A 45,190-nucleotide genomic window follows, 5' to 3' on the forward strand; every position below is an offset into this window, starting at 1 on the left:
GCTTCTCTTTGTATAATAGATCTTTAAGTGGTTCATTGACCAAGAAACTAAATAACTAGAAGCGTTTAGCTCTAAGAAGGTTAAATACGATCTTTAAGCTTAAAATGAGAGGTGGTATTTTCAAGTAAAGCTATCCCTAATCTTTAAATCTAAACTTCGAGTTTATTTATCCGTTGTAGACGCTGAGCCTGCTCGCGTGAGAAGCGACAGCTTCTAATCACTATATCTACTCAAGCCCACTTAACCCTTTTCTAAAGCTGCTCTTTATTATTACCTATGTTATTTTAAACGCCTTGTTTAAAAGGATATTGCAGTATGTTTAAAACCCTATTTATTACGTTGTTTTTTATTTTTAGCGCCATTTTTATTGCAAGCGTGCACGCCCACGAAGTTAATAACTCACTTGTAGTAGGTGCGCAGCAATATGCTAAATATTTACCGCAGTTAAAAAATAAACGTGTAGGGCTAGTCGTTAATCAAACATCAAGCGTAGGGGAAACTCACTTAGTAGATACTCTACTGACTAAAAACATAAACATAACTAAAATTTTTGCACCTGAGCATGGCTTTCGTGGCGATCACGATGCGGGCGCCCATGTGAAAAATGCTGTTGATGGTAAAACTGGTATTCCGCTTATTTCTATTTACGGTAAAAATAAAAAACCAAGCCAAGCTGCTTTAGCCGATGTTGATGTCATTATTTTTGACATTCAAGATGTGGGAGTGCGTTTTTATACCTACATAAGCTCTATGCACTACATGATGGAAGCCGCTGCAGAGCAGGGGATAGAATTTTTAGTACTCGATAGGCCCAATCCAAATATTGCCTACGTTGATGGGCCAATATTAGAGTCAGAATTTAAATCGTTTGTAGGCATGCACCCAATTCCTGTTTTACACGGCATGACCGTTGGCGAACTTGCCAAAATGATCAAGGGCGAGGGTTGGATCAATAAAGCGGCCGATTTAAAATTAACGGTGATCCCTGTTGATCATTACACTCGCAAAAGTACTTACAGCTTGCCTGTAAAACCCAGCCCTAACTTACCTAACGATCAAGCCATTGCGCTTTACCCATCACTTTGCTTTTTTGAAGCAACGCCTATTAGCATTGGTAGAGGCACCGACTTTGCATTTCAAGTAATTGGCTATTCGCCAGTAGCATTAGGTGATTTTAATTTTACACCGCGCGCAATTAAAGGCGCTGCTTTAAACCCTAAATTTAAAAACCAAACCGTGCAAGGGCTCGATTTAAGACAAGCAAATATCACAGGTTTAAATTTAACTTACTTAATAAATGCGTACACGAAGCTTACTAAAAATAACATCTCGCTTTTTGAGCGCGCTGACTTTATGGATAAACTAGCGGGTACTAATAAATTGCGCTTAGCTATTGAAGCAGGGCAATCAGAAGCGCAAATAAAACAAAGCTGGCAGGCGGGGCTTGCGCAATTTAAAGCGCAAAGAGCGCCTTACTTGTTATATAAATAAGGGCTAAGCATGTTTATTGCTGTAAAATATCAAAGGTATGGTTATATCAAACAAGCTTTTATAGTGGCATTGAGCTTTATTATTGTGGGTTGTAGTACACCACCTGAGCCTATTAGCTCGGTGCTACCACTTACAAAAAGCCAACTTGTAGAGCTGCCTAATGCACAAGTGGTTGTAACGTTTCCTGAGGTAAATCCAAGTAGCCGGTTTTATGTAAATAACCGAGGAACGTTTAAAGCTTACAAAGGGCGCGGGCAATTATTAATACAAAACCATAACGCACAAAGCGCCGATATTTACATTAATAATAACAAGCTCGACGTTAACCAACTAAGCGCCAACACCTTATACAATTACAGTTTGGCAAAAAATACTCACAACGGTGTTAATACCTTTAAAGTTGAAAATATTCTCCCTGCTGGCGCAAGTTTAACGCTGCGTTTTGCATTTCCTACTTTAAGCGATGAACCAAAAAAGCATATAGATTTTACTGAAGTAGACACATTAATTGAACGCGATGTTAAAGCAGGTTTTCCTGGGGCTGTGCTGGCCGTTGTTAAAAATGGCGAGCTAATAAAATTAACCGCCTATGGCGATGCAAAGCAATACCAGCAAAGTGATTTAATGCTACTACGCCCAGAGCCCATGCAAACTAATACTTTGTTTGATCTTGCCTCAAACACCAAAATATTTGCCACAAACTTTGCACTTATGAAATTAGTAAGCGAAGGGCTGTTAAATATTAATAAACCCGTGCAAAGCTACCTAAGCGAATATAAAGGCGAAGGGCGAGCAAAGCGCACAGTAAAAGACTTACTCACACACAGCGCCGGATACCCGCCAGTATTTGACTTTCATCGTAAAGATGGCAGCTACGGCGACGCGTTTTATTCGCAAAACAGTAAAACCACTAAACAGCTATTACTTACCAGCGTGCCTTTTAGTAGTAAATCATCTGGGCAGCATGTTTACTCAGATATTGATTACATGATTTTAGGCGTACTCATTGAGCGCATAACTGGGCAGCCCCTTGACGAATACCTAGAGCAGCAAGTGTACGCGCCATTAAAATTAACTAACACGTTATTTAATCCACTTAAAAAAGGCTTTAAGCCGCAGCAATTTGCAGCCACTGAGCTTAGCGGCAACACACGAGACGGGCGCATTAAGTTTGATAATGTTCGTACCACTGTTTTACAAGGCCAAGTGCATGATGAGCGCGCTTACTACTCACTTGATGGCGTAGCAGGGCATGCAGGGTTGTTTAGTAACGCTCACGACTTAGCCGTGCTTTGCCAGCTATTACTAAATAATGGTGGCTACGGCGACCAACAATTATTTAGTGCAAGCGCCTTAGCGCAATTTTTAACGCCGCAATCAAGCGATGAAACCTACGGGCTTGGCTTTAGGCTTGCTGGTAACAACCAAGCAAGGCGCTGGCACTTTGGCCCTTATGCAAGCGCGCAGGCTTATGGGCACACAGGTTGGACGGGGACAGTGACCGTAGTTGACCCCGCTTACGATTTAGCTATTATTTTACTTACCAATGCTCGCCATAGTGCAATTAAAGGCTCGCTAAAACGTTACGAATTTACAGGTAAACAATTTGAAACCGCGCAGTACGGTTCGGTAGTGTCGCTTATTTATGAAGCGCTACTAAATCAATAAGCTATCGTATAGGTTAAAACGTACTAACAGCATTACTCTAAGTGATTTATTTACAGGTGACTTGAGTAAGGCAATCCATTAAGCTAAGCGGTTTACAAATCTAAGCCAGTTTATGCTGCTAGGCTTAACAAATAAGCGATAAAACGCGTACAAAGCGAGAGTGGCTCGCTAATAATTAAGGTTAACTTTTTATGCATTGGTATTCTATTTTACCGCCGCTAATTGCGATTGCTATCGTGTTTTGGCGAAAAGAAGTGATTATGGCGCTACTTGTTGCTGTTGCTTCTTCTGAGTTTTTACTTGCTTTTCAGGGCGAAGGTAATAGCTTGTTTGACACTTTTTTAAATACCATAGAACGTATTATTTCGGTTGCCAGCTCGCCAGGTAATACACGCATATTAATATTTAGTATTTTAATTGGTGCACTGCTTGCCTACATTCGCGAATCTGGCGGCGTTGCAGCAACTGTTAATATGTTAATGAACAAAGGTATTGCAAAAAGTAAGCGCCAAGTGGGCTTTTTAACCATGTTTACCGGCATTGCGGTGTTTATAGAATCTAACTTGAGCGTACTTACCTCAGGGATTTTATCGCGTGGCTTATTCGACAAATTTAAAATGAGCCGAGCGCGTCTAGCGTACATTATTGATAGCACCAGTGCGCCAGTGTGTATTTTAATACTGCTTAATGGCTGGGGTGCGTTTGTACTTGGTTTGTTAGGTAACTACGAGCTAGGTGAGTCGGCTGTATCGGTGTTATGGGGCAGCGTAGGGTATAACTTTTACGCCATAATTACCCTTGCCATTGTTTTTTATACCATCGCGTTTGATAAAGTGCATGGCCCAATGAAAGAAGCCGAACAAAAACTAGAGCTTCAAACAACTGACTTAAAAGAAGAAGTAAAAGGCTCTAAAGCGCGTTACATGTTAATCCCGCTTATTACGCTTATTACCAGCATGGTTGGCTTTATGTATTACACCGGAAATGGTGTATTAGCAGAGGGCAGCGGCTCTAAATCAGTATTATATGCAACGGTTTTAGCCATTGTTGTCGCTTACTTTTTAATGATTGGCTCACGTAAATTTACGCATCATCAATTAGTTGATACCGGTTTTAAAGGTATGGGCGAATTAATGCCATTAGTCGCCATTGTACTGCTTTCGCTTACACTCGGCGCAAGCTTAAAAGAGTTGGGCACTGGCGTATTTGTAGCATCACTTGTTGGCGACTACTTACCTATTTACTTAATCGTACCTGTGCTGTTTTTAACTGGCGCGGTAATGTCGTTTACTACAGGTACATCGTGGGGTACTTTTGCTATATTAATCCCAATTGGTGTGCCACTTATTCAAGCGCTAGGTTTACCGCCGTCGCTTGTTGTTGGTGCTATTTTGGGTGGTGGTATATTTGGCGATCATTGCTCGCCTATATCCGACACCAGCGCTGTATCGGCTATTGCATCGGGGTGTGACTTACTCACCCACGTTAAAACGCAGCTACCGTATGCCTTATTTGGTGGTGGCCTTACGTTTTTAGCGTACTTAGTAACAAGCATAATTGTTTTGTAAAATTTGATTATTTAAATACTCAAAAGCCTGCTTATTGCAGGCTTTTTTGTTTTTAAATTAAGACCGAGGCTAGTAATACCAAGCTTAACGACGCTCTAGCTATTAAATAAACAATTTAAATATTGACTTAAGTACCCGTATTTATATTTTTTAGGTTATTGTATAGCATGAGCTTTAAGCTTTTTGGTAGCTATAAATTCTTACTTTTTAACTCATATAAGGCTGTAAACCCACACTATGTTTGTAATTGATAATATCATTCTCGTTAGTGCCATTTTAATTTTACTTGGAGTGATCTCGAGCAAGTTATCTGCACGCGTTGGCTTACCGGTGCTGGTGCTATTTTTACTTGTAGGTATGCTCGCAGGTGAAGATGGTATTGCAGGTATTTCATTCGACAACGCAGAGGCCGCACATGCTCTGGGTACTCTAGCGCTTGCTATTATTCTATTTGATGGTGGCTTACAAACGCCCACCAGTTCAATTAAACAAGTGTGGAAACCCGCGTCTGCTTTAGCAACCATCGGGGTGTTATTTACCGCTGTAATTACAGGCCTTGTGGCCACTTATATTTTAGACCTACCCATATTACAAGGTGTATTACTGGGCGCCATTGTTGGCTCTACAGATGCCGCAGCCGTGTTTGCACTTTTACGAAGTGCGGGTATTCACTTAAACAAAAAGCTTAAATCGACCCTTGAAATAGAAAGTGCATCGAACGATCCAATGGCTATTTTTCTAACGGTTGGTTTGCTCGAAATGCTCGTTAATGACATGCCAGTAGGGCTGGGTCTACTACAGTTATTTGCTCAACAAATGGGTGTTGGCGCTATTTGTGGTCTTTTAATTGGTAAAATATCGGTTTGGTTTATTAATCGCATTAAACTAAATGCATCGGGTTTGTATTTAGTGATGGTAACCGCATTTGGACTGCTTTCTTTTGGCCTTTCTGCAACGCTCGGCGGCAGTGGATTTTTAGCTGTATTTATAACGGGTGTTATTTTAGGTAACAGCAAATTTGTATATAAACGCGGTATTTTTCTGTTTCATGACGGCTTAGCATGGCTTGGGCAAATAACCATGTTTGTTGTGTTAGGGCTCCTTATTAACCCATCGTCGTTGGTTGATGTATGGTTAGAAGGGTTGCTTATTGCACTGGCACTTATTTTTGTTGCTCGCCCATTAGCGGTAGCGCCTATTTTAAAACTGTTTGGTTTTAACAATCGCGAAACTTTGTTTGTATCTTGGGTTGGCCTTAGAGGCTCAGTACCCATTATTTTAGCTATATTCCCATTACTATTTGGTCTTTCAGGGGCTGAGCTTATTTTTAATGTCGTTTTTTTCGTAGTGTTAATTTCAGCCACGTTACAGGGCTCAACAATGCCGTGGATGGCTAAAAAACTAAATTTAGTAGAGCCGCCACCTGATTTGGCTGCTGCAACGCTCGAAATCACAGCACTAAACGATATTGATATAGAAATTGTAGAGTACACTTTAAGTGACGTTTCTCGGGTTTCTGGGCGCAGCTTGTCACATGCTGCACTTCCTGAAAGTGTGGTTGTTGCTATGATCACACGGGGTCCGTCAATCATCCCGCCTCGAGGCTCAACTAAGTTAAAACCAAACGATCACTTATTTGTTGTTTTAAAACCAGATAACAGACCTTTTGTTGATTTAGTTTTTACAGCAACCGATAAAACAAACCACCAAGATAGCCACTTATCGCATAACGAACTTAAAGTGAAAGGGGTAACGTTGGTAGGTGATATATTTTACTCTTACCATATGCACATAGACGCCCCAGAGGGCATAAGCTTGGAAGAAGTAATTAACCAAAAGCTTTCAGGAGAAGTCAGTAAAGGCGCTATTGTTGTTATTGGTAATGTGCAAATACGCGTTATAACAATGGTACATACACGCATAGTCACCATTGGCTTAAAGTACTTAAACAATCCAGAAAAGCTACTTTTAAAGCAGTAATCATTAACAATGATTTGTTAGATGGTGACAGCATGTTTATAGCTAAGTAGGTTGGGTTTCGTGAAACGAAATCTAACGGTTCTCCAATGCAATGAGCACACCCAAAGCTAAGTATGTGTAGTGTTTATTGTAGGCGTACAGCTTGCTGGCGCGTCGGGCGTTAGCCCGAAATAAATGCAGCTGTTGATAATTCGATATTAGACTATGTGAAAAATCACGATTTAAAAGGACATTAAATGACTGAGGTTAAAGACTTCAAATGGGATAAGCCAACTAATTGCAAAGTAGGTGAGTACTTTCCTGCAGATAAATTAGATCGTGCTCGCTACGCCACATTCTTATCAAGGCTATTGGCTCAAGAGGGATTTGACAAAAGCAGGCCTGATGATGAACAAAAGAAAAACTATGTATTAAACTTAAATGCTGAATGGGGGGCAGGTAAAACATATTTTCTAAAGCGTTGGTCACAAGAATTAATAGTAGATTTTCCTGTTGTATATATTGATGCATGGCAGCAAGACTATTCAGATGACCCATTTTTAACTGTAATTGCAGGTATTATAAAGCAGCTTCAACTTCAGGCTAAGTTTAATATAACAATACCTAAAAGTGCCGTTTCGATGTTTAAGGCTGTTGCACCTGCTATTGCACAAGGTTTAACTAAAAAAATATCAGGCATCGATTTAGATGAGCTGCACACATTACTTTTTTCTGATGAAGAAATTGATAGTGACCAAACTCAAAATTCCAATAAGCTTACTGGTAGTGACTTTTCACCCGCAGTAAAGGCGCTTGCACAAAACTTAATTAAAGATCATGAAGCTAAAAATAAGAGTATTGAAGTAATAAAATCTAAGTTAGCTGATTGGGTAAGTAAGTTTGAAGAGCAGGAAGGTAAGTCGTTACCCATATTTATTTTTATTGATGAATTAGATCGTTGTCGCCCAAGTTATGCAGTAGAAATGTTAGAGGCGATTAAACATATTTTTGATGTTAAAGGTATTGTGTTTGTTGTAGCAACAGATACTGAGCAACTTCAACATACAATCAAATCAATTTATGGTGAAGGGTTTGACGCTAAAGTTTACCTAGGTCGTTTTTTTAATAGCCGCTATAGCTTAAAGCGACCTGTTTTAAAGGATTTTTTATCAGTACACAGCGATACAACTAAATTTGAATCTGCGTATCTAAAAAGTAGAAAAATTGAGCTACTCCCTCGCACAAAAACGCCAGAAACTGCTTTAGCTAATATCTCAGTAGTATTAGATGCGTTTCAAGTATCAGCAAGAACAGCTATTCAAATTACAGAACGCATTACGGCCATTATTGCAAATTTACCAAGTGGTAAGAAAGTTGATGTACTGGTTTTAACCACCTTATTTTGTATCTATGAAAGAGACCACTCACTTTATGAGGAAATCATAAGCGGAAGGTTTAAAAGAATAAAGCCTAACAGTGGAACCAATGAGCGAAATGTAAGGTTATCTGATCATCTATCAGAAATAATACTATCCGGAGATTTAGAAAGAGATGTTATATTTTTTATTGATTCAAAATTATATAGCAACGAGCCGAAATGTATAGTTAATCGCTACAAAGATACGGAGAATATAATTAAATTAAAACAGTATATTGAAAGTTTTTTTTGTAAAATTTTTATTGATGAAAGTTTACTTATTTTCAATGTATTCGGAAAGACAGATACAAGGAAGTTAACTGAACTAGAGCAAGCTGATAAAGAATTAAGGGAAGGCAGTGGCTCTAATCAGTATGAAGTGACTAAGTCTTTGATTAAATATATTTATATCAAAGATGAATACAACAAAATTACTAAAGAGCAATATCGTGATTTTATAGAGCTTTCCTCACCATTAGATTACATGGGCGATAGTTAACTATCTCTGTGCAGCGCGTAGCGCCTCTGTGTTCTCGGTGGTAATATTTATCTAAATTACCACCAATCTCGACTGGACCAAACCACCTAAGCCCCACATTGCCTAACCCCAGCACCCGCATGTTTAAGCGCAATAATTTGCCCTTTGCCGTTATGCGCCATGGCGAGCATATCACCGGTATTTATATTACTTTCAACCGCGTGTTTACCTTTTAAATCACTCAACAGTGAATGCTTAATTTGCACGAGTACTTCATCATTACAGCTGGCTATGTACCAGTCGTTATCTACCTTTAGGAGCGTACCGTATTCTATGTGGCGTTGTTGGTGGCGGTGTAAATCGTTAGCTAATTGGCTGTCGAGTGCGTGTTTTTGTTCTGTGATGGAGCTTGCGTAGCTACCAGCTTGGTTTATTTCGTGTGTTTTAATAATTGAATAGTCGTGAATGTCTATAGTGTTAAATACGCTGTTAAGCACGGTTTTTGGCGCGTGGTTAATGCTATCGTTATTATCAAACACAATAAAAGAAAATACACCCAGTGCGCAGGCAAGGCTGGTTAGCTGCAGCGTAAAGCCGAACTTTTTAGGCTTTGTGTGCGTGGCCTTTTTAAGTAGCGCTTTTTGCTGAGTGCTTGTAAGTGTAGTGCGCGCTTTTCGCTCTTTGTAATGTTGTGTGAGCTTTTGATCAAGCGGCTCATCAGGCTTGTTCATTGTTTGCTCCTAATAAACGTTTAAGGTTTTGCTTGGCATAGCGCAGCCTTGTTTTAATGGTCTCGAGGCTGCTTTGCGTTATAAGTTCTATGTCGGTGAGCGAAAAGCCTTCTTGTTGTAATGTTATGGCTTCACGCTGTACAAAGCTGAGTTGTTTTAGGGCGGCGTCGAACGCTTCGTAACTTATGTTTGAGCTTCCTATATGCGAGTCTTTGCTAGTTAAGTCACCACTATTTAAGTTGTTTTCGCTTTTATCATTTTGTGCTGCTAAATGCGTGTTTTCGTCAAGCTCTACAAAGTGCTGTTGCCTGCGGTATTCGTCAATGAGTGTGTTGCGGGCAAGTTTAAACAACCATGCTTTTGGTGTGGTTTGGGCTTGGTAAAGGTGGCGTTTTTCGATTACTTTTAGCCATGTTTGTTGGCTTACGTCGTATGCTAAATGCGTATTAGATTGTGTAACAAGGTAGTGGTATAAGTCGTTACTGTAGAGGGCAATAAGCTGCTCTAAGTAACGATTGTCGCCACTTTTTGCGTAACTTGCCAAGCAGTCCTTGCTTGGCGTTTCAAATAACCATGACTTAATACTTAGTAGCATAGGCTCATCGCTTTTATTGTTGTAATTTAAAATCGAGCTGTACAGTTTGACCTGTTTGTAATTGTGCCACACCTTCAATTACTTTGGGGCGATATTTCCAGCGTTTAATAGCTCTTATTGCTTCGCGGTCAAAGGTGCGTTTTGGCTCGGCGTTAATAACTACCGGGTCGATTACTTCACCGGTGGGCGAAATACTAAAGCTTAGTTGCACCCAACCTTCAATACCATCGCGCGCGGCTGTAGTTGGGTATTTAGGGTTTATGCGCACTATGGGTGTTGCATCCCCTGTAGGGCGATTAATGGTATTGTTAATGTCGCCACCAAAATCGTCAATTGTAACTGGCGTAAGGTCGCTAATTGCCAACACAGGATCCGCTGATGCATCAAGCGGTGGGGCTTTTTGCGGCACTTTAGGCATTGGCGGTGGCGGCTGTATTTTTTGTATATGCCTGACTTTTGAATCCTCAGGTGCTTGAAAAATCTCTACTATAATATCGCCCCCTGGTTTAACCGGTGCGCGTTGCTCGCCACTTATTAAATATTGCATAAACGCAAAAGCTGCAAAGGTCATTGCGGCGCCGCCGATAACGGCAGTCGATGTTTTAATAAATACTGGGTTGTTAGGTACTTCAAGTGTGTGCATAAGCCGCTCCAAATTTTATTGACCACTACAATTAGGGTGTTTTCAAAGCTATAACGGGTGGCAAATCAAAAAGGGGTGAAATAATTTTATAAAAAATGTGGGGTTTAGTTACAATAGCCATTCGCATTCTTTTACTTATTAACTTTTTAGGCTGTTATGCAACTCATTGAAATAAATAAAGCGCGTTACCGTAAACATTTAAACCGTGTTATTGCAGGATGCGGTATTGGTTTAGCTGTAGGCAGCTTGGCTATATCGCAAACGCTGATTGCTTTATTTCCTGATGAAAGTGGTAGCCACTTTCATTGGAACTTAATAGGCGTTGCTATTACAAGCGTTGGGCTTGCGTGGTTACTTAATAAATACCGTACACATAGCTTTATGACTGAAGTTGTTTATGTGTGGGAGCTTAAAAAAGCACTTAATAAAATAACCCGTAAAATGGCTAAGTTAAAAGCCGCTGGCCGTGAAGGTAATGCCGATGCGTTATTAGCGATTCATTATAGCTACGCGGGCTCTCGGTTATTGTGGCAGCTAGACGATAATCTAATCACCATGGACGATTTAGCCATTAAACAAGCTGAGCTCGAATCTGTTGCAGCGCAACATAACGTAACGCTTAATGTTGAAGATTACGATGAAAGCATTTTAAAACAGTTTTAAAGCTTAGGTTTTTAAATTAGTTAGAGGATCCTTAATGAAGAAAGTACTCATAGTGTGTTTAGGTAATATTTGCCGCTCGCCAACCGCAGAGGCGGTATTAAAAGCCCGCGCTAAAAAGCTAGGCGTTAACGTTAAAGTAGATTCGGCGGGCACTATTGGCTATCACGAAGGTAAAACGCCTGATAGTCGCTCAATGGCAGCAGGGGAGAAGCGCGGTTACAGCTTTAAAGGTATTTATTCACGTAAAGTGCGTACAAGCGACTTTACTGAGTTCGATTTAATTTTAGCGGCCGATACACAAAATTTAGCTGATTTAACAGCGCAATGCCCTGAGCATTTACGCTATAAGCTGGCGCTATTTTTAGAATATGGCGAGCAAGCCCAAAGCGCTATTCCCGATCCCTATTACGGCGGCGATGATGGCTTTGAAAATGTGCTCAATTTAATAGAAGCGGCTAGCGATAAAATACTCGCTAAAATTTAATCCCTATTTTATTACTAAAGCTAAATTTAACGAGCTTTTTGTCGTATTGCATGGCGTTCCTAAAGTGAGTACATTTTATACTTGCTCAAAGGGAACTTTATGAAAATAAAAATATTACTACTCACTTTATCTATCGCTTCTTGTTCTACTTTTGCTAACGATGTTAGTTTTTCGATTGGGGGTGGCTATCCTTATTTAGTTATTCCTGAAGTGTCTTTATCGGCTAACGACGACACACAGCGCTGGTATGCAAACTATAAACTAGGCCTTGATGATGGGTTTTCTGCCGGTTTTGAACAAGCAGTTAGCGATAATAAAAAACATGCTTTTGGCGTACTTGTGGGCGCTATTGGTGCAAGAGATACAGACCAAGAGTGCGAAAGTTCAACTAATGATGTAGCAACTGACTTTGCTAATACGCTAGGTTGTGTAATTGGCGGTATTTTTGATGAAGAAACAACAAATGGTATAGGGCTTACGTACAACTACAACTTTAATGGATTGAACAGCGCTGGTTTTAGATTAGAGCTAGAGGTGGGCTACGGTAAAGCAAGCGATAGCAATGAAAAAAGAGCCGATGGCGGAATTAGCGTAAGTTATGAATTTTAACTACGTAGAATTTGTATTAGTTGGTATTAAAAAAGACGCTTAAAGCGCCTTTTTTAATGAGCCGCTTTTAGTGGCGGTTAATTTTAAAGTCGAGTTGTACCTGAGAAATAGCGCTAACAGGTTTGCCATTTTCAAACTTTGGCGCGTAACGCCATTGCTCAAGCGCTGCTTTGGCTGATTTTTCAAATGCGCTGCCACCTTCTGAGCTAAGTACTTTTGGGTTTTTTACAAAGCCAGCTGCGTCTACCTCAAACTCCATAACAACGCTACCATCGGTACTAAATCTGGCTTTGTTAACTGGGTATTTAGGATTAACACGATAGAGTGGTGTTTGCTCTTGCGATTCTTTCCATGGCACCATTTGAGCGATAGCTAGGCAATGTTTAGTTGCTTCTTCGCTTTTACCTTGTTTTTCGTACAGGCCTACAAGCTTTGAATGAGCTGTTAGCTCTGCACTGTGATCAAAGTTTAAGTTACTATCGAATACAGTAACTATACGGTTTAGCCTTTCAATCGCTTGATTGTATCTTTTACGACCCTCTGCGAATGAGGCCATTAAAAAATCGGCTTTTATGCGCTCTAGTGAGTTTTCAGGTAAGTTTTCTTGGTAGTATTCGTCGGCTTCTTCTAGGTAGTTTTTAGCCTCACGATATTTTTTAGAACTAAACTTTTTAGCCAGTAGCGTTGCAGCTTCAAGTTTCATGTCGGCTACAAACTTAGGGTTATTTTGTGTTTTAGCTATACCTATTACTTCTTCTAAAAAGTTAGCTGCTTTGTAAGCTGATGTTGTGTAGTTAGCTTTTCCGAGCAGTGCATCAACTGTTTCTATTGATTGTTTGCCGTGATTAGCCGCTAAAATAGTATGTGCTTCATCATAAAGTGCAAAACGTTGTTCGTATAGCTCATCGCCGTAGCCTTTAATAGCTTTAGCGTAGTTAATAGCTAAGTTAGCAGTATTGTCGTCGCTTTTACCGTAAACGGCTTTACCTGATGTGTAAGCAAGTTTGGCAGCTTGTTGTACGTTTTCGTCTGCTTTAACTGCTGCTAAATAGCCTTGGTATGCTTGGTTAAATACCGTTTGAGGATCGCTTGCTTGGCTGGCGAATGCTGTAGTGCTTAAAGTTGTTGCGCTTAAAGCAGACAAACTTAAACCTATAAATAAAGCGAGTTGCTGACGTTTCATAATAATCCCTATCGTTGTTTAAAATACAAAATACCAAACGTGCCTGCAGGTGTCACTGATTAAGGTAAATCAACGTAAATAATATTGGCGGTTATTTGTATTAATTTATTGCTTAACAATCATTGAAAATAACGCCTGTCGTCGCCATATATTTGCCATAAACAGTCTTGTACTACGGTGTATTTATCCTATTTTGTGATACTATCACTTTATTGTCGTGTCGTAGTTATTTAAATATTTGGATTTGTCGTGGCGCAAGTAAGAGCAAGAGTCCAGCTTAAAGTTGGCAGAAATAGTGATATCCCTGCAGAAATAATCTCATTTACTGATTTAAAAGATGGTAAAGAACATATTGCTATGGTGTTTAACAACGCCGATACAGAGCAAGATGTACCGCTAATTCGTATGCATTCAGAATGCCTAACGGGCGATGTATTTTACTCATCGCGTTGTGATTGCGGCGAGCAGCTAAATGAATGTATTGAAATGATGCACGAGCAAGGCGGTATTTTATTGTATTTACGCCAAGAAGGCCGTGGCATTGGTTTATACAACAAAATTGACGCTTACGTATTGCAATCGCAAGGTATGAACACCTACGAAGCTAATAATCATTTAGGCTTTGCTGATGATTTGCGTGACTTTTCGGATGCGGTATTAATGCTCAATGCGCTTAATTTAAGTCACGTTAAATTAATGACTAATAATCCTAAAAAGCTTAATGCATTAAAAGATGCCGGTATTAATGTTGACTCGGTTGTGGGCACACATGCGCACATAAAAGCGGGTGTTGCGGGTAATAAATCGTACCTAGAAACAAAAATTAAGCATGGCGCGCATATGTTAGATATTAAGAAAATTAAAAAACCTTAATCATTTAATTACGTTTCGTCTATTAATCCCCCCTTACGCCAAGTTATACTTGGCGTGTTTCGTTTTAAATTAAGAGCAAGTATGTCTACACAATTACGAATTTTTAAAGCCGATGCAGGGCTAAAGTGGTTAAAAGCCGGATGGCTTATTTTTAAAACCCAGCCAGCAACCTTTATTTTTATGCATTTATTTATTGGTATTGTAGGGCTGCTGTCTTTATTTTTACCGCTGCTGCAAGTAGTAGCAGCACTCGCTACGCCATTTTTAACCGCAGGGTTTTACCAAGCGGTGCTTAGTAAGCAACAGGGCGGAAAAATTATGCTAGCCGATATTCTCAAGCCATTTACGGCTAAAGGAAATCGTTTAGGGTTATTACGCTTAGCACTTTACCAAATGGGTGCGGGCATTTTAATGGCGTTACTTGCTAATGGCTTATTTGCCGATGCAGTGGCTGTTATGAGCCAACCAGGACTTGATCCAAACGTGGCGCTAGAACAAATGCTTGAGAGTATTTCGGGCGCGAATGTAATTTTATTTTTTATGGCAATGCTAATTTATTTAACGGCATTTGCGTACGCTGTGCCACTTGTTTATTTTAGTAAAGAAACACGCATTTTAACGGCGCTTAAAAAATCGTTAATGGTGTTTTATCATAACATTTTGCCACTTGGCGTTTTTGGCCTTATTTGCGCATTATTTATGGCGCTTTCGATGTTCTTATCGTTCTTACCACTGTTGATTTTAATGCCGATTTGCTACATTAGCTTTTTTGTATCTTATCAAGCCATTTTTATGCCTGTTGTACCATTAAGTGACGACATTAATGTTAAGCCACTTAGCAGTGAAACAAGCGGGCGTTTTGACGCTTAATGGATGATAAATTAAAGCAAAAACTAAAAAACTATGTACTTTGGTTACTAGGGCGCCAAGAATATTCGCGTCGTGAGTTAACGCTCAAATTACAGCAAAAAGAAGCGACAGAAGAGTTTATTGAAACGCTGCTTGATTGGTGCGAAAAGCACAATTTTATTAACGAGCAGCGATACTGTGAAGGCTTTGTAAGAAAACACATATTTAAATGCCACGGGCTTAAGCGAATACAAAGCGAAGCTATGGGCAAAGGGATTGATCGTTCGCTACTTGAAATGGTAGTTGAAGAGCTTGAAATAGATTGGTTTGAGCTTGCGCAGGATGCGTACAATAAAAAATATTCGAATACACCGCCAGATCTCGATTACAAAGATAAAGCTAAGCGCGTGCGCTACTTAATGTATCGGGGTTTTAGCTACGATGAAATTAATTTTGCAATGCAAGCACAGTAAATACAGGTGAGACTTTCAAATGCAGCACATGACTACCGCACAAATTAGGCAACAGTTTTTAGACTTTTTTGCCAGCAAGCAACATCAAATAGTACCTTCTAGCTCGCTTATACCGGGTAACGATGCCACGTTGTTATTTAATAATGCCGGCATGGTGCAATTTAAAGATGTATTTTTAGGCGCAGAAAGCCGCCCTTATACACGTGCGACAAGCTCGCAGCGTTGTGTACGTGCTGGCGGTAAGCATAACGATTTAGAAAACGTAGGCTACACTGCTCGCCACCATACATTTTTTGAAATGTTAGGTAACTTCAGCTTTGGCGATTACTTTAAGCAAGACGCGATTAAGTTTGCGTGGGAGTTTTTAACTGAGGTTGTTAAATTACCTCAAGAAAAACTGCTTGTTACTATTTATCACGATGATGAAGAAGCGTTTGAGTATTGGTCAAAAGATATTGGCTTAAGTGAAGATCGTATTATTCGTATTGCGACCTCAGATAACTTTTGGTCTATGGGCGATACCGGTCCATGTGGTCCGTGTTCTGAAATATTTTATGACCATGGCGAACACATTTGGGGCGGACCTCCGGGCTCTCCAGAGGAAGACGGCGACCGTTTCATTGAAATTTGGAACCTTGTATTTATGCAATACAACCGTCAAAGCGACGGTACTATGCTGCCACTGCCTAAGCAGTCTGTTGATACGGGAATGGGCCTTGAGCGTATTTCTGCAATTTTGCAGGGTGTGCATTCAAACTACGAAATCGATTTATTCCAAGGCTTAATTGCAGCAGCTGCAAGTGTAACTAACGCGCAAGATATGGACGATAAGTCACTACGCGTAGTGGCGGATCATATTCGTTCGTGTGCGTTTTTAATCTCTGACGGTGTTATGCCATCTAACGAAGGTCGTGGTTATGTACTACGTCGTATTATTCGTCGTGCTGTGCGCCACGGTAATAAGTTAGGTGCGCAAGGTTCGTTTTTCTATAAGTTAGTTGCTGCGCTAATTGAGCAAATGGGTCAAGCGTACCCAGAGCTTGCTAAGCAACAAGAAATTATCGAAAAAGTATTACGCATTGAAGAAGAACAATTTGGTAAAACACTTGAGCGTGGCTTAGCTATTTTAGAAGAAAGCTTAAGTGACCTTAAAGGCGATATTATACCGGGCGACTTAGTATTTAAACTTTACGATACGTATGGCTTTCCAGCTGATTTAACGGCCGATGTTGCGCGTGAGCGCCAGATGACGATTGATCATCAAGGTTTTGAAGAGTGCATGGCTGTACAACGTAAAACAGCGCAACAAGCGGGTAAGTTTGGTGCTGATTACAATGAGCAATTAAAATCAGAAAAGCTTACTGAGTTTAAAGGCTACGACAGCACGCACCATAGCGCGACAGTGGTAGAAATTTTTGCCGGTGGCGAAGCTGTTCAGTTATTAGAAGATGGTCAACAAGGTATTGTAGTATTAGACCGCACACCGTTTTACGCTGAATCAGGCGGCCAAACGGGCGACACGGGTACTATTACAGTTGCTGGTGGCGAATTTAATGTTACTAATACCACTAAACTTGGTAATGCTTTTGCTCACCACGGTACTGTACAAGGGCGTATTGGCGTTAACGATAAAGTGGATGCGACTATTGATGATGTACGCCGCGATAGCATTAAGAAAAACCACACAGCTACACATATTTTACACGAAGCACTACGCCAATTATTAGGCGACCATGTAGGCCAAAAAGGCTCACTTGTTCAGCCTGATCGTTTACGTTTTGACTTTTCGCACTTTGAAGCGGTTACAAAAGATGAGCTACGTGAAATTGAGCGTGTAGTTAATGACGAAATTCGTCGTAACTTCGCACTTAATACTGAGCTTATGGCTATTGATGATGCTAAAGCGAAAGGTGCTATGGCGTTGTTTGGCGAAAAGTATGATGACGAAGTACGTGTAGTTACTATTGGCGAGTACTCTATTGAGCTTTGTGGTGGTACTCACGTTGAGCGCGCAGGCGATATTGGTTTATTCAAAATTGTATCTGAAAGTGGTATTGCCGCAGGTGTTCGCCGAATTGAAGCGGTAACCGGTGCTGATGCAGTTGCTTATGTTAGCGAGCAAGAGCAACAATTACATGATGTAGCTGCTTTAGTTAAAGGCGATAGCGCATCGGTACTTGAAAAAGTAACTGCGTTGCTTGAAAAGTCTAAAGGTCTTGAAAAGCAAATTGCGCAACTTAACGATAAGTTAGCAAGTGCAGCGGGTGCATCTTTACTTGATTCGATTGTTGAAATTAACGGCGTTAAGCTACTTGTAGCAAATGTTGAAGGTACTGAATCTAAAGCGCTTCGCGGTATGGTTGACGACCTTAAAAACAAGATTGGCTCAGGTGTTATTGCTCTTGGTGTTGCCAGTGGCGACAAAGTAAGCCTAATTGCTGGTGTAACTAAAGACTTAACAGGCAAAGTAAAAGCCGGTGAGTTAGTTAACCACATGGCAGGCCAAGTAGGTGGTAAAGGTGGCGGTCGTCCAGATATGGCACAAGCCGGTGGTAGTGAGCCACAAAACCTTGCTGCTGCACTAGATAGCGTTACAGCTTGGTTAACTGAGCGTACTTAAGCCTAAGTGGCGCTTATTGTTCAAAAATTCGGTGGCACTTCGGTCGGCTCAATAGAGCGAATTGAAGCGGTCGCCGACCTTGTTGTAAAAACCAGACAACAAGGACATCAAGTGGTTGTGGTGCTCTCGGCTATGTCGGGAGAAACCAACCGCTTAATTAATCTCGCCAAACAAATTGATACTCGCCCGAGTAGCCGTGAACTAGATGTACTAATTAGCACCGGAGAGCAGGTTTCTGTATCACTACTTGCTATGGCTATTATAAAACGTGGCCACTCTGCTGTGAGCCTATTAGCCGATCAAGTCAATATTTTAACCGATAACATGTTTGGTAAAGCTCGTATTGCAGAGGTTGCTGCTACGCGTTTGAAGCATGAGCTTGAGCATAATCGTATTGCTATTATTGCTGGGTTTCAGGGGCGTGATGTTGAGGGCAACATTACAACGCTTGGGCGCGGCGGTACCGATACATCGGCTGTGGAAATAGCTGCGGCTATAAAAGCTGACGAATGCCAGATCTATACAGACGTTGACGGCGTATATACTACAGATCCTCGTGTTGAACCTAACGCGCGCAGAATGAGCCAAGTTACCTTTGCCGAAATGCTAGAACTGGCAAGTTTAGGGGCGAAAGTTTTGCATATTCGCTCAGTAGAAGCCGCAGGAAAACATAATGTGCCACTTAGGGTGCTTTCGAGTTTTAATCCCGATGAAGGTACATTAATAAGTTTTGAGGAGAACGATATGCCAAGCAAGGTTGTATCGGGGATTGCGTTTAATCGTGACGAATGTTTAATTAAGGTACAAGGTGTGCCAACGGGCACGCAATATCTTTCAAAAATATTGAAACTTTTTGCCGAAAATGGCATCGAAATAGATATGATTAATCAAGTTAATCATAACTTTGAAAAAATAGACTATGCTTTTACTGTGCACTCGAATGATTATCTGCAAGCACTTGAATTATTGAGTGAAGATCAAGCTCAGCTCAGTGCTCAAAATATAAGCGGGTTGCAAGCAGTAGCTAAAGTTTCTGCTGTTGGCATGGGTATGAAATCACATTCTGGTGTCGCTAGTTTATTTTTTGATGCATTAGCGCAGGAAAATATTAATGTGGTTTTAGTCTCGACTTCAGAGATTAAAATTTCAGTTTTAATAGATGAAAAGTACTTAGAGTTGGCTGTTCGTGCATTACACAAGGAATTTTTAACAGAAAATGGATAGATTGCGAGTTTTTACTTACTTTTCAGTCTAATTTTCATTAGTATGTTTAAGCGGAATCTTATAATTTTTATTGGAACATGGGAGCAAGAGAATGCTAATACTAACTCGTAGAGTAGGTGAAACCCTAATGATTGGTGACGAAGTAACAGTTACTGTTCTAGGTGTTAAAGGAAATCAAGTTCGAATCGGTGTTAATGCACCAAAAGACGTATCAGTGCATCGTGAAGAGATTTACATGCGCATACAAGCTGAAAAGTCGAACCCTAATCCGGGCAATGCTTAATCAACACGTATACGTAGTTGAGTAATTAACTCAACTAGACTAAAAGCCACTCACTGAGTGGCTTTTTTGTTTATAAAAGCGAGTGTTTCAGGATTAAGTATTTGTTTTGATATGTACTGCATACCACTTTTATTTTTAATAATAATACCTTGCTGGGTGTCTATTACTTCGCTTATATTTTGCCATTCTAATTGATAGCTTTTGTAATGATTAGCAGATTTAATACCTTCTTCATCAAAGGTAAGTGTTACCTCAGAGCCTGATGCTTTGCTGAGCATTTGTCTGGTTACCCACCATGGTCTGCGATAGTAAAAAGCGACGCACTCGAGTACCGCTAACATGATCATAAACGATCCTAAGTAATGATCGTCTAAAACATAAATGCCAAATAGACCAAGCGCAACTAACAACACAAGTAAAAAGTATTTAGGTTTTGCACGCTTACTATAAGGGAGTGACTCATCAAAACACTCGTAAAAGTAGGGTTTATCTAATGTGTAGGTGGTTGTGAATGCCATTTTGCCTTGCTTTAAATATCGTTTTTTTTATTTTAACAAGCTAACTGCTAAATGAGCAGCTTTATAGTCAGTGATTTTATTACTGGCACAAAAAAACGGCTCGAAAGCCGTTTTTTTAGCGGTACAAGAAGAATTAACAGTTAGTTTCTTCAGCGTTCACGCCTTCTTTAACATTTTCACATGCATCTTCAACAGAGTTTTGCACATCAGTTACTGCTTCGTCGATACGTTCGCCAGCATCTTCTGCATGGTTGTCTTCACAACCCATCATGAAAAAACCTGCAAATACTGCGATTAGTGCTGCTTTTAAAGTTGTAGAGTTCATAGTGTAATTCCTTGTAAGTATTAATTAAATTTTAGTGTTTGTTAGTTGAATGCTTTATCTACCTGGGTGATTTACCACGTAGTGCACCTGAAACTAATGAAATCACTAAAAGTACTAAAAAGATAAAAAATATAATTTTTGCTATACCAGCTGCGGCACCTGCGATGCCACCAAAACCTAACACTGCAGCGATTAAAGCAATAACTAAAAATGTAATTGTCCAGCGTAACATTGTTTTCTCCTTGGTTATCAAATTTGCTCATGATAACTAATGCCAGTTATATGCCAAAGTTTATTTGGCATAAATATCAATTGGTTATGGGTTTTTGCTGTTATTCTAGTTATTAGTTGGTTAGTAACTTTTACGCTTTGTTATGTAAGTTATTCACACTGTTGCAAATAACTGCTAAATATTCACTAAATAAACTTATTTTGGTAAGACCAATTAACAATTGGTGTGTGGCTTTGCATTTTATATTAAGAATTAGTGTTTATTTTTACTTAGCTTGATAGTTAATTAACAACTTCCATATAACTATTAGCTATAGTCGTTATTTCTTGTATGTATTGTAGAGCGCGTGATTGCTGAGTTATGGCATGTAAATTAATTGAGTGTTATGTTATTTATTGTTTAATTGGTTTTACCAATTTACAAGATGTAGACAAAGCGATTAGTTTTGTTATTATCCAGTGAATAAATATTTAATTAAATCGATTTTTTATTTTCGATATGGGTTTCAAGGGGAGAAAAATGGATATAGGTGCTCTACTCACAACGGCTGGTAACTTAATGCTTACTGGCATGGTTGGAGTGTTTGTATTTCTGTCGATATTAATTGGTGCAGTAACGCTTATGTCTAATTTGGTGACGCGCTTTAGCGAACCTGACGTGGCGACACCAGTTAAATCACCATCTTTTAAATCTCAAGGTGTGCCTAATGAGCACATCGCTGCTATTAGTGCTGCCATTGCTCAGTACAAATCAAATAATAAATAAGGGGCACACACATGGCTAAATTAAAACTAACAGAATTGGTATTACGCGATGCTCACCAATCATTATTAGCAACGCGTATGCGCCTAGACGATATGCTACCGATTGCTAGCAAATTAGACGATGCGGGTTATTGGTCTATTGAATCTTGGGGCGGTGCTACATTTGACTCGTGTATTCGTTATTTAGGCGAAGATCCTTGGGAGCGTATTCGTGCACTAAAAAAAGCGATGCCTAATACTAAACAGCAAATGCTATTACGCGGTCAAAACTTATTAGGTTACCGCCATTACGCTGATGACGTAGTTGAAAAATTTGTAGAACGTGCACATAAAAATGGCGTTGACGTATTTCGTATATTTGATGCAATGAACGATGTTCGCAATCTAGAAACAGCTATTAAAGCGGCTGTAAAAGTAGGCGCTCACGCTCAAGGTACTATTTCGTACACAGTTAGCCCAGTTCATACACTTGATATGTGGCTAACTCTTGCAAAGCAGCTTGAAGATATGGGTTGTCACTCAATTTGTATTAAAGATATGGCGGGTTTATTAAAGCCGTACGATGCTGAAAAACTAATTAAAGCACTTAAAGAAACTGTATCTATTCCAATTGCTATGCAGTGCCACGCTACAACAGGTTTAAGTACTGCTACTTACCAAAAAGCAATTGATGCTGGTATTGATATGCTCGATACCGCTATTTCATCAATGAGTATGACTTATGGACATTCTGCAACTGAAACTATTGTATCGATAGTTGAAGGGACTGAGCGTGATACTGGGCTTGATTTAAACCACCTAGAAGAAATTGCTGCTTACTTTAGAGATGTACGTAAAAAATATGCGGCATTTGAAGGTAGCTTAAAAGGGGTTGATGGGCGTATTTTACTAGCTCAAGTACCTGGTGGCATGCTTACAAACATGGAAAACCAACTTAAAGAGCAAGGCGCAGCCGATAAGCTTAATGAGGTTTTACTTGAGATCCCACGTGTACGTGAAGATCTTGGCTTTTTACCTTTAGTAACACCAACGTCGCAAATTGTTGGCACTCAAGCGGTACTTAATGTGCTAACGGGTGAGCGTTATAAAACCATTACTAAAGAAACTGCTGGCGTATTAAAAGGTGAATATGGCTTAACACCAGCACCAATGAATAAAGAGCTACAAGAGCGCGTGCTTGATGGCGCGGAAGTTATTACTTGTCGCCCTGCTGATAACATTGCACCTGAGCTTGCAACGCTTGAAGCTGAGTTATTAAAAGAAGCGCAAGAGCAAGGTTTAACACTTGCTGATGATCAAATTGATGACGTATTAACTTATGCATTATTCCCACAAGTTGGTTTGAAGTTTATTAAAAACCGCAACAACCCAGATGCATTTGAGCCAGTACCTTCTGTTGAAGATAAAAGCAGTAAAGCACCTTCTAAATCAGTTTCAAATAATAACAAAGTGAAGGCTGAGCAATACAGCGTAAAAGTAGATGGTAAAGTTTATGACGTAGTCGTAGCGCAAGGTGGTGAACTTAAGGAAGTAACATTAAAAGACTCTGAGCACATTCCTCAATCTGCTTCGGTTGCATCAGGTGAAACACTTAACGCGCCTCTAGCCGGTAATATTTTTAAAATTAAGGTAAAAGCTGGGCAAGTTGTTAACGAAGGCGATGTAGTGATTATTATGGAAGCCATGAAAATGGAAACTGAAATACGCGCTACGCATACAGGAACAATTGCTGAAGTGTTAGTTAGTGAAGGCGATGCTGTAACTACCGGCGACGCTATGATTGCATTAGCTTAGGAGTAAATAGAGGATGGAAGGTATTTTAAACCTCTGGAATGCGACAGGCATTGCTAACTTTACAATCCCATCGTTAATAATGATTGCGGTAGGGTGTTTACTACTGTTTTTAGCGATAGCTAAAGGCTTTGAACCACTATTATTACTACCTATTGGTTTTGGTGCAATTTTAACAAATGTACCAGTGGCAGGTTTGTCAGACCCAGGTGGGCTTTTGTACTACGTTTATTATGTGGGTATTGATACGGGGATTTTTCCGCTGTTGATATTTATGGGAGTAGGGGCGCTGACCGACTTTAGCGCACTTATTGCAAACCCACGTATGTTGTTATTAGGTGCGGCTGCACAGTTTGGTATTTTTGCTACATTGTTTGGCGCTATATTACTTAACTATGTGCCAGGTTTTGAATTTACTCTACAGGACGCATCGGCTATAGCCATTATAGGTGGTGCCGATGGGCCAACAGCAATATTTTTAGCATCAAAACTGGCACCTGATTTACTAGGCGCAATAGCAGTAGCTGCGTATTCATATATGGCACTTGTGCCAATTATTCAGCCGCCAATTATGCGTGCACTAACAACCCCAGAAGAACGTAAAATAAAAATGCCAGAGCTTCGCAAAGTATCTAAAAAGGAAAAGATTATTTTTCCACTTATGGTGCTTAGTTTAACGGCTATGTTTTTACCGGCTGCTATACCGCTGGTAGGTATGTTTTGTTTAGGTAACTTAATGCGAGAGTCGGGTGTTGTTGATAGATTAAGTAACAGTGCTCAAAACGAAATCATCAATGTTACAACTATATTTTTAGGCTTAGCTGTAGGTTCAAAGCTTGCTGCAGATAAGTTTTTAACTGTTGAGACGATTGGTATTTTAGTGCTTGGCGCACTGGCTTTTGCAATTGGTACGGCATCAGGCGTATTTATGGCAAAAGGACTTAACCGAATATCTAAAACGCCTATAAATCCATTAATTGGGGCGGCAGGTGTATCGGCTGTGCCAATGGCGGCACGAGTAGTTAATAAAGTTGGCCTTGAAAGTAACCCACATAACTTTTTACTTATGCATGCAATGGGACCCAACGTAGCGGGTGTACTTGGTAGTGCAGTTGCTGCGGGTATTTTATTAGCACTTGTTGGCTAAAAATGTAATTTAAAATAGATTAACCATTAAGCGCAGTTTACTGCGCTTTTTTTTGTTCTTAATTTCTTCGCCTCTTAATGGTTTCTTGTTTAGTGCTTTTTGTTTACAGTAACAGCTCTTCAACATTTTAAGGATAGTTATCATGCTTCACACACCTTTAGCAAAGCACTTGCCTCATGTTAGTAAACTTGTATTTGGATGTATGGGTCTGGGCGGCGGTTGGAATAAAGATGCAATCACTGATGCACATGTTAAGCAAGCTCATGAGTGTATAGATAACGCCATTGAAGGCGGTATTAATTTTTTTGACCATGCTGATATTTATACTTTTGGTAAAGCAGAGCAGGTTTTTGGTAAAGCATTAAATGAGCGGCCAGAGCTTAGAGAGCACATGTATATTCAATCTAAGTGTGGGATTCGATTTGAAGATGACTTAGGGCCAAAGCGCTATGATTTTTCCCCAAAGTGGATTGAGCAATCAGTTGAAGCATCATTAAAACGATTAAATACAGACTATTTAGACGTACTTATGCTGCATCGCCCTGATCCACTCATGGAAGTTAACGAAATTGCTCGTATATTTAGTTGCTTAAAAGAAAGCGGTAAAGTGCGCAATTTTGCAGTATCGAATATGCAGCAGCACCAAATGAACTTTTTACAGCACGCACTTGATATGCCGATTGTGGCTAACCAAATTGAGGCTAGTTTACAAAAACATCAGTTTGTTGATGAAGGTGTATATGCCGGTAACAGTGACGGTAAAGATCTTAATTTTACACCAGGTAGTATTGAGTACTGTCGACATTTTGAAATCCAAATTCAAAGCTGGGGTAGTTTATGCCAAGGCTTGTACAGCGGTAGTGATTTATCAAACGCATCTCAGGCAGATATAAACACCAGTCTTTTAGTTAATAAGCTGGCTGCACTTTATGAAACCTCTGCTGAGGCAATTGTACTTGCATGGTTGCTTCGCCATCCCGCATCTATTCAGCCAATTATTGGAACAACTAATGCTAAACGGATTAAAGCCTCTTGTGATGCTGTAAACGTAGAGCTAACTCGTGAGCATTGGTATGCACTTTATGTAAGCGCTAAAGGCCACGAATTACCATAAGTAGGGCGTTAATATGAACATATTCGTTATTTTAATTGGTTTGTTTGTTGCGCTGGCGATACTTATACCATTACTTGAAAAATATCAAAGTAAAATAGGGCTTGATGGCGCAACCAAATACAGTAAATATATTTGGCCGCTAGTGATGGTATCTTTAGTTATTCAGCTCATTTATGTATTAATGAATTGATGGTTTATAGCGTATACAAAAAAGCCTTTGCAGATTTAACCTGCAAAGGCTTTTTTAATGTTTATTAATAAGCTTTATTTTAGTGCTAACTGTAGCTCGCGATTGCGCTCAAGTTGGGCAATAAAGTTATCTGCAATCGGTTTAAACTTAGCAAGTTCTGAGCGAGGTAATGGCTCTGACTTAGGAAGCTTAACGGTTTTAGGATTACGATGAACGCCATTTACTAAAAACTCATAGTGTAAATGCGCCCCAGTAACACGACCAGTAGAACCTACAGTACCAATTTGTTGGCCCTGTTTAACTTTTTGGCCTGTTTTAACTAGTTTCTTATTTAGGTGTAAGTACTTAGTTACATATTGTGTGCCATGGCTGATAAATACGTAGTTACCGTTGTACTTGCTGTAACCCGCTTTAACTACCTTACCGTTACCTGATGCGACTACTGGTGTGCCAGTGCGTGCTGCAAAGTCGATACCACGGTGCGCTCTAACTTGCCCAGTAACAGGATGAAGTCGCTTAGGATTAAAGCTCGAACTAATATATTTAAAGCTTACAGGCGCACGTAAAAATGCTTTTTTCATGCTACGCCCTTCAGGCGTATAAAAATTGCCATCGGTATGGCGAATAGCTGCAAAGCGCTGATCTTGGTTTACAAATTCAGCGGCAATAATTTTACCGGTACCAATAAACTCGCCATCAACATAATGAGACTCGTAAATTAAGCCAAATACATCGCCTTTACGAATGTCGTTTGCAAAATCAACATCCCAACCAAATATGTCAGCAAAGTTCATTATTTGGCGTTCGCTTAAACCTGCTGCAATTGCTGAAGTCCAAAAGTTATTAGATATTTCGCCGCCAGCGGTTTTGGTTAGCGTTTCAATTTCTTTGCTATCAATAGCTGTATCGTAGTTACCTTCTTCGTTTAAGGTAACAAATAAAGTATCTGTTTTTGAAATCACATAGCGCAGTTGAGCTAAGGAGCCATCTTCAGCTGTCGCAAAACTAAGTATTTCACCTGGGTGAATTTTAGTCAGTTTGCGAGTCTCCGCATTAGTGTTAATTAGTTTATGAAGCGTTTGAGCCGAAAAACCAGCACGCTTAAAGATAATTGCTAAATTGTCGCCATTTTTAACTTTATGATCGACAAAGTCGTATTCTGGTAACTTTTCTGCTGCTTGCTCTGAATTTAACTCAGTTAATTTTTCGTTGTTATCAACTTTAACTTGTAACTCATAGCGCTTACCAATTTCTAGTGCATTTGCACTATTGTCTTTGGATGCAGTGGCTTTTTCAGAAGGAAGAAAGGCTAAGCCAACAATAGCAGAAACCAAACCTAGAATAAGCAATTTGTGTTTTTTGGGGAGCGTGTGAACCACGTGAACCATAACGTGCCTTTTTCTGCTGTCAAGATAATAAATACATAATATTGCAGGATATACTTAATAATGTACGAATACTAGTGTTTTGTAGATTTAAACTGACCTTAAACTACGCTAAAATCGGGCTTAGAAAGCCTTTTTTAACGCTCTACCTAGCTAAGACTCAATTGATTTAGTTTAGTTGCATGAATCACTTAAAAAGTTGTTTTAATTAGGTAGAAATTTGTTATGTTAGCTACATCTATTTATTCGGTTTAAACCTTTATTAAACCGTGACTACGCAAGTAACTAGTCGCCCCTTCGTCGGCAGAATTTTGGAGTAATACACAGTGGATTTACAAACCGCTCTAGCAGAGATAAAACGCGGTGCAGAAGAAATATTAATTGAAGACGAACTAGTTGAAAAACTAAAGTCGGGCAAGAAGCTAAAAATAAAAGCAGGCTTTGATCCTACAGCGCCTGATTTACACTTAGGACACACTGTACTAATTAATAAAATGAAAACCTTTCAGGATTTAGGTCATGAGGTTATTTTCTTAATTGGTGACTTTACTGGCATGATTGGTGACCCAACGGGGAAAAACGTAACGCGTAAACCACTTACTCGTGAAGACGTACTAGCCAATGCCGAAACATATAAAGAACAAGTATTCAAAATTCTAGATCCTGCTAAAACCACTGTTGCATTTAACTCTACTTGGATGGAAAAGTTAGGCGCTGCAGGCATGATTAAACTTGCTGCAAACCAAACCGTAGCACGTATGCTTGAACGTGATGACTTTAAAAAGCGTTATGGAAGCGGCCAACCAATTGCAATTCATGAGTTTTTATATCCACTGGTACAAGGTTGGGATTCGGTTGCACTAGAGTCAGATGTTGAACTAGGTGGTACTGATCAGCGCTTTAATTTGTTAATGGGCCGTGAGCTACAAAAAGTAGAAGGTCAAAAGCCGCAAACAGTATTAATGATGCCATTACTTGAAGGTACTGACGGCGTTCAAAAAATGTCTAAGTCGCTTGGTAATTACATTGGTATTACTGATGCGCCTAACGATATGTTTGGTAAAATAATGTCAATTAGTGATGTGCTAATGTGGCGTTACTACGACTTATTAAGTGCGCTTTCTATTGAAGAAATTGCAGCTCAAAAAGAACGTGTTGAGCAAGGTACGAATCCGCGCGATATTAAAATTGAACTAGCTAAAGAGCTAATTGCTCGTTTTCATAGTGAAGCTGATGCACAAGGTGCACATGATGATTTTATTCAGCGTTTTCAGAAAAAAGCGTTACCAGATGAAATCCCAGAGCTAACAATCACTATTGCAGAAGATACTATTTTAATTGCTAACTTGCTTAAAGAAGCAAATTTAGTAGTAAGTACATCAGAAGCAATGCGTATGATTAAGCAAGGTGCAGTTAAACTTAACGGTGAAGATAAAATCACTGATACCAAACTTGAAATAGCAAAAGGCACAACGGCTATTTACCAAGTAGGTAAACGTAAGTTTGCAAACATCACTGTAGCTTAAGCACAGTTTAAAAACTAAAAAACCAGCCTCGGCTGGTTTTTTTGTGCTCGTATTTTGAGCCCTTTAAATCAATTTTAATATTTCAATACTGGCTATTACTAACAACCAAAATACACGGGCCTGATTTAACCTATTAATTATTACAGGTACATCCTCGGGTGTAGGTAGTCTATCAGTACCAATACGCATTTTATTAAAGCGAGTACCTAAATAAACTGCAGGCCCGCCCAACTGCACGCCAAGTGATGCAGAGCATGTGCTTAAGAGCCAGCCTGTATTTGTTTGATAAAAATGCCTGCCATAATGCTTTATATAATGCATGCTTTGTTTGCTTGCTCGACTTGCTGCAATAGTTAAAGCGAGTAAGCGCATGGGAATATATTCAATAATAAACAAGAGTATTTTAAGCGGTTTTAAAAAGTAACTATTTGGGGAGATATCACTACGCCAGGCTTGTTGTATTAAGGTAAGTAACCGATAGGCAAGGGCAGCTATAGGGCCAAATGCTAAAAATATAAATATGACTACGAAATAGTATCGAGCGGTGCGCAGTATTAAGCTCTCAATTAATGCTTTGATAATACCAGCTGATGAAAGTCTATTAACTTCACGGGCAAGCAGTGGCTTTAGTAATTCGCGCGCTGTGGATTTTTGATTTTGTTTAGTTAGCTTTGCAATGCGAAGTGCTTTTTTATCAATGCTCTTACTTTCTAAGCATAAGTATAAAATAAGGCCAGCGAGTAATTCAGGATAAAAAGCAAACTCGAGTAGCAACACTACAATAATGAGAATGACACTTAAAATAAGTGAGCTTGCGAGTATAGCTGCCAAATATTGATAGCTTTTAGGTTCTTTGCTTTTGTATATACGTTTGCCAATAGCACTAAAAACAGCATTTAACGCCGTATTAGGATGATACCAGCTAATAAGGGGAATAAAGCGCTCAGCAAGGAGCGCTAGTATAAAGGCAATAAAGTCCAAGTGATTTTGAACAATATTGCTAAGCATTTACAGAGATACTGCTGTAAGCTTTTCTAAAAGTGCAACAACCATTTTAGATGAGTTGATTGATGCTGTTTCTAGGTATTCTTCAAATGATTGTGGTGACTCTTTACCAGCAATATCAGACATTGAGCGAATTACAACAAATGGTGTGTTTAGCGTAAAACACGTTTGTGCAATTGAAGCGCCTTCCATTTCAACAGCAAGCATTGTAGGAAAATCACTACGTGCTTTATCAATGCGTATAGGGTCACACATAAATGTGTCACCAGTACAAATTAAGCCAACGAGTGTTTTAACATCACTGATTTGTTCGATAGTTTGCTGTGCTGCTTCAACTAATTTAGGGTGTGCTGCAAAGCCTGCCGGCATTTGTGGTACTTGGCCAATTTCGTAGCCAAAAGCAGTTACGTCTACATCGTGGTGACGTACTTCTGACGAAATTACTACATCGCCTACACTAAGAGAAGGATCGAATCCACCGGCTGAGCCTGTGTTAATTATGCAATCAGGTTTGAAGTTATCGATCAGTAAGGTAGTTGCAATAGTTGATGCGACTTTACCAATACCAGATTGAACAAGTGTCACCGTGTTACCAGCCAACTCGCCAGTATAAAAAGTGAAACCTGCTTTAGTTAAAATTTGTGGGTTTTGCATAGCTTCACGTAAAATTTTAACTTCTGGCTCCATTGCGCCAATAATACCAACATTCATAAAGTTTAATTCCTGAGTTTGAATCACTTGATTATACGTGAAGTTAGCAATAAAAAACAAAAAAGCGAGCTTGTTTATGAGCTCGCTTTAAATACTTTTTAGGAGAGTATTTAATTCGTTTTTTAAATTTCAGCTAACGCGGTGGTTTGCGCTTTAGCTTGAGAAGGTGAAAGTACCGCTGGCTTATGTGAGCGATTACGAACAGGGCGCTGAGTTTGTGTTGCTGCAGGCTTACCAAGTTTAAACATAATTGCATCGCGTACTTCAGAAGGGCGGTAGCCCGATTTAACTTTCATACGAATATGTGGAATGCCTGCAGACTCTAGTGCACCGTTTACAAACCAGTCGCGTTGAGCTTTGTGGCCATCTTTGTTGGCATTGTTAACTAGGTCAACAGCAGCAATGATTGTTAGTTTTTCTTTATCGATTAAAACAAAGTCGAGTTGCTTATTTTTAGCTTTAGCTAAAGCAGCACGTTTAGACTTTACTGAAAGGCCTTGCTTACAGTCAATAACGTCGATTAACTTAACGCGACTAACAATTTTATATTGATCGCCTACAGCACGCTCTAGAAGATTTAAAAAAGCGCCTTCAACCTGCGTAAAAACAGTTTGCTTGCGAGTAAAAGGATACGGGTTTCCGCCATCGTCATTAAATTTTGACGCAACAACAGAGGCCCCGACAACTAATACTAGGATTAATAATAAAGCGAATTCCATACGGTAACTCCATAACAACAAATTGACACTGCTCAAACAAAGCAATTTACGTGCCTAAAAAGTATGGGTTATAAAATAATTACCGGCTGGTTTACAAGCAATAGCTACACAGCGATTAAGCTTTGTAGCCTCCTTTAATACCTTTTACTGCAATAGCTACAGCATCGTGTGCATGCAGTGACTCATAGTGGTTTATTTGCAGCCAATAATCACTGTAATGGTTTGCCTCTAGCAATGCTTTAATTTTACGCGCTGCATCTTCACAAAACATAAGGTTTTGACCATTCAAACGGGCAAATTCTTGCTCATCTTCACGTTTTACTGCTGCTTGTACTGGTGTTTTAAGCTCAGCTTCAAGAGTGTTAATTAGCGTAACTACGTCAAATTCTTGAATGTTGCTATCAAGCTTTACTTTTACGTTGGCAATAGAGCGCTGCGAGTGGGGAGTCGCTACAATACCTTGTGTAGTGCCTAGCCATTCGTGCACATCTTTTTGGCTCAACGTTTCTTGGTTAAACTTTTCGTTAAACGCGTTTTGTATAAGCTGGCGCGCAAGTGCAGCAGAGCATGGGCACGTTGAAGAATAAGTAACATCTACGGTTAGCTCGTAGCTAATAACGTTATTTTCAATTGTACTGGTAAGTACAACTGGGTAGCTTTTCCAGCCCGCTTTGCCACTTAATAGTGACTTACGGCGTAGCGGTAATTCAAATTTAAATTCAATTTGTGCTTTATTGCTCAGCCCTTCGTGGCTAGTTATAAAGGTATCGAGTGCTTGCGCTATCGTTTGCGGATTGACTTGCTGCTCGGTTGAAAGCAGATCAAGTGCCAAAAATAGACGTGACATATGAATGCCTTTGGCATCTTCTTTATGTAAATTTACAAATGCACGAGCTTTGGCGTTTACTGTAACTGGAGATAAGTCTCGGGATTCAAAAATAAATGGCAGTTCTATTTCGCCCATGCCAACCCAGTCTAATTTACCTGTTTGTAAAGCGGGTGCAGTGTCTGCTATATCTGGCATATTGGTTTGCATGTGCGCTACTCGTATTTTGGGGATAATAAAGCGGGGCATTTTACACTAAATAATTTATTGCTGAAATGATGAGTTTAATAGATGAGCTAAATCAAACATGAAAAATTCTGTTTTTATCGCACAACGTGAGTAGTGGTAGGAGAAAAATGCTAAAATCTGGGAAAATGGTATGTTTATACATACGCATTGCCTTCTTTATATTAAGTACACAGCTAAGAGATAAAATTACGTATGACCGATTATTCTTTGAGCCCTTGGGCTCGGGTACTTTCCAGCTCAATAACGCGATTTGGTGAATTTAAAACCGCTGCTATTTGTTACACTTTATTTTTAACTGTATCTCTTATTTTATCGAGCATGTTTTATTATGTGGCGATAGGCGAATTACACCTTGTTGATATTTTAGCCGTGGTATTTTTTACGGCTGTAGTGTCTCCTTTAATAATAAGTGTGTTGCTTAATTCAATTCGACAACTAGATGCCTCATATGCTTATTTAGATAGCGCCACCAAGCAAGAAAAGCTTTTAAATCAAACCCTAAAAGATAACATTAACCGTCTAAACATCGAAATTGATGAGCGTAAAATGGCATTTCATGCCAAGCACCGCGCTATTGAAGAACTACGACGAGAAATTGCTGAGCGTAAAAAAACACAACAAGAACTTGCTCAACAAAGCATGCTGCAGCGCTCAATAGTTGATTCATCTCCTGATTTATTTTATTACCGCGATAACAATGGCGTGTTTGCTGGTTGTAATAAAATGTTTGAAGAAGTAATGGGCAAATCAAGTAGCGAACTAATTGGCAAAACGGTTGAGCAAATATTCCCTAGTCACTTTTTATCTGAAGTTTTGAAAACCGATAAAGAAGTAGAGCAAAGCCATAAAGCACTAACCATTGATGTGGGCTATGAAGTAAATGGCGAAACGCGTTGGTTTGAGCTACGTAAATTACCTTTTATAAATGATGAAGGTGATTACATTGGTCTACTGGGCTTTGGTCGTGATATCACAAGTCGTAAGGAGGCCGCTCAAGCGCTCGAAACGGCCTATAAAGACAAAGGTAAGTTTATTGCCACATTAAGCCATGAACTACGTACACCGCTCAATGGTATTGTTGGTTTAACACGAATGCTGCTTGATACTGACTTAAACAAACAGCAGCGTAGTTGGGGGAATACTATATTTTCGAGTGCTGAAACGCTCGGCAATATTTTTAACGATATTATTGATTTAGACAAAATAGATAGAGATCAGCTCGATATAGTAACCAACTCTATTAACGTATCAGACTTTATAAATGACGTTGTTAACTTTGCGGGCTTAATCGCGGAGCAAAAAGAGCTAGAGTTTGATATTAAGCGCAATGGGGTGCTGGATATTTACGCACAGCTCGACCCAACTCGCTTACGCCAAGTTGTTTGGAACTTAATTAATAACGCCGTTAAGTTTACACAGCAAGGGAAGGTAACACTTGAATGTAGTCGAGAAAACAGGGTTGAAGGCCCATGGTTAGTTATGAAAGTATCGGATACCGGCCAAGGTATTCCGCCAGAGCAGCTTGCTCATATATTTGATATGTACTACAAAGCGCCAGATTTAAAAGGGACTAACGCAATAGGTTCCGGTATTGGTTTGGCTGTAACTAAGGCACTTGTAAGTGCGATGAAAGGGATAATTACAGTAAATAGTACTGAGGGCGAAGGAAGTTGCTTTACAGTTCAAATACCGCTTAGTTTATGTGTAGCACCAACAGAGCAAAGTTATGTTGGTCGTGGTTTGTATATTTTACTAGTAGAAGATGTACCTCTAAATGCCGAAATTGCCACAAACTTATTAGAGCAACGCGGGCATGAGGTGTTGTGGGCTGAAACCGGTGAAGATGCACTCTCGTTTGTCGAAACCGAAGATGACTTAGATTTAGTATTACTTGATATGCAATTGCCTGATATAAATGGTGATGTAGTTGCCAAGCAAATACGCTCAGATAGTCACTTTGATAAATTACCCATTGTAGCGCTAACGGCCAATGTTCGTAGTGCTGAAGAAGAGCTTGAAGGCATATCAATACAAGGGGCGCTTGCTAAACCAATTAACACAGTGAAGCTTGATAAAATGCTGGCTGATTTATTTGGAATTAAGCAAAGTGAATGCACAGAGCCACTGTTAAAAGTAAGTGAAGAAGCCCTTAAAGGCATTGATGCACACTTATTAGATATAGAAACAATAGAAGACTTTGTCAATTCGATGGGCTTAGTTGTGTTTAGACGCAGTAGTCAGCTATTCGAAAAGCTAAGTCCACAATATCAGCAAGAGTTACTTACTTCATTAAATACTAGTGATAGAGAAGAGTATGAATCAGTAGCGCATAAACTCAAAGGGGCGGCTGGCTCAGTAGGTCTTAATGATGTGCAGCTTCATGCCAAAATAATGGAACATGGTGCGATTGATGAATCTGATGAGGTGTTAAAGCAGTGGTTAGATATTTTGGCAGATAAAATAAATGAAGGACAAAAAGCCCTTCATTTATTTTTACAGCAATTAGAGTGAAACTAATTAGCTCTAATTAAGCGTCAATTTTACCAATGAAACGGTAACCTTCACCATGGATGGTGCTGATTAACTCAGACGTTGAGTTATCACTTTCAAAATGCTTACGAATGCGACGAATAGTAACGTCAACAGTACGGTCATTTGCGCGAAGCTCACGGCCTGTCATATGCTTAATTAATTGCTCACGGCTGAAAATGCGACCTGGAGAATCAAGCATTAAACGAAGTGCTCTGTACTCACCTTTAGGTAAACGCTTAGCGTCGCCATTTGGAGAAGTAAGACAACGGCTGTTTTCATCAAGTTCCCAACCATTAAACGTAATAACACCATTTGTTTCTAGTGCTGACTCTTCACCACCTAAGGCAGTACGAGTAATAAGGTTGCGAGCTCTGATAGTTAATTCACGCGGGTTGAACGGTTTAGTAACGTAGTCATCTGCGCCAATTTCAAGACCTAAAATACGGTCAACATCGTTATCACGACCAGTTAGGAATATAAGACCTACTTTACGCTTTTGGCGTAATTCACGGGCTAAAATAAGACCGTTTTTACCAGGAAGGTTGATATCCATAACTACAAGATTAACGTCATCGTTATTTGTAAGCTTGTCATGCATATCATCGCCATCAATGGCTTCAATAACTTTGTACCCTTCAGCTTCAAATAAACTAACTAGGTTCAGTCGAGTTACGTCTTCATCTTCTACGATTAGAATGACTGGCGTTTGCATTATTAATTAACCTTTTGGAATATATTATTTATAAAAAATCGGTGACTAATTTATAACCGATTACTAGAGATTATAGGATTATACCCATTTGTTAACAAGGAAAAAACAAATTGGATAAAAATAAAACAGTAGGGTGTCCAAAGTCTACTAAAAAAGGGCAGTGCAAAAACTACTGTTTAATTGATATATACATGGATGTAGCTATTTGAATCATAAAGTCGAAGCCATTTTCCTTTGATAATTGACATATCATTCAATTAAACAAGGTACTTAAAATAATCAGACTAATTCAAAGCAAAACTATATCACTTTTTAACCTTTTAACCTTTTAACCTTTCATCAATGTATGTGATACAGCAAAGATAAAAAAGTTCATAAATCGCTTGGTAATATTTATTTAAAGCAATTAAATAATGTTACGCACTTATCACATGCCTCATTAATGAGGTCATTAAATGCTAATTCAAGGATAAATTTTAAATATATGCACTTTTTAATGATCTTTATTTAAGGAATAGTAATTATAAAGCGAGCACCGCGTTTTTCTTCAAGATCAAACATCACTCTTCCGCCAAGTGCTTGTGTTACTAGGTTATAAACTAAGTGCATGCCTAAGCCACTTGCGCCTTGCCCGCGCTTTGAAGTTACGAATGGGTCAAAAATTCTATTTTTAATGTTTTTGTCAACGCCCTGACCATTGTCAGAATAAACGATTGTTAATTTTTTCCCGACGAGTTCTACGTCAAAGCGAATTTCATTGTTTTCTTTACCTATAAATCCATGAATTACAGAGTTCATAAGTAACTGCTGAAAAACTTGTTGTAGAGGTTCAGACTTACTATGAATAGCCAAGTCGGTCGGACAGTTGATAGTTACAACAGGCTTTTTGGGCAATAATTCAGATTGAATCGATGTTAAAACATCACTTATTAATTTGTGCACATTAATATAGGTATTTACACCGTCATCTTGAATAACCGCTACTTTTTTAAAGTTAGATATAAGGTCAGCTGCACGATTTAAGTTGCGGTAAATTAAATCTAAGTTTTCAATACCTTCATCTATAAAGCGTTTTAGATGGCTTGAGGTAAGTTTTTTGTCATCAAAGCTTTGCTGTATGTCTGCTAGTTTATCTCTAAGTAACGTAGAACCGGTAATACCTAGCCCTATTGGTGTGTTAACTTCATGGGCAACACCAGCAACCATTTGCCCTAAAGATGCCATTTTTTCGTTTTCAACAATTTGTGTTTGGTATTGATGCATCCGCTCAAGAGTTGATAAAAGCTCTTGATTTGCCTCTCTAAGGGCGATTGTTCGTTGGTTTACTTTTTCTTCAAGGCTTAGGTTTAGTTGTTTGATTTCTTGCTTATCTTTTTCGTGGCGTTCAAGTTGTTTTTTTGTACGCGTAAGCATGATATTTAAACTATTTGAAAGAGCACTTATTTCTTTTACATCAGTTACTGGTGCGCGTGCATCGTAGTTATGATTTTTAGACACATCCTGCAATAACACGCTTAATTGCTCTATTGGCTTAGCTATACGTCGTTGAACTTTAATAGCAATAAAGTAAACAACTACCAGAATTAATAATGTTAATAACACGTCTATTAATATTTTTCTCTCAATATAAACCTCTAAACTCTCAAGGCTTCCTCGCATATATACATAACCTACTACTTGTTCGTTATCGTAAATAGGGCGGGTTAGCTCAATATGGTCATTCGTAATTCGTGGTGTTTTTAGCTCTTCTACACTGTCTATTCTCAATGGCACAGGAGGTGTTTTTTTGGCATTAAAGCTAATAAAGAAAACAGGCTTTTGGGATGCTTTTTCTATTGAGTAAATATGTATGTTTTTTACAAGAGGGATCTTTTCAAATGACTTGAGGCGTTTTTCTTCTGTTTTACGATCATCTTCAATTACCGATTGCCCAGCATCAAAAGCTACAATTTCAGAAAGAATAACAAGCTTATTAACTATTAATTGCTTTTGTTCTTTCACGCTTAAATACGTAGAGATAGAAATAGATAACGATAAGCAAATAGCTGTAATAAGCATGATCAAATTAATGAGTGCTTTTCGAATGCTACTTTGATGAACTTTTTTAGGCATTATTTCATTATCGCCTGAGTTAAATTTAATTATTTAGAGTTTTAGTTTAGCAAAGACGTGGAAAAATGAAGGAAAAAAACTAAATTAATTCTTATATTTATTCGAAAGTTAGCTTGAGCACGTATGTGCTCAATCATTTTACAAGTTTAAATTAGCTGCTATATACAGCAAATTTATTGTTCTTAAATACAGTTTGATAGCTTTCAAACTGAGTTTCTAAAATAGGCGGGTACTTTAAAAAGCTGTTAGCAACAATATTTAGCTTCCCTAATTTAGTTAAATGCTGTTTTGCATTAGCTAAAAATGTTTCTGCTACTGTGTAGTCGGTTGCAATACCAGTATGAAAAGGTGGATTGCTAATAATTAAATCAAACTTGCCATTAATGCTTTTAAGGCCGTCACTTAATATAGCCTCACCATTGATGTTGTTAAGCTTTAGGGTTTGCTGTGTTGCATAAGTTGCCAGCGCACTTACATCACTACACACAAACTCAAGTGCTGGATTATGAAGCCCTAAAAAAGTTGCTATTAAACCTGCGCCACAACCAAAGTCGAGAACTTTGCCTTGCTTAATTGTCGGTGCGTTTTCCAGTAGAACTTTCGTTCCTATATCTAAGCTACCGTGATTAAACACTCCAGGAACACTAATAGCTGTAAATTCAGTGTCGGCAACATTAACAACAAACTTTTTATGGTAAGTCGTAATATCAAAGTGAGGGTGCTTAGAAATTTCAGCAAATGAGTAAAGAACGCAGTGCTTAGCTGAATCAATCTTGTTACTAAACTCAGCTTTACCAGCTAATTGCTTTTCAATTGACTTAACACCACTTTTGTTTTCACCTACTACTAATAGTTCGGCATCATCAGTAATAGCAGACCGAATATTATCAAGTGCCATTAATAACTCTGGTTTTGATTTAGGGTAGTAAAGAATAACTAAATCGTAGTCGTTACCAGGTATTGTGTGGCTTACATGAACATCAACATCTTTGGTGTTTTTAGCAAACTCTCCGTTAGCATGGTTGTAGCTAAACGCAGTTACTTTGCTTTGCGGATTAAGTTTTTTAAGCTCTGTTAAAAAGCCATCTTGAACAAAGTTGACCACCAAGATAGATTTGCCCGTTAGTGCCTCGCTATTACGAAGTAACAGTAAACTTGGGTTGGTTAGTACGCTCATAAATGGCTTTGCCTTACAGTATATTTAGTTTTATAAAAGTAAAAGTGAGTAATTAAATTTAATTATTCTGTGCGCTCAAACATTAAATCCCACACGCCATGACCTAGGCGATGTCCGCGTTGCTCAAACTTAGTAAGCGGGCGCAAATCTGGACGAGGAACATAATCATTTGTTTCTGATTGGTTTTTAAAACCAGGAGCTACATTCATTACTTCGAGCATGTGCTCTGCGTAGTTTTCCCAGTCTGTTGCCATATGAAAAACGCCACCCATTTTAAGTTGGGCTCTTAGCTTTTCAACAAACTCAGTTTGTACAATACGGCGTTTGTGGTGACGCTTTTTATGCCAAGGGTCAGGGAAAAATAGTTGTAGTGTTGTTAAGCTTTCATTAGGTATGCAATCTGCAAGTACTTCAACTGCATCGTGTTCAAAAATACGTAAGTTGGTAATGCCTGCTTCATCGGCATCCATTAAACAAGCACCAACGCCTGGGCGGTGTACTTCAATACCGATAAAGTTTAGGTGAGGGGCATTTGTTGCCATTTCGACAAGCGACTTACCCATACCAAAACCAATTTCTACTACTACATCGTTGTTGTTGCCAAAAACTTCGCTTAAATCAAGCATACCGTTTTTATGCTCTAGGCCCATTGTTGGCCAGCATTTTTCGATTGCAGCGGCTTGGCCTTTGGTTAATCGACCTTCGCGTTTTACAAAACTGCGAATGGTGCGGATGTATTTACCTTCTTGCTTAGCTTGCTCAAGGTTAGTGTTGCTTGATTCACTCATATTATTGGCCTGACAAAAACAATGTGTTTAAAAATGGTTGCATATTATCCCTGACCGAGGCCGCAATCACAAGTATTAGCTGGTTTTACACCCCGTATAGCTTGATCTTTTTGTTAACTGCAATAGACTGAGCCGCCATTGGGCATCAGTAAAAGTTAAAAATGTTGGATTTAAATAAAAAACAGTCACACTGGTTTTCTAATCAAGTTGTTGATTGGTATCACCTTCATGGGCGTAAAACACTCCCGTGGCAGCTAGGTAAAACACCTTATAAAGTGTGGGTGTCTGAAGTGATGCTGCAGCAAACCCAAGTTATTACTGTTATTCCATACTTTGAAAAGTTTATGCAAAGCTTTCCAGATATTATCGCTTTAGCTGATGCGGATGAAGACTTAGTTTTGCATCACTGGACTGGCTTAGGGTATTACGCTCGTGCGCGTAACTTACACAAAACAGCTAAAATAGTGCGTGACGAATACCAAGGTGAGTTTCCGAAAACACTCGATGAAGTAATGGATTTACCTGGAATAGGGCGCTCTACTGCAGGGGCTGTTTTATCATTGTCGCTTGGGCAGCATCACCCTATTTTAGATGGGAACGTGAAGCGAGTTTTAGCGCGCTATTTTATGATTGAGGGCTGGTACGGCGTTAAAAAAGTCGAAAACCAGCTTTGGCATTTATCAGAGCAGTTAACGCCTAAAGATAATGTTACTGAGTTTAATCAAGCTATGATGGATTTAGGGTCTAGCGTTTGCTCACGCAGCCGGTTTGATTGCGAGGCTTGCCCATTAAACTCAGGCTGTGGTGCTTTTAATACAGGTAAAGTAAAAGAGTTTCCACATTCTAAACCTAAAAAAGCAGTTCCTAAAAAGAGTTGCCATCAGTTAATTATTCAGTGTGGTGATAAAGTGCTTATGGAAAAACGTCCTAACAGCGGTATTTGGGGCGGATTGTTTGGCTTTTTTGAATTTAATGAGTACGAAGAGCTTCAAATGTTTTTAGCTCAGCAAGGCCTAGAGGCTAGTTTAGTAGAACTTGAAGCGTTTATTCATGTGTTTTCACATTTTGAGCTGAGGATTAACACGCATGTGCTCAATGTTAAGAAAACTCCTGATGTGGTAAACGATAAGCAATTAATCTGGTATCCGCTTGATCAATCAATAGAGGTTGGCCTAGCAGCACCAACTAAAAAGTTGGTTAAACAAATTACAGCAATAGTATAGAATAGCCCCATATTTAGCGTTAGAGAGAATCAATCATGGCACGTACAGTATTTTGTCAAAAGTTACAAAAAGAAGCCGAAGGGCTTGGCTTTCAGTTATACCCTGGTGAAATTGGTGAAAAGATTTTTAATAACATCTCTAAAGAAGCGTGGGCTCAGTGGCAACATAAACAAACAATGCTTATTAACGAAAAGCATTTAAATATGATGGACCCAGAACACCGCACATTTTTAGAAGAGCAAATGGTTGGCTTTTTGTTTGAAAATAAAGATGTAGAAATTGAAGGTTATCGACCGCCTGAAAAGTAATGTTTTAAACATAAAAAAGGGCTATTAAGCCCTTTTTTTATGTTTATTTATTCATTTAACTCATCTTCTTGCTCAGATGTTTTAATTTGTTCCTTTAAAAATTGAGCAGCTTTAGAGTATTCAATTTCCAGCTTATCTCTTAACTCTATTAATTCATCGGTTGTGAGTTCACCTTCTTTACATTTATCTTCAAATGCACTTGAAAGTTCTGCCACCGTTTGGGCACCAATTGTCTTGGAGATCGATTTTAATTGATGACACCCCTCAATAATCTCATTTAAATCGTTAACCACAACGCCGGAATTAATACTCTTAATTAAGCCTTGGCTTTGTTCTAAATACATTTTGAAAAAACGAATTTGCTTAGCGTTATCACCGTTTACATATTTAGCAACAGCTTCCATATCAATAGGTAGTGCCATAGTTTGATGAATAACTACATTTGGGTTTTGGCTTTGTTTATCGCTCCAACGTTTTAGAGTTTCTTCTAACGCGTTTAGCTCTATAGGTTTGGTAATGAAATCGTTAATACCTACTGCTAAACAGCGCTCTTTTTCGCCTTTAAGTGCGTTTGCTGTTACTGCAATAATGTAAGGCTGTGCATCAATCGATTCTAATAACTCTGCTTCATTACGGATTTTTTCGACCATATCGTAACCCGACATTTTAGGCATGTGTAAGTCGGTTAAAATAAGTGAGTAATCACCTTTTCTCCACATATCTAGACCTTCTTCACCGTTGTTAGCTATTTCAACGCCAAAGCCCAGTATATGTAGTTGATCGGTGAGGACTTGTTGGTTTAGAAGGTTATCTTCAACAAGTAGAACCAATTTGTTTGAATTACGTGCCTGCTCAACATTTAAATAGTTATTAAGTGTTTTGGTTTTTTTAATTTGCTTAGGTGTATGTAACCCTGCAGCCACCAATATAGAAAGCATAAAGTTAGATTTACATAGAGGAGAGGCATTAATATAAAAAATGTTTTTATGATTTATAGCTGCTTCATCAAGCTTACTTAGTACAACAACTTGTTGGTTATAATCCTCTAATGAATAAAATAAACGTCTTAGCAGCGCATTAGTTTTATCCATATTGTCTATGCCATCAGCTACCCAAATAATATCTTGTGAATGCTGGTGCTCTTCAATTTCTTCTTCTGTGTGTGCATAAATTATTTTAGCGCCCATGAACGATAAATAACGGTACATTGTTTTTTCACGTTCTAGGTGATTACTAACTACAACAATTTGCTTACCATTTAATGCACCTTTATGTGCGTACTTAATTTTACCCGATGTGCTAAACGGCAGCTCTACTGTAAACTCACTGCCAATTCCGGTATGACTAGTTACATGAATAGTACCTAGCATAAGCTCAGTTAAGCTTTTACAAATAGAAAGACCTAAACCGGTGCCACCATATTCTCGGGTAATTGAGTTTTCGGCCTGAATAAATGGATTAAATATTTCGCGAAGTTGCGTCTGCGACATGCCTTTACCGTTATCAGTTACGCAAAAGCGTAAGGTAAAGTGATCAGTCGTATTATGAACCACCTCTACTGATATTTTTACATGGCCTTGGGTTTTTTCATCAGTGCTAGTGAATTTAATTGCGTTGCTACATAGGTTATAAAGCACCTGACGTACACGCACACTATCACCGGTAAGGTTGACTGGAATATCTGGTGCTATTGCTAGTTCTAAATCAAGCTCACGTTTTTTAGCAACTGATGAGAGCACTCGAGCAACTTCTTCAATGGTATCGGTTACCGAAAATGGGATCGGGTCAATATTTAGCTTTCCAGCCTCAATTTTTGAAAAATCTAAGATATCATCCAAAATGCTCAATAACGAAAATGCTGATTCACGAATAATTGTACTTAAACGATGTTGAGCGCCATCAAGTTCGGTCTGGCGCAGTAAATCAATAGTGCCTATAACACCATTCATCGGTGTTCTTATTTCGTGGCTCATTGTGGCTAAAAAGGTCGTTTTGGTTTCGCTTGCTCGCTCTGCTTTTAATGTGGCTTGCTCAAGCGCTATAGTACGATTTTGCACTTCGGCTTCTAGGCCATTTTGTAATTTATAAAGCTCTTTTTGTGCGGCGTCATTCTCACTCATCGCAGTCTGTACTTTTTGTAGCAGTAAGTTAATGTTTTTTGCCACTACACCTAAACCAATATCAAGCTGCTCATCAACACTACTATTGTAATTAGCATTTTCGGTGATTGCCTGCAGCTCTTGTGTAAGAGTGTCAGTACTTTTTCGTAAGCGACTATTAATGTACATATTAAACATTAAAGTAAATATAAATAATGCAGCTACGCTTGCTATCGCAATAATGTAGGCAATAACTTGAGAGTTTTGAGCGCTTAAAGGAGCGGTTGGTAGGTTTTGCTTAATAATAAGCTCGCCAATAGGTTGATCGTTTAACAGCAGTAAGTGATGTAGGATGCCTTCTTCTACTAGATGCTTTTCAGTTTTAATTGAAGCGATAGCAGGTTTACTGCTGCTATATACCAACTGAGTATCTGATGTAGCATTGAAGCGATATAGAGTATATTCAAAGTCATCATCTAATAACGACGTTAAATCAAGTAACTGCCTTACTTTACCTTGACCATACATAGTTAATGCATCAACCATAGGTAAGTCTAATCTATCGGCAAGCGTTACAATATTAACAGATGATGCAGGTTGGGCTGTCTTAACTTCAGTTTGTGAATAAAATGAGTGGGCAATAATAGCAAGCGCTGTTACTGCAATATTTATGATTAAAAAAAGAGGTAATAAGCCTTTGACTGGCGATGAAAATTTACTCTGCATTGATAGTGTCCAATTGATGTGATTTTACTACGATAAGTCCCTATCGTACGTATCTAAGCTAATCGTAACATTTACAAAAAATAATTCACTACGGTTTTAGTCTGATTTATTTATATTTATAGTTCGATTTGTGGTAAAAATGAACGTTATTAATAAAAAATACACTGAGTTGTCTGAAAACCGTTCAAACAGTTATAAAGAATAAAAAAAAAGTTGACTTGTAAGGGCAAAACTCGTTTAATACGCCGCACGCCCAGATAGCTCAGTCGGTAGAGATGAGTGGGAATTGCATTAAAAATACTTTAAGATTTTTAATTAGCACTGTTTAAGTGCCTCGATAGCTCAGTTGGTAGAGCAGAGGATTGAAAATCCTCGTGTCCCTGGTTCGATTCCGGGTCGAGGCACCATTTATTAAAGTAGTGGTGTTTAATCAACAGTTTAAACATTATTACGCGTGCCTTAGCACACAGTTTTGTGTGCCGACTTAGCTCAGCTGGTAGAGCAACTGACTTGTAATCAGTAGGTCAACCGTTCGACTCGGTTAGTCGGCACCATTTATATAAAGTTAATTGTAAAGTATAACAATTAATTAGCACAGTTTATGTGCCTCGATAGCTCAGTCGGTAGAGCAGAGGATTGAAAATCCTCGTGTCCGTGGTTCGATTCCGCGTCGAGGCACCATTTACTTTAAGTTCTCAATCTTTAAAATTGAACGTGCCTTAGCACACAGTTTTGTGTGCCGACTTAGCTCAGCTGGTAGAGCAACTGACTTGTAATCAGTAGGTCAACCGTTCGACTCGGTTAGTCGGCACCATTTATTTAAAGTAGTTTGAAAAGAAAAACTGTAATCAGTAGTCTGTTCAAATTACCCGTCGACTCGGTTAGTCGGCACCATTTATTAAGTTAAAGGTTAATTTCGTTAATCTGTAACTAGCACAGTTTATGTGCCTCGATAGCTCAGTCGGTAGAGCAGAGGATTGAAAATCCTCGTGTCCGTGGTTCGATTCCGCGTCGAGGCACCATTTATTGAAAAGCCTTGCTTATGCAAGGTTTTTTTATTTTAAGTGCTTTATAAAAGTTCTCAATCTTTAAAATTGAACGTGCCTTAGCACACAGTTTTGTGTGCCGACTTAGCTCAGCTGGTAGAGCAACTGACTTGTAATCAGTAGGTCAACCGTTCGACTCGGTTAGTCGGCACCA

Annotated in this window: 40 protein-coding genes and 6 tRNA genes; 29 read left to right on the forward strand and 17 right to left on the reverse strand. The window is 39.1% G+C overall.

Annotated features, from left to right (window positions below; genetic code table 11):
- Positions 1-315: 315 nt before the first annotated feature.
- The 5 genes from H5126_RS03950 (at position 316) to H5126_RS03970 (ending at position 8,602) form a co-directional block, all read left to right on the forward strand.
- Positions 316-1,491, forward strand: a complete 1,176-nt coding sequence (locus tag H5126_RS03950) for an exo-beta-N-acetylmuramidase NamZ domain-containing protein (protein ID WP_182720539.1) — start codon at positions 316-318, stop codon at positions 1,489-1,491.
- Positions 1,492-1,500: 9 nt separating this feature from the next.
- The gene (gene pbp4b / locus H5126_RS03955) at positions 1,501-3,159 is read left to right on the forward strand and encodes a penicillin binding protein PBP4B (RefSeq protein ID WP_182720540.1); all 1,659 of its coding nucleotides are present in this window, start codon (positions 1,501-1,503) and stop codon (positions 3,157-3,159) included.
- Positions 3,160-3,350: 191 nt separating this feature from the next.
- On the forward strand, positions 3,351-4,727 hold the full coding sequence (locus H5126_RS03960) for a Na+/H+ antiporter NhaC family protein (RefSeq protein WP_182720541.1): 1,377 nt from the start codon (positions 3,351-3,353) through the stop codon (positions 4,725-4,727).
- Between the two features lie 237 nt (positions 4,728-4,964).
- Positions 4,965-6,707 carry a potassium/proton antiporter gene (locus H5126_RS03965; protein WP_182720542.1) on the forward strand — a complete coding sequence of 581 codons (1,743 nt, stop codon included), beginning with the start codon at positions 4,965-4,967 and terminating at the stop codon, positions 6,705-6,707.
- Between the two features lie 236 nt (positions 6,708-6,943).
- Entirely contained in the window at positions 6,944-8,602 is a 1,659-nt protein-coding gene (locus H5126_RS03970; RefSeq protein WP_182720543.1) for a P-loop NTPase fold protein, read from the forward strand.
- Between the two features lie 86 nt (positions 8,603-8,688).
- Here H5126_RS03970 and H5126_RS03975 read toward each other — a convergent pair whose 3' ends face one another.
- Genes H5126_RS03975 through H5126_RS03985 form a run of 3 tightly spaced genes read right to left on the reverse strand, consistent with a single transcriptional unit; the run spans position 8,689 to position 10,550 of the window.
- On the reverse strand, positions 8,689-9,312 hold the full coding sequence (locus H5126_RS03975) for a hypothetical protein (protein WP_182720544.1): 624 nt from the start codon (positions 9,310-9,312) through the stop codon (positions 8,689-8,691).
- A complete protein-coding gene (locus H5126_RS03980; RefSeq protein ID WP_182720545.1) occupies positions 9,299-9,907 on the reverse strand; it encodes a sigma-70 family RNA polymerase sigma factor in 609 nt (202 codons plus the stop codon). The genes H5126_RS03975 and H5126_RS03980 overlap by 14 nt, the downstream gene beginning before the upstream one ends.
- A 13-nt stretch (positions 9,908-9,920) precedes the next feature.
- Positions 9,921-10,550: an energy transducer TonB gene (locus H5126_RS03985; RefSeq protein WP_182693686.1), complete on the reverse strand. Its 630-nt coding sequence runs from the start codon at positions 10,548-10,550 to the stop codon at positions 9,921-9,923.
- 156 nt (positions 10,551-10,706) lie between these two features.
- On the opposite strand from H5126_RS03985, the gene H5126_RS03990 reads away from it, so the two are divergent.
- The 3 genes from H5126_RS03990 to H5126_RS04000 all read left to right on the forward strand — a co-directional run bounded on the left by H5126_RS03990 (position 10,707) and on the right by H5126_RS04000 (position 12,306).
- Positions 10,707-11,213 (forward strand): DUF3087 domain-containing protein, encoded by a 507-nt coding sequence (locus H5126_RS03990; protein WP_024606258.1) that lies wholly within the window; start codon positions 10,707-10,709, stop codon positions 11,211-11,213.
- Positions 11,214-11,247: 34 nt separating this feature from the next.
- A complete protein-coding gene (locus H5126_RS03995; protein ID WP_182720546.1) occupies positions 11,248-11,697 on the forward strand; it encodes a low molecular weight protein-tyrosine-phosphatase in 450 nt (149 codons plus the stop codon).
- Positions 11,698-11,796: 99 nt separating this feature from the next.
- A complete protein-coding gene (locus H5126_RS04000; RefSeq protein ID WP_182693685.1) occupies positions 11,797-12,306 on the forward strand; it encodes a hypothetical protein in 510 nt (169 codons plus the stop codon).
- 67 nt (positions 12,307-12,373) lie between these two features.
- Here the strand turns inward: H5126_RS04000 and H5126_RS04005 are convergent, their stop codons facing one another.
- The gene (locus H5126_RS04005; protein ID WP_182720547.1) at positions 12,374-13,489 is read right to left on the reverse strand and encodes an energy transducer TonB; all 1,116 of its coding nucleotides are present in this window, start codon (positions 13,487-13,489) and stop codon (positions 12,374-12,376) included.
- Positions 13,490-13,738: 249 nt separating this feature from the next.
- On the opposite strand from H5126_RS04005, the gene ribA reads away from it, so the two are divergent.
- The 6 genes from ribA (at position 13,739) to csrA (ending at position 19,811) form a co-directional block, all read left to right on the forward strand.
- Complete coding sequence (ribA, locus tag H5126_RS04010) at positions 13,739-14,362, forward strand: GTP cyclohydrolase II (protein ID WP_002961931.1); 624 nt, start codon at positions 13,739-13,741, stop codon at positions 14,360-14,362.
- A gap of 81 nt (positions 14,363-14,443) precedes the next feature.
- Positions 14,444-15,232 (forward strand): BPSS1780 family membrane protein, encoded by a 789-nt coding sequence (locus H5126_RS04015; protein WP_024595741.1) that lies wholly within the window; start codon positions 14,444-14,446, stop codon positions 15,230-15,232.
- Positions 15,232-15,684 carry a regulatory protein RecX gene (locus tag H5126_RS04020; protein WP_002961933.1) on the forward strand — a complete coding sequence of 151 codons (453 nt, stop codon included), beginning with the start codon at positions 15,232-15,234 and terminating at the stop codon, positions 15,682-15,684. The genes H5126_RS04015 and H5126_RS04020 overlap by 1 nt, the downstream gene beginning before the upstream one ends.
- A 19-nt stretch (positions 15,685-15,703) precedes the next feature.
- Positions 15,704-18,304: an alanine--tRNA ligase gene (gene alaS / locus H5126_RS04025; protein ID WP_182720548.1), complete on the forward strand. Its 2,601-nt coding sequence runs from the start codon at positions 15,704-15,706 to the stop codon at positions 18,302-18,304.
- Between the two features lie 6 nt (positions 18,305-18,310).
- Positions 18,311-19,528, forward strand: coding sequence for an aspartate kinase (locus tag H5126_RS04030; protein WP_182720549.1), 1,218 nt, complete (start codon positions 18,311-18,313; stop codon positions 19,526-19,528).
- A 91-nt stretch (positions 19,529-19,619) separates the two neighbouring features.
- Positions 19,620-19,811: a carbon storage regulator CsrA gene (gene csrA, locus H5126_RS04035; RefSeq protein WP_004587515.1), complete on the forward strand. Its 192-nt coding sequence runs from the start codon at positions 19,620-19,622 to the stop codon at positions 19,809-19,811.
- 50 nt (positions 19,812-19,861) lie between these two features.
- On the opposite strand, the gene H5126_RS04040 is transcribed toward csrA, so the two are convergent.
- The 3 genes from H5126_RS04040 to H5126_RS04050 all read right to left on the reverse strand — a co-directional run bounded on the left by H5126_RS04040 (position 19,862) and on the right by H5126_RS04050 (position 20,886).
- The gene (locus tag H5126_RS04040) at positions 19,862-20,329 is read right to left on the reverse strand and encodes a YcxB family protein (protein WP_182720550.1); all 468 of its coding nucleotides are present in this window, start codon (positions 20,327-20,329) and stop codon (positions 19,862-19,864) included.
- Between the two features lie 133 nt (positions 20,330-20,462).
- Complete coding sequence (locus tag H5126_RS04045) at positions 20,463-20,654, reverse strand: hypothetical protein (protein WP_002961938.1); 192 nt, start codon at positions 20,652-20,654, stop codon at positions 20,463-20,465.
- Positions 20,655-20,712: 58 nt separating this feature from the next.
- The gene (locus H5126_RS04050) at positions 20,713-20,886 is read right to left on the reverse strand and encodes a DUF1328 domain-containing protein (RefSeq protein ID WP_002961939.1); all 174 of its coding nucleotides are present in this window, start codon (positions 20,884-20,886) and stop codon (positions 20,713-20,715) included.
- A gap of 519 nt (positions 20,887-21,405) precedes the next feature.
- Here H5126_RS04050 and H5126_RS04055 point away from each other — a divergent pair.
- The 5 genes from H5126_RS04055 to H5126_RS04075 all read left to right on the forward strand — a co-directional run bounded on the left by H5126_RS04055 (position 21,406) and on the right by H5126_RS04075 (position 25,892).
- Positions 21,406-21,651 (forward strand): OadG family protein, encoded by a 246-nt coding sequence (locus H5126_RS04055; protein WP_002961940.1) that lies wholly within the window; start codon positions 21,406-21,408, stop codon positions 21,649-21,651.
- An 11-nt stretch (positions 21,652-21,662) separates the two neighbouring features.
- Positions 21,663-23,444, forward strand: a complete 1,782-nt coding sequence (oadA, locus tag H5126_RS04060; protein WP_138489620.1) for a sodium-extruding oxaloacetate decarboxylase subunit alpha — start codon at positions 21,663-21,665, stop codon at positions 23,442-23,444.
- Between the two features lie 13 nt (positions 23,445-23,457).
- On the forward strand, positions 23,458-24,588 hold the full coding sequence (locus tag H5126_RS04065) for a sodium ion-translocating decarboxylase subunit beta (RefSeq protein ID WP_002961942.1): 1,131 nt from the start codon (positions 23,458-23,460) through the stop codon (positions 24,586-24,588).
- Positions 24,589-24,730: 142 nt separating this feature from the next.
- Complete coding sequence (locus tag H5126_RS04070) at positions 24,731-25,702, forward strand: aldo/keto reductase family oxidoreductase (RefSeq protein ID WP_182720551.1); 972 nt, start codon at positions 24,731-24,733, stop codon at positions 25,700-25,702.
- Between the two features lie 13 nt (positions 25,703-25,715).
- Positions 25,716-25,892 (forward strand): hypothetical protein, encoded by a 177-nt coding sequence (locus tag H5126_RS04075; RefSeq protein ID WP_170072950.1) that lies wholly within the window; start codon positions 25,716-25,718, stop codon positions 25,890-25,892.
- A gap of 74 nt (positions 25,893-25,966) precedes the next feature.
- Here the strand turns inward: H5126_RS04075 and H5126_RS04080 are convergent, their stop codons facing one another.
- Complete coding sequence (locus H5126_RS04080; RefSeq protein ID WP_182720552.1) at positions 25,967-27,280, reverse strand: peptidoglycan DD-metalloendopeptidase family protein; 1,314 nt, start codon at positions 27,278-27,280, stop codon at positions 25,967-25,969.
- A 323-nt stretch (positions 27,281-27,603) separates the two neighbouring features.
- Between H5126_RS04080 and tyrS the strand changes: the two genes are divergently transcribed.
- Positions 27,604-28,803 carry a tyrosine--tRNA ligase gene (gene tyrS / locus H5126_RS04085; RefSeq protein ID WP_007585427.1) on the forward strand — a complete coding sequence of 400 codons (1,200 nt, stop codon included), beginning with the start codon at positions 27,604-27,606 and terminating at the stop codon, positions 28,801-28,803.
- Between the two features lie 63 nt (positions 28,804-28,866).
- Here tyrS and H5126_RS04090 read toward each other — a convergent pair whose 3' ends face one another.
- The 4 genes from H5126_RS04090 to folE2 form a co-directional block, all read right to left on the reverse strand.
- Positions 28,867-29,811, reverse strand: a complete 945-nt coding sequence (locus H5126_RS04090; protein WP_182720553.1) for a regulatory signaling modulator protein AmpE — start codon at positions 29,809-29,811, stop codon at positions 28,867-28,869.
- Positions 29,812-30,519, reverse strand: a complete 708-nt coding sequence (mtnN, locus tag H5126_RS04095) for a 5'-methylthioadenosine/S-adenosylhomocysteine nucleosidase (protein WP_024597687.1) — start codon at positions 30,517-30,519, stop codon at positions 29,812-29,814.
- 122 nt (positions 30,520-30,641) lie between these two features.
- Entirely contained in the window at positions 30,642-31,238 is a 597-nt protein-coding gene (locus H5126_RS04100; RefSeq protein ID WP_002962552.1) for a DUF2726 domain-containing protein, read from the reverse strand.
- A gap of 115 nt (positions 31,239-31,353) precedes the next feature.
- Positions 31,354-32,274 carry a GTP cyclohydrolase FolE2 gene (gene folE2, locus H5126_RS04105; protein ID WP_024597688.1) on the reverse strand — a complete coding sequence of 307 codons (921 nt, stop codon included), beginning with the start codon at positions 32,272-32,274 and terminating at the stop codon, positions 31,354-31,356.
- 231 nt (positions 32,275-32,505) lie between these two features.
- Here folE2 and arcB point away from each other — a divergent pair, with 231 nt between their 5' ends.
- The gene (gene arcB, locus H5126_RS04110) at positions 32,506-34,824 is read left to right on the forward strand and encodes an aerobic respiration two-component sensor histidine kinase ArcB (protein ID WP_182693561.1); all 2,319 of its coding nucleotides are present in this window, start codon (positions 32,506-32,508) and stop codon (positions 34,822-34,824) included.
- A 16-nt stretch (positions 34,825-34,840) separates the two neighbouring features.
- Here arcB and arcA read toward each other — a convergent pair whose 3' ends face one another.
- From arcA to trmB, 4 genes are all read right to left on the reverse strand, one after another.
- Complete coding sequence (gene arcA, locus H5126_RS04115; RefSeq protein ID WP_002962549.1) at positions 34,841-35,557, reverse strand: two-component system response regulator ArcA; 717 nt, start codon at positions 35,555-35,557, stop codon at positions 34,841-34,843.
- A 507-nt stretch (positions 35,558-36,064) separates the two neighbouring features.
- Positions 36,065-37,669 carry a sensor histidine kinase gene (locus H5126_RS04120; protein ID WP_182720554.1) on the reverse strand — a complete coding sequence of 535 codons (1,605 nt, stop codon included), beginning with the start codon at positions 37,667-37,669 and terminating at the stop codon, positions 36,065-36,067.
- Positions 37,670-37,820: 151 nt separating this feature from the next.
- Complete coding sequence (gene rsmC, locus H5126_RS04125; RefSeq protein WP_182673995.1) at positions 37,821-38,846, reverse strand: 16S rRNA (guanine(1207)-N(2))-methyltransferase RsmC; 1,026 nt, start codon at positions 38,844-38,846, stop codon at positions 37,821-37,823.
- A 62-nt stretch (positions 38,847-38,908) separates the two neighbouring features.
- Complete coding sequence (trmB, locus tag H5126_RS04130) at positions 38,909-39,634, reverse strand: tRNA (guanosine(46)-N7)-methyltransferase TrmB (protein WP_007582957.1); 726 nt, start codon at positions 39,632-39,634, stop codon at positions 38,909-38,911.
- A 161-nt stretch (positions 39,635-39,795) separates the two neighbouring features.
- Between trmB and mutY the strand changes: the two genes are divergently transcribed.
- Together mutY and H5126_RS04140 are read left to right on the forward strand one after the other, a co-directional pair.
- Positions 39,796-40,857 (forward strand): A/G-specific adenine glycosylase, encoded by a 1,062-nt coding sequence (mutY, locus tag H5126_RS04135; protein ID WP_182720555.1) that lies wholly within the window; start codon positions 39,796-39,798, stop codon positions 40,855-40,857.
- 35 nt (positions 40,858-40,892) lie between these two features.
- Positions 40,893-41,165 carry an oxidative damage protection protein gene (locus H5126_RS04140; RefSeq protein ID WP_002962543.1) on the forward strand — a complete coding sequence of 91 codons (273 nt, stop codon included), beginning with the start codon at positions 40,893-40,895 and terminating at the stop codon, positions 41,163-41,165.
- Between the two features lie 47 nt (positions 41,166-41,212).
- On the opposite strand, the gene H5126_RS04145 is transcribed toward H5126_RS04140, so the two are convergent.
- Positions 41,213-43,990, reverse strand: a complete 2,778-nt coding sequence (locus H5126_RS04145; RefSeq protein WP_182758503.1) for an ATP-binding protein — start codon at positions 43,988-43,990, stop codon at positions 41,213-41,215.
- Positions 43,991-44,321: 331 nt separating this feature from the next.
- On the opposite strand from H5126_RS04145, the gene H5126_RS04150 reads away from it, so the two are divergent.
- The 6 genes from H5126_RS04150 (at position 44,322) to H5126_RS04175 (ending at position 45,190) form a co-directional block, all read left to right on the forward strand.
- A tRNA-Phe gene (locus H5126_RS04150) sits at positions 44,322-44,397 on the forward strand.
- A gap of 71 nt (positions 44,398-44,468) precedes the next feature.
- Positions 44,469-44,544, forward strand: a tRNA-Thr gene (locus H5126_RS04155).
- A gap of 51 nt (positions 44,545-44,595) precedes the next feature.
- Positions 44,596-44,671 (forward strand) — tRNA-Phe (locus H5126_RS04160).
- Between the two features lie 57 nt (positions 44,672-44,728).
- Positions 44,729-44,804 (forward strand) — tRNA-Thr (locus tag H5126_RS04165).
- Positions 44,805-44,936: 132 nt separating this feature from the next.
- Positions 44,937-45,012, forward strand: a tRNA-Phe gene (locus tag H5126_RS04170).
- Between the two features lie 102 nt (positions 45,013-45,114).
- Positions 45,115-45,190 (forward strand) — tRNA-Thr (locus H5126_RS04175).

The sequence above is a fragment of the Pseudoalteromonas sp. SG45-3 genome (assembly GCF_014164075.1).
In the GTDB taxonomy this organism is placed as follows: domain Bacteria; phylum Pseudomonadota; class Gammaproteobacteria; order Enterobacterales; family Alteromonadaceae; genus Pseudoalteromonas; species Pseudoalteromonas distincta.

Coding starts and splice junctions, on each gene's coding strand:
- H5126_RS04065 (WP_002961942.1), top strand. CDS start 23,458: ATGGAAGGTATTTTAAACCTCTGGAATGCGACAGGCATTGCTAACTTT.
- H5126_RS04070 (WP_182720551.1), top strand. CDS start 24,731: ATGCTTCACACACCTTTAGCAAAGCACTTGCCTCATGTTAGTAAACTT.
- H5126_RS03980 (WP_182720545.1), bottom strand. CDS start 9,907: ATGCTACTAAGTATTAAGTCATGGTTATTTGAAACGCCAAGCAAGGAC.
- H5126_RS04045 (WP_002961938.1), bottom strand. CDS start 20,654: ATGAACTCTACAACTTTAAAAGCAGCACTAATCGCAGTATTTGCAGGT.
- H5126_RS04005 (WP_182720547.1), bottom strand. CDS start 13,489: ATGAAACGTCAGCAACTCGCTTTATTTATAGGTTTAAGTTTGTCTGCT.
- H5126_RS04090 (WP_182720553.1), bottom strand. CDS start 29,811: ATGCTTAGCAATATTGTTCAAAATCACTTGGACTTTATTGCCTTTATA.
- oadA (WP_138489620.1), top strand. CDS start 21,663: ATGGCTAAATTAAAACTAACAGAATTGGTATTACGCGATGCTCACCAA.
- csrA (WP_004587515.1), top strand. CDS start 19,620: ATGCTAATACTAACTCGTAGAGTAGGTGAAACCCTAATGATTGGTGAC.
- H5126_RS03990 (WP_024606258.1), top strand. CDS start 10,707: ATGCAACTCATTGAAATAAATAAAGCGCGTTACCGTAAACATTTAAAC.
- H5126_RS04075 (WP_170072950.1), top strand. CDS start 25,716: ATGAACATATTCGTTATTTTAATTGGTTTGTTTGTTGCGCTGGCGATA.
- folE2 (WP_024597688.1), bottom strand. CDS start 32,274: ATGCAAACCAATATGCCAGATATAGCAGACACTGCACCCGCTTTACAA.
- H5126_RS03995 (WP_182720546.1), top strand. CDS start 11,248: ATGAAGAAAGTACTCATAGTGTGTTTAGGTAATATTTGCCGCTCGCCA.
- H5126_RS04120 (WP_182720554.1), bottom strand. CDS start 37,669: ATGCCTAAAAAAGTTCATCAAAGTAGCATTCGAAAAGCACTCATTAAT.
- H5126_RS03950 (WP_182720539.1), top strand. CDS start 316: ATGTTTAAAACCCTATTTATTACGTTGTTTTTTATTTTTAGCGCCATT.
- H5126_RS03975 (WP_182720544.1), bottom strand. CDS start 9,312: ATGAACAAGCCTGATGAGCCGCTTGATCAAAAGCTCACACAACATTAC.
- H5126_RS04020 (WP_002961933.1), top strand. CDS start 15,232: ATGGATGATAAATTAAAGCAAAAACTAAAAAACTATGTACTTTGGTTA.
- pbp4b (WP_182720540.1), top strand. CDS start 1,501: ATGTTTATTGCTGTAAAATATCAAAGGTATGGTTATATCAAACAAGCT.
- trmB (WP_007582957.1), bottom strand. CDS start 39,634: ATGAGTGAATCAAGCAACACTAACCTTGAGCAAGCTAAGCAAGAAGGT.
- H5126_RS03960 (WP_182720541.1), top strand. CDS start 3,351: ATGCATTGGTATTCTATTTTACCGCCGCTAATTGCGATTGCTATCGTG.
- H5126_RS04140 (WP_002962543.1), top strand. CDS start 40,893: ATGGCACGTACAGTATTTTGTCAAAAGTTACAAAAAGAAGCCGAAGGG.
- H5126_RS04080 (WP_182720552.1), bottom strand. CDS start 27,280: ATGGTTCACGTGGTTCACACGCTCCCCAAAAAACACAAATTGCTTATT.
- arcB (WP_182693561.1), top strand. CDS start 32,506: ATGACCGATTATTCTTTGAGCCCTTGGGCTCGGGTACTTTCCAGCTCA.
- arcA (WP_002962549.1), bottom strand. CDS start 35,557: ATGCAAACGCCAGTCATTCTAATCGTAGAAGATGAAGACGTAACTCGA.
- H5126_RS04145 (WP_182758503.1), bottom strand. CDS start 43,990: ATGCAGAGTAAATTTTCATCGCCAGTCAAAGGCTTATTACCTCTTTTT.
- H5126_RS04100 (WP_002962552.1), bottom strand. CDS start 31,238: ATGGAATTCGCTTTATTATTAATCCTAGTATTAGTTGTCGGGGCCTCT.
- H5126_RS03970 (WP_182720543.1), top strand. CDS start 6,944: ATGACTGAGGTTAAAGACTTCAAATGGGATAAGCCAACTAATTGCAAA.
- H5126_RS03985 (WP_182693686.1), bottom strand. CDS start 10,550: ATGCACACACTTGAAGTACCTAACAACCCAGTATTTATTAAAACATCG.
- H5126_RS04050 (WP_002961939.1), bottom strand. CDS start 20,886: ATGTTACGCTGGACAATTACATTTTTAGTTATTGCTTTAATCGCTGCA.
- mtnN (WP_024597687.1), bottom strand. CDS start 30,519: ATGAATGTTGGTATTATTGGCGCAATGGAGCCAGAAGTTAAAATTTTA.
- H5126_RS04015 (WP_024595741.1), top strand. CDS start 14,444: ATGTCTACACAATTACGAATTTTTAAAGCCGATGCAGGGCTAAAGTGG.
- mutY (WP_182720555.1), top strand. CDS start 39,796: ATGTTGGATTTAAATAAAAAACAGTCACACTGGTTTTCTAATCAAGTT.
- H5126_RS04040 (WP_182720550.1), bottom strand. CDS start 20,329: ATGGCATTCACAACCACCTACACATTAGATAAACCCTACTTTTACGAG.
- H5126_RS04000 (WP_182693685.1), top strand. CDS start 11,797: ATGAAAATAAAAATATTACTACTCACTTTATCTATCGCTTCTTGTTCT.
- H5126_RS03965 (WP_182720542.1), top strand. CDS start 4,965: ATGTTTGTAATTGATAATATCATTCTCGTTAGTGCCATTTTAATTTTA.
- rsmC (WP_182673995.1), bottom strand. CDS start 38,846: ATGAGCGTACTAACCAACCCAAGTTTACTGTTACTTCGTAATAGCGAG.
- alaS (WP_182720548.1), top strand. CDS start 15,704: ATGCAGCACATGACTACCGCACAAATTAGGCAACAGTTTTTAGACTTT.
- H5126_RS04055 (WP_002961940.1), top strand. CDS start 21,406: ATGGATATAGGTGCTCTACTCACAACGGCTGGTAACTTAATGCTTACT.